At 52.8% G+C, this 55,314-nt stretch carries 58 protein-coding genes and 7 pseudogenes (1 of these 65 only partly in view); 28 read left to right on the top strand and 37 right to left on the bottom strand.

Annotated elements, in window-relative coordinates:
• From JMJ16_RS51985 to JMJ16_RS51965, 5 genes and pseudogenes are all read left to right on the top strand, one after another.
• A protein-coding gene (locus JMJ16_RS51985) for a hypothetical protein (protein WP_236602179.1) crosses the window boundary here: on the top strand, positions 1-441 show its final stretch. 744 nt of this gene lie to the left of the window's left edge; the window shows 441 of its 1,185 coding nt (coding positions 745-1,185); the start codon falls outside the window, past its left edge; the stop codon is at positions 439-441.
• A 417-nt stretch (positions 442-858) separates the two neighbouring features.
• Positions 859-1,074: a hypothetical protein gene (locus JMJ16_RS51980; RefSeq protein ID WP_236602177.1), complete on the top strand. Its 216-nt coding sequence runs from the start codon at positions 859-861 to the stop codon at positions 1,072-1,074.
• Between the two features lie 199 nt (positions 1,075-1,273).
• Positions 1,274-2,524, top strand: coding sequence for an RNA-guided endonuclease TnpB family protein (locus JMJ16_RS51975; protein ID WP_201384392.1), 1,251 nt, complete (start codon positions 1,274-1,276; stop codon positions 2,522-2,524).
• A 78-nt stretch (positions 2,525-2,602) separates the two neighbouring features.
• Positions 2,603-2,845: a hypothetical protein gene (locus JMJ16_RS51970; RefSeq protein ID WP_236602176.1), complete on the top strand. Its 243-nt coding sequence runs from the start codon at positions 2,603-2,605 to the stop codon at positions 2,843-2,845.
• Between the two features lie 79 nt (positions 2,846-2,924).
• Positions 2,925-3,083, top strand: a pseudogene (locus tag JMJ16_RS51965) (DeoR family transcriptional regulator); the annotation flags it as partial.
• Between the two features lie 19 nt (positions 3,084-3,102).
• On the opposite strand, the pseudogene JMJ16_RS55690 reads toward JMJ16_RS51965, so the two are convergent.
• The 10 genes and pseudogenes from JMJ16_RS55690 to JMJ16_RS51910 all read right to left on the bottom strand — a co-directional run bounded on the left by JMJ16_RS55690 (position 3,103) and on the right by JMJ16_RS51910 (position 12,517).
• Positions 3,103-3,882 (bottom strand): annotated as a pseudogene (locus JMJ16_RS55690) (transposase).
• A gap of 547 nt (positions 3,883-4,429) precedes the next feature.
• On the bottom strand, positions 4,430-4,762 hold the full coding sequence (locus JMJ16_RS51950) for a cupin domain-containing protein (protein WP_201394514.1): 333 nt from the start codon (positions 4,760-4,762) through the stop codon (positions 4,430-4,432).
• 241 nt (positions 4,763-5,003) lie between these two features.
• Entirely contained in the window at positions 5,004-5,180 is a 177-nt protein-coding gene (locus JMJ16_RS51945; RefSeq protein WP_236602175.1) for a hypothetical protein, read from the bottom strand.
• A 40-nt stretch (positions 5,181-5,220) separates the two neighbouring features.
• The gene (locus JMJ16_RS57790; protein ID WP_236602174.1) at positions 5,221-5,331 is read right to left on the bottom strand and encodes a pyridoxamine 5'-phosphate oxidase family protein; all 111 of its coding nucleotides are present in this window, start codon (positions 5,329-5,331) and stop codon (positions 5,221-5,223) included.
• Positions 5,332-5,404: 73 nt separating this feature from the next.
• On the bottom strand, positions 5,405-5,938 hold the full coding sequence (locus tag JMJ16_RS51935) for a DUF2269 family protein (RefSeq protein WP_201394511.1): 534 nt from the start codon (positions 5,936-5,938) through the stop codon (positions 5,405-5,407).
• Between the two features lie 103 nt (positions 5,939-6,041).
• A complete protein-coding gene (locus JMJ16_RS51930) occupies positions 6,042-6,695 on the bottom strand; it encodes a TetR/AcrR family transcriptional regulator (RefSeq protein ID WP_201394509.1) in 654 nt (217 codons plus the stop codon).
• A gap of 222 nt (positions 6,696-6,917) precedes the next feature.
• Positions 6,918-7,739: an IS6 family transposase gene (locus JMJ16_RS51925; protein WP_201394507.1), complete on the bottom strand. Its 822-nt coding sequence runs from the start codon at positions 7,737-7,739 to the stop codon at positions 6,918-6,920.
• A 129-nt stretch (positions 7,740-7,868) separates the two neighbouring features.
• The gene (locus tag JMJ16_RS51920; protein ID WP_236602172.1) at positions 7,869-9,167 is read right to left on the bottom strand and encodes a phenylacetate--CoA ligase family protein; all 1,299 of its coding nucleotides are present in this window, start codon (positions 9,165-9,167) and stop codon (positions 7,869-7,871) included.
• A gap of 421 nt (positions 9,168-9,588) precedes the next feature.
• Entirely contained in the window at positions 9,589-10,311 is a 723-nt protein-coding gene (locus tag JMJ16_RS51915) for a TetR/AcrR family transcriptional regulator (RefSeq protein ID WP_201394503.1), read from the bottom strand.
• Positions 10,312-11,194: 883 nt separating this feature from the next.
• Positions 11,195-12,517: an IS701 family transposase gene (locus JMJ16_RS51910; RefSeq protein WP_201381933.1), complete on the bottom strand. Its 1,323-nt coding sequence runs from the start codon at positions 12,515-12,517 to the stop codon at positions 11,195-11,197.
• Positions 12,518-12,741: 224 nt separating this feature from the next.
• Between JMJ16_RS51910 and JMJ16_RS51905 the strand changes: the two genes are divergently transcribed.
• The 6 genes and pseudogenes from JMJ16_RS51905 (at position 12,742) to JMJ16_RS51880 (ending at position 17,193) form a co-directional block, all read left to right on the top strand.
• Positions 12,742-13,242, top strand: coding sequence for a hypothetical protein (locus JMJ16_RS51905; protein WP_201394501.1), 501 nt, complete (start codon positions 12,742-12,744; stop codon positions 13,240-13,242).
• A gap of 382 nt (positions 13,243-13,624) precedes the next feature.
• On the top strand, positions 13,625-14,251 hold the full coding sequence (locus tag JMJ16_RS51900) for a transposase family protein (protein WP_201394499.1): 627 nt from the start codon (positions 13,625-13,627) through the stop codon (positions 14,249-14,251).
• 663 nt (positions 14,252-14,914) lie between these two features.
• Positions 14,915-15,385 (top strand): annotated as a pseudogene (locus JMJ16_RS51895) (transposase); the annotation flags it as partial.
• Positions 15,358-15,573, top strand: a complete 216-nt coding sequence (locus tag JMJ16_RS51890) for a hypothetical protein (protein ID WP_201394497.1) — start codon at positions 15,358-15,360, stop codon at positions 15,571-15,573. The pseudogene JMJ16_RS51895 and the gene JMJ16_RS51890, both read left to right, overlap by 28 nt.
• Before the next feature lie 135 nt (positions 15,574-15,708).
• Positions 15,709-16,104: a RidA family protein gene (locus tag JMJ16_RS51885; protein WP_201394495.1), complete on the top strand. Its 396-nt coding sequence runs from the start codon at positions 15,709-15,711 to the stop codon at positions 16,102-16,104.
• 639 nt (positions 16,105-16,743) lie between these two features.
• Positions 16,744-17,193, top strand: coding sequence for a hypothetical protein (locus JMJ16_RS51880; protein ID WP_201394492.1), 450 nt, complete (start codon positions 16,744-16,746; stop codon positions 17,191-17,193).
• On the opposite strand, the pseudogene JMJ16_RS51875 reads toward JMJ16_RS51880, so the two are convergent.
• A pseudogene (locus JMJ16_RS51875) lies at positions 17,159-18,351 on the bottom strand (ATP-binding protein); the annotation flags it as partial. The gene JMJ16_RS51880 and the pseudogene JMJ16_RS51875 sit on opposite strands and share 35 nt — an antisense overlap.
• A 35-nt stretch (positions 18,352-18,386) precedes the next feature.
• Between JMJ16_RS51875 and JMJ16_RS51870 the strand changes: the two are divergent.
• Both JMJ16_RS51870 and JMJ16_RS51865 read left to right on the top strand, forming a co-directional pair.
• Positions 18,387-18,596: a hypothetical protein gene (locus JMJ16_RS51870; RefSeq protein ID WP_201394491.1), complete on the top strand. Its 210-nt coding sequence runs from the start codon at positions 18,387-18,389 to the stop codon at positions 18,594-18,596.
• Between the two features lie 8 nt (positions 18,597-18,604).
• Complete coding sequence (locus tag JMJ16_RS51865) at positions 18,605-18,859, top strand: hypothetical protein (protein ID WP_201394489.1); 255 nt, start codon at positions 18,605-18,607, stop codon at positions 18,857-18,859.
• On the opposite strand, the gene JMJ16_RS51860 is transcribed toward JMJ16_RS51865, so the two are convergent.
• The 4 genes from JMJ16_RS51860 to JMJ16_RS57785 form a co-directional block, all read right to left on the bottom strand.
• Positions 18,831-19,271 carry a GNAT family N-acetyltransferase gene (locus JMJ16_RS51860; RefSeq protein WP_201394487.1) on the bottom strand — a complete coding sequence of 147 codons (441 nt, stop codon included), beginning with the start codon at positions 19,269-19,271 and terminating at the stop codon, positions 18,831-18,833. The two genes, JMJ16_RS51865 and JMJ16_RS51860, sit on opposite strands and share 29 nt — an antisense overlap.
• 83 nt (positions 19,272-19,354) lie before the next feature.
• Positions 19,355-20,215 carry an SDR family oxidoreductase gene (locus JMJ16_RS51855; RefSeq protein ID WP_201394485.1) on the bottom strand — a complete coding sequence of 287 codons (861 nt, stop codon included), beginning with the start codon at positions 20,213-20,215 and terminating at the stop codon, positions 19,355-19,357.
• A 2-nt stretch (positions 20,216-20,217) separates the two neighbouring features.
• Positions 20,218-20,475: an alcohol dehydrogenase catalytic domain-containing protein gene (locus JMJ16_RS51850; protein WP_236602171.1), complete on the bottom strand. Its 258-nt coding sequence runs from the start codon at positions 20,473-20,475 to the stop codon at positions 20,218-20,220.
• Positions 20,476-20,803: 328 nt separating this feature from the next.
• A complete protein-coding gene (locus JMJ16_RS57785; RefSeq protein WP_201394483.1) occupies positions 20,804-21,298 on the bottom strand; it encodes a dihydrofolate reductase family protein in 495 nt (164 codons plus the stop codon).
• 138 nt (positions 21,299-21,436) lie between these two features.
• On the opposite strand from JMJ16_RS57785, the gene JMJ16_RS51840 reads away from it, so the two are divergent.
• Together JMJ16_RS51840 and JMJ16_RS51835 are read left to right on the top strand one after the other, a co-directional pair.
• A complete protein-coding gene (locus tag JMJ16_RS51840) occupies positions 21,437-21,892 on the top strand; it encodes a helix-turn-helix domain-containing protein (RefSeq protein ID WP_201394481.1) in 456 nt (151 codons plus the stop codon).
• Positions 21,893-22,108: 216 nt separating this feature from the next.
• On the top strand, positions 22,109-23,056 hold the full coding sequence (locus JMJ16_RS51835) for an NADP-dependent oxidoreductase (RefSeq protein ID WP_201394480.1): 948 nt from the start codon (positions 22,109-22,111) through the stop codon (positions 23,054-23,056).
• A 133-nt stretch (positions 23,057-23,189) separates the two neighbouring features.
• Here the strand turns inward: JMJ16_RS51835 and JMJ16_RS51830 are convergent, their stop codons facing one another.
• Positions 23,190-23,852, bottom strand: coding sequence for an IS6 family transposase (locus JMJ16_RS51830; protein WP_201394756.1), 663 nt, complete (start codon positions 23,850-23,852; stop codon positions 23,190-23,192).
• Between the two features lie 158 nt (positions 23,853-24,010).
• Here JMJ16_RS51830 and JMJ16_RS51825 point away from each other — a divergent pair, with 158 nt between their 5' ends.
• Positions 24,011-24,406, top strand: a complete 396-nt coding sequence (locus tag JMJ16_RS51825; protein ID WP_236602170.1) for a hypothetical protein — start codon at positions 24,011-24,013, stop codon at positions 24,404-24,406.
• Positions 24,407-24,737: 331 nt separating this feature from the next.
• On the opposite strand, the gene JMJ16_RS51820 is transcribed toward JMJ16_RS51825, so the two are convergent.
• Together JMJ16_RS51820 and JMJ16_RS51815 are read right to left on the bottom strand one after the other, a co-directional pair.
• Complete coding sequence (locus JMJ16_RS51820) at positions 24,738-25,964, bottom strand: MFS transporter (protein ID WP_201394479.1); 1,227 nt, start codon at positions 25,962-25,964, stop codon at positions 24,738-24,740.
• 160 nt (positions 25,965-26,124) lie between these two features.
• The gene (locus JMJ16_RS51815; protein WP_236602169.1) at positions 26,125-26,628 is read right to left on the bottom strand and encodes an aldo/keto reductase; all 504 of its coding nucleotides are present in this window, start codon (positions 26,626-26,628) and stop codon (positions 26,125-26,127) included.
• Between the two features lie 395 nt (positions 26,629-27,023).
• On the opposite strand from JMJ16_RS51815, the gene JMJ16_RS51810 reads away from it, so the two are divergent.
• Positions 27,024-28,556, top strand: a complete 1,533-nt coding sequence (locus JMJ16_RS51810; RefSeq protein ID WP_201394477.1) for a PLP-dependent aminotransferase family protein — start codon at positions 27,024-27,026, stop codon at positions 28,554-28,556.
• 210 nt (positions 28,557-28,766) lie between these two features.
• On the opposite strand, the gene JMJ16_RS51805 is transcribed toward JMJ16_RS51810, so the two are convergent.
• The 6 genes from JMJ16_RS51805 to JMJ16_RS51785 all read right to left on the bottom strand — a co-directional run bounded on the left by JMJ16_RS51805 (position 28,767) and on the right by JMJ16_RS51785 (position 34,561).
• Positions 28,767-29,111, bottom strand: a complete 345-nt coding sequence (locus JMJ16_RS51805) for a VOC family protein (RefSeq protein ID WP_201394476.1) — start codon at positions 29,109-29,111, stop codon at positions 28,767-28,769.
• Between the two features lie 205 nt (positions 29,112-29,316).
• Positions 29,317-29,715, bottom strand: a complete 399-nt coding sequence (locus JMJ16_RS51800; protein WP_201394475.1) for a response regulator — start codon at positions 29,713-29,715, stop codon at positions 29,317-29,319.
• A 9-nt stretch (positions 29,716-29,724) separates the two neighbouring features.
• On the bottom strand, positions 29,725-32,001 hold the full coding sequence (locus JMJ16_RS51795) for a PAS domain S-box protein (protein ID WP_201394474.1): 2,277 nt from the start codon (positions 31,999-32,001) through the stop codon (positions 29,725-29,727).
• Between the two features lie 603 nt (positions 32,002-32,604).
• Entirely contained in the window at positions 32,605-33,423 is an 819-nt protein-coding gene (locus JMJ16_RS51790; protein ID WP_236602167.1) for an NADP-dependent oxidoreductase, read from the bottom strand.
• The gene (locus JMJ16_RS55685; protein WP_236602166.1) at positions 33,411-33,563 is read right to left on the bottom strand and encodes a hypothetical protein; all 153 of its coding nucleotides are present in this window, start codon (positions 33,561-33,563) and stop codon (positions 33,411-33,413) included. The genes JMJ16_RS51790 and JMJ16_RS55685 overlap by 13 nt, the downstream gene beginning before the upstream one ends.
• A gap of 617 nt (positions 33,564-34,180) precedes the next feature.
• Entirely contained in the window at positions 34,181-34,561 is a 381-nt protein-coding gene (locus JMJ16_RS51785; RefSeq protein WP_201394472.1) for a VOC family protein, read from the bottom strand.
• Positions 34,562-35,338: 777 nt separating this feature from the next.
• Between JMJ16_RS51785 and JMJ16_RS51780 the strand changes: the two genes are divergently transcribed.
• Positions 35,339-35,590, top strand: a complete 252-nt coding sequence (locus tag JMJ16_RS51780) for a hypothetical protein (protein WP_201394471.1) — start codon at positions 35,339-35,341, stop codon at positions 35,588-35,590.
• Between the two features lie 81 nt (positions 35,591-35,671).
• On the opposite strand, the gene JMJ16_RS51775 is transcribed toward JMJ16_RS51780, so the two are convergent.
• Together JMJ16_RS51775 and JMJ16_RS51770 are read right to left on the bottom strand one after the other, a co-directional pair.
• Positions 35,672-36,034: a hypothetical protein gene (locus JMJ16_RS51775; RefSeq protein ID WP_201394469.1), complete on the bottom strand. Its 363-nt coding sequence runs from the start codon at positions 36,032-36,034 to the stop codon at positions 35,672-35,674.
• A 192-nt stretch (positions 36,035-36,226) separates the two neighbouring features.
• On the bottom strand, positions 36,227-37,153 hold the full coding sequence (locus tag JMJ16_RS51770; RefSeq protein WP_201394467.1) for an NADP-dependent oxidoreductase: 927 nt from the start codon (positions 37,151-37,153) through the stop codon (positions 36,227-36,229).
• Between the two features lie 270 nt (positions 37,154-37,423).
• On the opposite strand from JMJ16_RS51770, the pseudogene JMJ16_RS51765 reads away from it, so the two are divergent.
• Positions 37,424-37,684: pseudogene (locus tag JMJ16_RS51765) on the top strand (helix-turn-helix domain-containing protein); the annotation flags it as partial.
• 708 nt (positions 37,685-38,392) lie between these two features.
• Here JMJ16_RS51765 and JMJ16_RS51760 read toward each other — a convergent pair.
• Positions 38,393-38,953 (bottom strand): TetR/AcrR family transcriptional regulator, encoded by a 561-nt coding sequence (locus JMJ16_RS51760; protein WP_201394465.1) that lies wholly within the window; start codon positions 38,951-38,953, stop codon positions 38,393-38,395.
• 222 nt (positions 38,954-39,175) lie between these two features.
• Between JMJ16_RS51760 and JMJ16_RS51755 the strand changes: the two genes are divergently transcribed.
• The 3 genes and pseudogenes from JMJ16_RS51755 to JMJ16_RS55680 form a co-directional block, all read left to right on the top strand.
• Positions 39,176-40,162, top strand: a complete 987-nt coding sequence (locus JMJ16_RS51755; protein WP_201394463.1) for an NADP-dependent oxidoreductase — start codon at positions 39,176-39,178, stop codon at positions 40,160-40,162.
• A gap of 101 nt (positions 40,163-40,263) precedes the next feature.
• Positions 40,264-40,893 (top strand): phage integrase N-terminal SAM-like domain-containing protein, encoded by a 630-nt coding sequence (locus JMJ16_RS51750; protein WP_236602165.1) that lies wholly within the window; start codon positions 40,264-40,266, stop codon positions 40,891-40,893.
• Between the two features lie 96 nt (positions 40,894-40,989).
• Positions 40,990-41,205 (top strand): annotated as a pseudogene (locus tag JMJ16_RS55680) (tyrosine-type recombinase/integrase); the annotation flags it as partial.
• Between the two features lie 47 nt (positions 41,206-41,252).
• Here JMJ16_RS55680 and JMJ16_RS51745 read toward each other — a convergent pair.
• From JMJ16_RS51745 to JMJ16_RS51735, 3 genes are all read right to left on the bottom strand, one after another.
• The gene (locus JMJ16_RS51745) at positions 41,253-41,969 is read right to left on the bottom strand and encodes an IS6 family transposase (protein WP_201394461.1); all 717 of its coding nucleotides are present in this window, start codon (positions 41,967-41,969) and stop codon (positions 41,253-41,255) included.
• 47 nt (positions 41,970-42,016) lie between these two features.
• Positions 42,017-42,343 (bottom strand): hypothetical protein, encoded by a 327-nt coding sequence (locus tag JMJ16_RS51740; RefSeq protein ID WP_201394459.1) that lies wholly within the window; start codon positions 42,341-42,343, stop codon positions 42,017-42,019.
• 330 nt (positions 42,344-42,673) lie between these two features.
• On the bottom strand, positions 42,674-43,849 hold the full coding sequence (locus JMJ16_RS51735) for an HAD-IC family P-type ATPase (protein WP_201394457.1): 1,176 nt from the start codon (positions 43,847-43,849) through the stop codon (positions 42,674-42,676).
• A 993-nt stretch (positions 43,850-44,842) separates the two neighbouring features.
• On the opposite strand from JMJ16_RS51735, the gene JMJ16_RS51730 reads away from it, so the two are divergent.
• The gene (locus JMJ16_RS51730) at positions 44,843-45,880 is read left to right on the top strand and encodes a universal stress protein (protein ID WP_201394455.1); all 1,038 of its coding nucleotides are present in this window, start codon (positions 44,843-44,845) and stop codon (positions 45,878-45,880) included.
• A gap of 69 nt (positions 45,881-45,949) precedes the next feature.
• Here the strand turns inward: JMJ16_RS51730 and JMJ16_RS51725 are convergent, their stop codons facing one another.
• Together JMJ16_RS51725 and JMJ16_RS51720 are read right to left on the bottom strand one after the other, a co-directional pair.
• Positions 45,950-46,282: a hypothetical protein gene (locus tag JMJ16_RS51725; RefSeq protein ID WP_201394453.1), complete on the bottom strand. Its 333-nt coding sequence runs from the start codon at positions 46,280-46,282 to the stop codon at positions 45,950-45,952.
• A 310-nt stretch (positions 46,283-46,592) separates the two neighbouring features.
• Positions 46,593-46,844: a hypothetical protein gene (locus tag JMJ16_RS51720; protein ID WP_201394451.1), complete on the bottom strand. Its 252-nt coding sequence runs from the start codon at positions 46,842-46,844 to the stop codon at positions 46,593-46,595.
• A gap of 290 nt (positions 46,845-47,134) precedes the next feature.
• Between JMJ16_RS51720 and JMJ16_RS51715 the strand changes: the two genes are divergently transcribed.
• The 4 genes from JMJ16_RS51715 to JMJ16_RS55675 all read left to right on the top strand — a co-directional run bounded on the left by JMJ16_RS51715 (position 47,135) and on the right by JMJ16_RS55675 (position 50,091).
• Positions 47,135-48,112: a universal stress protein gene (locus JMJ16_RS51715; protein WP_201394449.1), complete on the top strand. Its 978-nt coding sequence runs from the start codon at positions 47,135-47,137 to the stop codon at positions 48,110-48,112.
• A 63-nt stretch (positions 48,113-48,175) separates the two neighbouring features.
• Complete coding sequence (locus JMJ16_RS51710) at positions 48,176-48,643, top strand: cyclic nucleotide-binding domain-containing protein (protein ID WP_201394447.1); 468 nt, start codon at positions 48,176-48,178, stop codon at positions 48,641-48,643.
• Positions 48,644-48,881: 238 nt separating this feature from the next.
• Positions 48,882-49,901 carry a hypothetical protein gene (locus JMJ16_RS51705; RefSeq protein ID WP_201394445.1) on the top strand — a complete coding sequence of 340 codons (1,020 nt, stop codon included), beginning with the start codon at positions 48,882-48,884 and terminating at the stop codon, positions 49,899-49,901.
• 40 nt (positions 49,902-49,941) lie between these two features.
• Complete coding sequence (locus JMJ16_RS55675; protein ID WP_236602161.1) at positions 49,942-50,091, top strand: hypothetical protein; 150 nt, start codon at positions 49,942-49,944, stop codon at positions 50,089-50,091.
• Between the two features lie 63 nt (positions 50,092-50,154).
• Here JMJ16_RS55675 and JMJ16_RS57780 read toward each other — a convergent pair.
• The 4 genes and pseudogenes from JMJ16_RS57780 to JMJ16_RS51685 all read right to left on the bottom strand — a co-directional run.
• Positions 50,155-50,271, bottom strand: a pseudogene (locus JMJ16_RS57780) (UDP-N-acetylmuramate dehydrogenase); the annotation flags it as partial.
• 54 nt (positions 50,272-50,325) lie between these two features.
• Positions 50,326-51,417, bottom strand: coding sequence for a histidine kinase dimerization/phospho-acceptor domain-containing protein (locus JMJ16_RS51695; protein ID WP_201394443.1), 1,092 nt, complete (start codon positions 51,415-51,417; stop codon positions 50,326-50,328).
• A gap of 236 nt (positions 51,418-51,653) precedes the next feature.
• A complete protein-coding gene (locus tag JMJ16_RS51690; RefSeq protein ID WP_236602158.1) occupies positions 51,654-51,914 on the bottom strand; it encodes a cell wall metabolism sensor histidine kinase WalK in 261 nt (86 codons plus the stop codon).
• A gap of 38 nt (positions 51,915-51,952) precedes the next feature.
• Positions 51,953-53,698: a PAS domain-containing protein gene (locus JMJ16_RS51685; RefSeq protein WP_201394439.1), complete on the bottom strand. Its 1,746-nt coding sequence runs from the start codon at positions 53,696-53,698 to the stop codon at positions 51,953-51,955.
• Between the two features lie 438 nt (positions 53,699-54,136).
• Between JMJ16_RS51685 and JMJ16_RS51680 the strand changes: the two genes are divergently transcribed.
• Positions 54,137-54,778 (top strand): DoxX family membrane protein, encoded by a 642-nt coding sequence (locus JMJ16_RS51680; RefSeq protein WP_201394437.1) that lies wholly within the window; start codon positions 54,137-54,139, stop codon positions 54,776-54,778.
• A 171-nt stretch (positions 54,779-54,949) separates the two neighbouring features.
• Here the strand turns inward: JMJ16_RS51680 and JMJ16_RS51675 are convergent.
• Positions 54,950-55,314, bottom strand: a 365-nt coding sequence (locus JMJ16_RS51675; RefSeq protein ID WP_201394435.1) for a response regulator transcription factor, incomplete at its 5' end; no start/stop codon positions are given.

The raw sequence follows: 55,314 nt of genomic DNA, 5'->3' as shown, positions 1-55,314 counted from the left end.
GGCTGGATATCCTTTAGCTTCCGAGATGCCGAGCCAGCGATCTGTTCCTGCGGGACGCAGATGCAACCCCTGCTGAGGATCGATTCCACCGAGTGGGACGGGGCAGTGGCAGCTGGATTCCCCTCGAGGACCAGGCCCTCGATAGAAATCCTGGTCGCAGCTATAGACATCCATGGGAGCCGGTTATGGTCACCATCGGCCGCGGTTACACAATGCAGATCTACACCTGCCCCGCATCGGTCGATCATCCGCCCGTCGCCTGGATGCAATGACCCTCTGGCTCACCTGCCCGCAGACGAGAGGAAGAGGAGCCAGGGAGTCTGGCCATACCTCTCGCCATGCGGCCAAGACTGTCAACCTCTTTGGCTTCGATCTCTCTCAACCGTTTTCCTTTTCCCAAGCCAACCAATTGACAACGTATCGAGAGAAAAAGCCAGATAGGGAGCGGTTTTCCCAGGCATCGAAACATCAATTCCCATGATTCAGATCAAATTCCCACCCTTCAGTGCAAAATCTGTCCACCCTTCAGTTAATTTACCAGATATGCCGGAAAGTGGTAAATGACCTGAATGTTCGACGAAATCTACCCTAATGATCGAATTTTGCCTTCAAGGTTCGATCCAGCCAGAACCTCCATAGCTTGTGCCGCTTCCGAGGCGGCAGATGCCAGAGAATGAATGGAAATTTATAATACATCTTTTCTACTGAAAAATGGTCTGTTATTATGAAATGTTCAAGGGCGTGGAAGTTGTGTCGAACCTTCAGCGCAAATTTTTTTACCTGAATGTTCGACGCAATGGCCCTCAGCCCAGTATTTGCGTTCGAACATTCAGGTCATTTACCAGAAAGGAAAGCAGGATGAGTGTATTAACAGACTTTTTTATCGCAACCCCTGAAGACGTGAATGATTTGCGTAGAGGGCAACTCCTACGAGACCTGTTTCCTATGCTCGAAATGAACAATGTGGATTCAATCAAGGTTGAGATACTAGCCCAGCTTGTTGTTGGAAACTTCCAGGAACACAAGCTGAAAGAGATACGACCTCATTTTCTTGCGTTAGTGAAAGGAGCGTAAGAACAGCAATCGAAAATGTGCGCGACTATGGTCGAAGGTGTGCTTATTGTACACATTTGGAGGCGTTGACAGAGAGACGATATCATGGTATGCTACACGCATGAAATAAGAAAAAGTGTTCTAATTCATGTATCTGTCGTTTCTCGCGAAAGAGGCGAAGTCGATCTTTCCGTGTGGTGTTGAAAGGGAAGGGGTCTTCATGCTCCTCTGCAAAAAAATTAAACTGAACATGAGCGAGCAAGATGCAGCTACCCTTGAGTTCATGCAAGGTAAATGCAGAGGGCTCTACAATTGGTGGGTCATGAAACTGCGAGACGGAGAGAAGTGGCGCTTCAACGACTGCAAGAAAACTCTGGCCGAGAGTCGTGCCCATGATCCTGAACTCAATCAGGTGTATGGCAAGTTGCTTGCCGAAGTCTACTATCGCCTGGATGCAGCCATGAGAGCCTTCTTTCGTCGCGTCGCCAATGGAGAAACCCCAGGCTTTCCCCGCGTGCGGCCTCGTCATTCCTTCTTTACCCTCTGTTATCCGGCGATGTATCTCACGCTTGAGGGAAACACCCTCATCCTGCCCACTGGAGGCAAGGGCAAGCACAAACGCTTCCCTGCCATCCGTGCTCACCTCACCGAAAAGCCTCCAGAAGGCTTTCGAGAGGTGGCGATCAGTCGCGACGGCAGAGGCAACTACTACGCCTCCTTCAGCTATCAAGAGTACGAGGAAGCCAGGCGCGATGGCGGCACCGTGGCTTTCGATCTGGGTCTCAAAACGCTGGCAACTGGTGTCACGGAAGAGGGCCGAATCTATCACATAGGTGGATTCAAAGGCTCGCGTTGGTACAACAAACAGTTAGATCGGCTTCGCTCCAAACGCAGCAAATGTAAGAAGAAATCCCGTCGTTACCTTCATCTCAGCAGGGTCTACAAGCGCGTGTCGCAGAAGAAGCGCAACAAACAACGCGATAGCCTGCACAAGGCCTCGCATCTCATTGCACGACGAGTGGTTGAGAGAACTGTCGTCGTAGGAGATCTTTCTCAACGGCAAATGGTCATGAAAGAGCATCAAGAGCGCAAGAAGACACTCAACAGAGCCGTCTACAACGACTGGGGCTTGTACGCCTTTGTCCAGATGCTCACCTATAAATGCCAGTTGTATGGGAAAGAGCTTCAGTTCGTAGATGAGCGCAACACGTCCAAGCAGTGCAGTGGCTGTGGGAATCTGCAAGACATGCCGCTGTGGAAGAGGACGTATCAGTGCACGGAATGTGGATTCTGCATGGATCGAGACGACAATAGTGCCGTCAACATCTTGATGAGGTTCCTTGCCCGGCGAGGGCCACACGCTCGGCTTGCCGAGTGCGGTGTGCTGCAGGCGACCCAAAGCGGCGTAGAAGTCATGGAGGCTTCCTGTGAGGGGCACGTGCAGCAATTGAATCTATTCGAGGGTGTGTGAGCACATTTGAGTAGATTTAGAATGGCAGCATCAGAAGAAACGTTCTTTTTTGCTGATGAGTGCAGTGAGGAAGATCTTATGAGCATCGATCTCTGGATTGAACGCTTCGATACGGTTTTCGTAGAAGGTTTAGCCACCTTTTCCGCTGAACAAGTGCTCCCTGTGGCAACGCAGTGGGCAAGACAATTGGCAGCGTTTGATGGGCGACCAGTGGGCAAGGATGACGCAGAGAACCTTTCAGCGTTGATGCAGCAGCTTTGTCAATTAGCCAAGAGAGCATATGCTGAGGGGAAACAACTGTATCTTCAGACCTGTCTGTGACCACATGATGCATGTTGATCGAAAAACGAGGTACCAGCAGATGCGAACCATCCTCAATGAGAAACAATGGAGATAGTTTCTGGCGCTAGAAGTCCTGGAGCTGAAGAATATTCAGAAAATAGCGCAGAATGCGGGAGTCTCGAAGAATACCGTTCGTCGCGGGCTGAAGGAAATGGAACAGGGTGATCTCTTTACACCAGGAGCCCGGCAGAGGAAAAAGGGAGCAGGCAGAAAAAAGATACTGCTGCGAAACCCCTCTACGTCTCATAATAGAGCCGTTGAAAGGCAGAAGAGCGTGTGGAAACAGGAACCTGTCCCTCTAGCCAGGCGACAGCACGAACGAGATTGATGGCAGCAGCAATGCCAACATGCTGCAAATGGGTTTTGCTGAGGCCAATGTAGCGAGAGCGACGTAGATCGAAGGCTCGAACACCTTGTGAAATAGTGCCTTCAATTCCTTCTCGGAGTGTCTACTCTTGGGCAAAAGCTGTGGTTTGTTGACGACTGCGTGCAGCCTGCAACGCTTCATGTTGCTCTTGAGGGCGTACAGTAAGCGTCCGCCGTGGATATTGCTTCATAGAGTGAATACACTGCTGACGGCTGGGACAACTTCCACAATCCTTGATCGAGAATTTGATTTTGATGACCTGCTTGCCACGATTGTCACAGGCGGGGGTCCAACTCGCACTCGTGTGCCCTTGTGGACAAGTGGCCTGCTGCTGTTGCCAGTTGAGGAGGAAATGGCTGACATCAAAGCCTTGATCGGCCTGGGCTTGCCATTTGACATCCTTTGGTGCCGGGCCAATCAGCTCGATGCCAAAATCGTTCTGGCTGGTCACGAGTGTGCGAGAGGTCACATATCCGGTATCAAGAAAATGTTGGCTGGGCGCAAGCTCTGCCTGCACCAGGTCGCGTTGGATCTGTGTTGTCATCTGCTCATCGGTGACGGGAGCCGGAGTCGTGGCAACATGGGTAATGAGATGAGGGGTCTCCTGTTCACAGGTCTGGGTAAGATGCACTTTGTATCCAGTCCACATCAGACTGTGCTTCTTCCCAAAGCGTGCCTCAGAGTCGTAAGGGGAGTTGAGAAAGTGGGTTGCCGGAGGAATGTTATCATGATCACGCCAACGAATCTGCCCTTCCTCGATGAGGTAATTCTGTATCCAAATACGACGAAGCAGATCGACCGCCGGGATCTCATGCAACCAAGCAGGAGTGGCAGAATCCCATACAGCCGTTAAGAGGGTAAAACCATCGCGACCAATGATTTCTGCGACTCCTTGCCTCTCCCTCTCTTCTTTGGGAAAACACGTTTCGCGCGATGCGATGTCCGTAGCGTTCAACCCAGACGGCATCACTGTGCTCGAGAAGCCAATCGCCATCGATCACAGCTAGACTATTGAGGGCAAAGCGCATGGCTTCGTCGACACACATGAGGCGGTTGATCGCTCGAACCTTGGCCAAAACGTGCGTTGAGTCGGTTCGCTGACGGGAGCGTGAGGTGAGCCAGCCTTTCTCCTTAAAGAGATTGAGCAGGGTCTCCAGCAAGACATATCCTCACAGGTTCATGATGCCCTCCTCGTCTCAGTCCTCAACTCGCGTTCCGATGGTCTTTGGACTCGGATGGATCGTGACGATCTTCAAGCTCTCCGAGCCCACCTTGCTGAACTTGTGAGGCACATTGGCTGGCCCGATCACGATGTTTCCAGCCGCGACTTCTACCGTGTTTTCTCCCAGGGTAAATGTGGCGTGCCCCTCCAGGACAATGAAGATCTCATCATATGGATGCACGTGCAGTGTGGGACCTTCATCCGGGGGAAGCTGCATCCAGAAAAACGAAATGGGAACGCCTCCATAGTCCTTTCCTTGAAACAGATAGCCATTCTGAAGCTGCTCTTTGGGAAGAATGGTTGCCATAGGTTCTTTCTCCTTTGCTTTCTCTTTGTTAAAATCATGCCTTTCCGGCGCGAATCACACTTCACACTGGTCCAGCAGGTCGAGAACTGACTTGAACCCCTGCAGACTGGCGAGCGTGTTGGGCACGAGATGGCATGTGCTTCCTTTTCTGTTCAGTTTTTTTGAATCTCGTTGCACAATCCGTGGGTCGCACAGAGCCGGTGGAGGGCACGGAAAGCAGACACATTCATGCGTGAGTAGATCACAGAGCCGCGACAGCGGGAATGACCTCTCGACCGATAATCTCCAGCGGGGTGATTTGATCCAGATAGGGAACCACACCAAACACTGTTTGTATTCCCATTCCGGCGAGCCAGCGCAGTTGCTCGATGAGTTCGCTCGCTTTGGACCCATCCTCGCCAACGTCGAAGGCGAACATACAGGTCTTCTCAATCGCGTCATAATCGCGCCCTTCTGTCTCACAAGGCGAAGCCAACCGCACCTGCATCTGGTTGACCAGTGATGGCTACCGTTGCCAGACTGGCGAGCGGCTGTGTGCGCAAAAATGCGAGCTCTTGTTCCGAAAACATCTTTTTTCCCTCTTTCTCTTACTATTGCTCTACGAATATGTCTTGACAATGGCCGTTTCGCATCATACCTGCTCTACCCTTTACGCACGAAGGCCAGGATGAGGCCGACAATAAGGATCAGAGCGATCGCGATCCCCGAACCAAACCAATCCAGCTTCAAGACCATCATGACAACGGCGCCCAACGCGGCCAGGCTCGGAATGGGTGCGTAAGCCCGTAGCACAGGATGAGCGATGGCCTTTCGTAGCGCGGGAGAGATCTCGCCCACGGGCGCGGCTAGCGCTGCCACGTGAATCGCCTTCATGCGAGGCCCGTTGATCACCGATCCCAGGATACCCAGGAGAACGAGTAAACCCAGCGAAAACACAATCCAGGCGTGCTCCCACCCCCACCCCGTCCATGCCAGCGCGAGCCCACTGACGAGAATGAAGACAGCAGAGGCTGGTAACACCAGATCAATCACACGGCTGAGAGTGAGCCATTCATGGACTTGTAGCGTCGTCTTCGCCGCATGTAGACGAGACACGATAATCACTTCCAGGCTGAGAGCGATAAACAGGCCGCACACGCCGACAATGTGGAGTAAAAGCAGATAAGGATAAAGCATGTTGTCTCCTCCATGAGTAATGTTGCTTACCTTTGTTTTATTTAGTGGCCTTTGGTAAATAAAAGCGACGATTTTCCTCAGGTTCGCTACGGATGAAATGGACCTAGAGTGGAACTCCATGTTCGGAAGGGGAAGTCGAGTGGGCGGTATCCGTCTCGTGTTTCCAGGCCAGCAGCATGCCTTGAATTGCTTGCTCGAGTAATTGTGCTGCCTGCGCCTGTCCACCGCGAATGCGGTCTGCCAGCGTGAGCGTTACCAGCCCATGCGCAGTCCCCCAGAGGATATTCACCTGGTCAGCGAGGTGCTCTGTTGACCAGCCATGAAAATCAAGGACATCTTTGACGGTCAGAGTTGCCACATCCTCTATTTGTAGTCCCTCTTTCTCTGGCTCTGAGATGCTGAAAGTGACGCCGTCCAGACCATACATCAGGCGGTAGAGCTCGGGATAGCGCCAGGCGAATTCGAGATAGCCATGAGCGATAAGTCGTATCGCCTCCTCTGGATCATGAGCTTGTGCTCGGGCTCGCTTCATATCTGCCTCCAGCAGGCGAAAGCCCTCGTGCACGAGTTCTAAGAGAAGCACATCTTTGTTTTCAAAGTAGGCATAAATGGCGGCATGGCTGTACTCAATGTGACCAGCGATCTTGCGCATCGTCACATTGCTCCACCCATCGGCCAGAGCGATGGTGCGCGCTGCCTCCAACACACTCTGTTTGAGCTCTTGCTGATCTCGTAGCCGTCGTTCTTTCCTACCCATTAATTTACCTTTGTTTTATTTATTTACCATTGGTTACTAATAGAGTACCAGAGAGAGAAAGGGATGTCAAGCCTTTTCTGAGCAGTTGCTCTGGAAGCTCATTTACAAGCTGTTACTGGAAGAAGCCAACTCGGGAGCGGTTTCTCCTGGTTCTGGTAGTGTCAGAACTGAGAACTCAACAGCCAGCAAGGCTATAATGTTTCTCAAACCCCATCGGTGGAACTATGAGACGGCACCCATCAGCTCTTGTAAAGCCAAAAGTCGCTCACAGAAGAGTTGCCGCTGTTGCATCAGTGGCAGCATTTCTTTTTCCATGTGGCGAGGACGGACATACTGGCGCAATTCGTCAAAAGCACGACAGAAACGAACTGCTGACGCAACGTTCCCAAAGCCACGCATGGGATAGTAGCGTTGTTTCATGCCACGATGATCTTGTTCTATGCGATTGTTGAGATACGTATTCGTCCGATGCGTCACCTCATTTCCCCTGGTTTCACGTACGGCGCGTGGATAAGAACGATGCCCATCTGTGGTGACAGATTCTGGAGCATGGCCAACTACCGCGAGAGCTTGCTGAAAGAACTGTTTGGCTGCATCCATCTCTCGCTTCTCACTCAGCCTCGAGTCAACCAGATTGCCATCAGCATCAATCGCCCGATAGCGAGAGCACCACTTTCCGCAGACGGTGATAGAGGTTTCATCGACGTACCACGACTTCCCCGCTTGACCACGCCGCTTGCTTCGCAAGTGGTCTGCAAGCAAAGGAGCAAACCGCTTTTCCCAATCTCGAACCGTTTCATGAGTAAAAACGAAGCCACGCTCCAAAACCATTTCAGCCACATCACGCAAGCTCAACTTGTAGCGTAATCGCCACAGAACAACGAGCAAAACGACATCAGTAGGCACTTCAAGGTAGTGAAAAGGGGTACTGGTTCGCTCATTAAACGTTGATCGGCACTGAGGACAGAAAAAAAGCGCATATCCAAGCTTGGTTTTCTTCGAACGCTTCCTCGTGCTGGCAGCGGCACAATAGGGACAGCTCATTCGCCGATGTTCCTTATTCCATATTCTTGACAGGGTTAGCATACCAGAAAAGGAGCTTCTCAGCCAAGATGAGGTTTGAGTTCTGACAGAACCCTCATATGATCGGAGAGTTGTCTTCCTCAAGCTTGTTCAGCTCAATGGAAGAATGCGGCGATATTTGCCACCGGGTGACTGTTGCGGTGGTTCCTCTGCGCGCTCAAGCGTGATGTGTCCAACCTTGTACTCGCTGAGAAGACGCGTCACCTCAGTCTGCACCTGCTGCCACACACGGTCAAGGTCCGTGCCTGCCGCGAACTGCAGACGCAGACGCAGGTGAGTGGGTGTCGTCTGCACAATCTGGAACAGCTCGATTCCTGGGAGACCATCAATCAGAGAGCCGAACATCAGGGGCGCGATGCTCACCTGTTCGCCGCTTTCCGTGGGGAAGGTGAGCATATCAGCCACACGGCCCTGTACGCGGATCGCGGGCAACAGGTTGCCACACGGGCAGGGATCAGGCCGCTGGAGGATACTGTCGCCCAGATCATAGCGAAGAATCGGCTGCACCCGGTTGGCGAGATTCGAGACCAGCACCGTGTGTGACTGTGTCCCCGGTGGGACAGGCTGATAGTCAGCATCCACCGGCTCGAACACGACCCAATCGTTGTTGACATGATACCATCCCTGATCGCAGCACGAGCACAGGAAAGAACACTCCGTCGCGGCGTAGGCGGTGCTGACCTTTGCATGAAACGCTCTGGCGATCCGGTTGAATTCGCTTGCGGGGAGCGTCTCTGCGCCAGCTTGCACCAGGACCGGGTTGATGTGCAAGCGGCCAGCTTCCTGCTCCCCGGTCAGCAACACAATCTCACTTGCGTAGCCGAAGAGGAGGGTTGGGCGAAACTGGTTGAGTTGGGCGACCAGTTCCGCCAGGGGGGTGCGCACCGAGAAGAGCCGAACCCTCTTGCGGTACTGCGCGTTGTCCTTGGATACCCGGATGCTTCCGGCAGCGCCGAGGAAGTGGCCGGAGGTAGCAATCACCAGAGCCATGCGCCCGCCATGAGTGAGCAGCCTGACGAGATCGCTGGCTCCTAGCCCGGAAGCCTCCCGCGGACTGAGGGCAGATTGCACCGCCATAGTCCGCTTGTCCTGGAGAAAGATCCCACGCCTCCCGCTGGTGCCTGAGGTGGTAGCCACCAAGTACTTGCCCAGGAACCGCTCCCCAATCAGGTCAGGATTGTCAATGAACTTGCTCACCTGCTCAATGCTCACCTCGCGGTCAGTCACCCAGTCGTCGAAACAGGGCATCAGGAGCTTCTTGCTGGTGACAGGCAGCAGCGCAGGGTCTTCGATCCGCTCCGGCAGATGTTGATAGAGCTTCTGATAGTAAGGGGATTTGGCACGTGCGTAGGCCACTATCTCAGCCAGGCGCGTACGCTGCCGCTGCATGATCGCATCCAAACCTTGCCTCTTAGCGAGACTGGCATCAAGGAGCAATGGCCAGGAGGAAACACGATCATGATCTGAAGGACGAGTATATGACACTTTGAATACCCTCTTTCTTGCTCATTTCCCTCGACTTTGTCTCAGGGAGAGCGTTCGCTATGAGAGACTCATACCGCGCAGGCTTTCGTCCCGGTTCATCAGGTTTTCTCCTTTGGCGATGGTTCTCATAGTGTGGACTCTTTTCTTATCTTCCCCTTGTACCTCGAAGCTGAACCATGTGAGCATTCAGGGGACAAGCATTGTTTCTTTTTTGGGCAAGTTGGATGTGGTCATTGGTCACTCCATAACGTGTGCTCTTCTGCTTTCTCGACGAGAAGTTGTCAGACTGATCAAGAACAGTGAAGGGTGTTCTGGAAAGAGGAGATTAGTTCCCTCTTTCCGCCGCCTCATGAGCGTCTCCTGCTTGTCTGCGGGAGACGCCCATGCGCGAGAAGCCGTCCAGCGCCTCGGCAAAGTTCTGGCGAAAGACCTGTTTGCCCGCCTCGCTGTTGCCTCCATCTTCTGGCGAAAGCCAGCGATCCAGCATGGAGGCAAGTGCCTCCATAACCACAGGAAAGGGGGGAAACTGATCAGCTGATTGAAAGTCTGCTATCGTCAACTGTCCATACGACAGCGTTTCGAGGAGGTGCGCCGTCACCCGTGGGTCAAGATCCTGGCGAATGACTCCTGCCTCCTGGAGTGCCCGAATGAAATCGACGGTGATCGAACCAGGCCCCATCCAGGCGAACAGGGTGTCCGGCTTGCGCAGATAAGTGCCAAGCACGCGCCGATCCCGTCGCATGATGGAGGCCATCAGGGGACGACTACCCACAGCACGAAAGACCGCCCGGTAGAACCCTCCCATGGTGCCGCCGCGTGGATCGGACTCCAGAGCTTCCAACCAAGTCTGAGCGTATTGCATCCATTCCCAATACAGCAGGGCTTCAAAGAGTTCCTCCTTCCCCTTGAAATAGAGGTAGACCGTCCCTCGACTAACGCCTGCTTCCTCGGCGATATCGCTTATTGTGGTCTTGTCATATCCCTGACGGATAATGACGGCTGCTGCCGCACGGAGAATCTGAGTCTCTCGTTCGTCGTTGTCTGACATCGGCTTCTTCCTGTCACCTTGTGCTAAACATATTAAACAATATATGATATTTTGTTTAGTATAGCAACAAGAGTGATCCCATGTCAAGGGGCATTGTGGGGGAGGAATCACGAATTCTCGAACGCTCCGCCTCTCAGTGTTTTTCTGGTTTTCTCATGGGACTTGTCTTGAAATCGGCCCAGACTGTTGAAAAAGGCAAGAAAATCTCATCAAATAGCTCTTGCCCGCAATGATCTGAGCGTGAATGACGAGTTTACTGCGCGATAGACTCACCCACTCAGGTTTTTTCAACAGGCTGGTTCGTTTAATAAGAGGGAACATGCCTTTCATTCACCCAATTTACTATGAACATTGAGCCAATTTACCAAGTGGTAAATGGCACGAAGAGTGAGCACTTTTCAGGGATCTTGCTCACTTTCGGTGGGTCGATTATCGTCGAGCTATGACCGCGCCGCAAAAGATCGCTCCAGAAGCCATGAAAGCTTTTCACTCTCATCTGCTGATGAGCTTAAACACCGAAAGTGAGCAAGACCCGATTTTTGGGTGAAGAGTGAACACTCGGCGCGAAGAGTGAGCAGCACAGCTCTTGGCCGATGCAGAAACCGCCTCCGGAGCGGCTCGCGGCATCCGGCATTTGTGAATTCACAGCAAAATGGTTTGTCTCATGTTCGCCTCTTTTAGCTGAAAAGAGGCAGGAAGAGCAAATGAACTGGCAGATCGAGAGCATTATGCTCTCGATCTGCCAGTTTTTTTCGTGTGGACCGGTGATGGTTTTGCGCGAGACATACTCTGCGTTGACCTCCCGAATTTGCCCCTTGAGTATTAAGGACCGGAATATCACACTAAGCGTTTAGTGTGAATTCCGGTCCTTAACCCTCTTCTGTCAGAAAGGGAGGGAGGCGTGAAAATCGTTCATGATGGAAACGAGTGCGGCAAAGCCGGAGTGGAGATCAGGGATATCAAAGACCATCAGCCAGGGGGAAATGAGAGAGTAGAACACATAAGGCTGGAGAATGAGCCGCAGGTTGTTGAGCAGGTTCTTCCATCCCTGCCTCGAATCCCACCACACATGCCCAGAGAAGCGGTCAGATGCAGCCTCTGGAGCAGGCGCTTGGGCACTGGCTTGAGGAAGCGGCTCGAGCCACTCACACGTTTGGTGGTGGAAAACGGGACTGTAGAGGCTCACCAGCAGGTAGGCGCAGCACACGAGCTCCCACCAGCGCTCGATCGAGGTGTAATCGGTGACCCGGTAATCAGCCCAGCCCAGTTCATTCTTCGCCTGTTTGAAGCCATACTCAATCCAGGTCCGCAACCCGTAGGTGTCGCCAAGCGTTTTTCGCAGGTTCCCTTGCAGATTGGTCATCACATACGACGTGCTTTGCGTCGGCATCGTCTTGGGATCGGTCGTGAGCAGATAGAAACGGACGCTCAAGCGTTGGCCATAGATCACCTCGCGGATGAAGCGGGTTTGCGACTTCCCGTTGGAAAAGGTCCGCTCGAAGGGAAGCCAGGTGGTGTAACGGATGCGCTGACCAGGCGGGAGCCACATGCCGTGATTGTCGCGAATGGCCAGGACGTAGGTGAGATGTCGCTTTTCCAGTTCCCGCACAAACTGGGTACTCTCGCCATACAAGCTGTCTGCCAACACGACGTCAAACTGAAAGCCCCAGGCTTGCAGTTCCTCGATGATCTCGACCGCCAACTCCGGTTTGGTCTTGTACTGGTCCTCTCCCTTGAGGCGCTTGTCAGGTTTGAACACGCGAAAGAGCAACGGAAAGGTTATCTGATCGAGGACCCCATAGGCATTGACCGAGACGATGCCATTCTCGATTTTGCCCAGGTTGCCGATGTATTGCGAGGCCGCATACTCGGTTGTCTTCCCTTTCTTCTTGTCGCCTGTCTCATCAATACAGAGCGCGAAGGATCGGCCAGCAAGAGCCTGTCGTAACAACTGGAGTCGTCTGCTTCGCACCTCTTGCACATCCCAGAGACCATTGGCGACAAAATGATGGAGCGCCTGGGCGTCAACCTCTCCACAGATTTTGGCGATGGCTGGCAACGTCTTGCGCTTGATCTCCGACAAGAGTCCCAGATGGATATATTTGAAATGCTCAAAACTGCGCACGTCAGGGAAGACATCCTCATAGCACGTACAATACTCGTCGATAAAGGCCACTGTGGGGGCTGCTTGTCTTGCTACCGTCATCTCCCATCACCTCTTTCTGCTCCAATACCTTTTCTCCTTCTCCTTTCAGTCTATCCCTCCCTGACAAAAGAGGGTTAATACTCAAGGGGCAAATTCAACTTTCGTTGGGGTCTGGCGTAGATAGTGAAGGATAGCAGCACAGCAAATCCTCTACTCATTTCTCTATGGAAGGAGCAATCAATGTTTGAGCATAAAAATGCCTGCAGGCAGGAGTGAATGGTATCATGCTTGTCCTGCTGTGGTGTGGACTTTACTTCGGAGTGTACTGGGTTGTCGGGGACTTGCTCCACCTCTATCTCTTTACCAATTTTATCGGTAATCTGTTTCTCTGGCTGACTTTTGCTTTCGCTAGTATCAGCCTCGCTTGGAGCTTTTCGCGGGGTAAGCCACACGTCGCGTACGGAGGACTTCACGTCTTTTTCGCGCTGTGCTGTTTTGGAATGGTTTTTCTTCTCGTTTCTCCGATCGCACAAGAGATGTTGTTCTTCCTGGCGCTGGGAATTTCTCTCCTGCTTTTCATCTTTCACCGACCAATTCTCGCTTCACTGCCCGAACATGCGGAAACAGCTCCTGTGAAGTGGGCAGAAGAAGATCCCCTGTCGTATCAGGCTGGTTATAGGTCTCCACGATCTGAAGGGGTTTACGAGGAAGGTGGGCAATACTTTCCCTATCCCGATCGTGAGCAGGCGCAAGCTCAAATATTCTCTTCGCAGACCGACCACTAGATGATTGGAACGTCAATTTACAAAAACGGTGCGCAACCATCCGCCTCTGGAGCTGTGATTTGCCATCGGTCCTGACCAATTTGGACGGGTTATCGGTCAAAGGCGAACTGGACGGTTTATGGGTCAAAACCGCAAAGTAGTCCATTAGCCAGAGAAGACGCCTTTGAAAGCAGAGCTTAACAGGCTCTCTCATCTCGGTTGTGCGCCAGCCATGCAGTTTGTTGGCCCAAACATCATTTTTTATCGGCTTTGAACCATTTCATGTCTGGTTTGAACCATATCCTGATTCTTACGCAACCTTGCTGCTCCCAAATATGATATACTAGAAAACTGAACAAGTTTTCCAGATTTTCACCTCTTTTTGAGATACCATACTCTACCTATGATCATCTTTCCCGATCTTCCCGAGATACTCATCGAGCAGACACATGTAGCCGATGAGATCACACTGGCGCTGCGTACAACGTCCCCATCTGCCTCATGCCTCAATTGCGGGACGCTCTCGATGCGAGTGCAAAGCCGATATAGAAGAACCTTACACGATCTTCCATCTACTGGTCGCCCTGTCCATCTCATCGTTCATGTGCGCCGCTTCTTCTGCAAAAAGAGCACCTGCACGCAAAAGATTTTCACTGAACAGCTTCCAGAGCTGTGCCACCCTCATGCCCAACGTACCATCCGGCTGCAAGACGCTCTCGGCCAGCTTGGACTCGTCTTGGGAGGACAGGCAGGAGCACGAGTAGGAAGCGATCTGGGCATCAGCGGCAGTCGTGATACCATTTTGCGTATGGTTCGCCAACATCCCCTCCCTTCTACCCGGCAGCGCGAGCGAACCATGAGACGTTTTCAATCTCCCGGACATGCTCAACGGTTTCTCTCCGCATTTGGTCTCATCTCTGACCGCTTTCGTCTCAAAAGGCACTATCTCAGCGCTCCAGATTATCGTGTCCTCATGCAGCGCAGATTCCAGGTCTGGAACGAGGTAACTGCAGGGAAAGCAGCCGCCTAATCCTATCATATGTTCTCCAATCGTAAACGTTTCTTTGCTCCTGGTTCCTTTCTCTCGAAAAGCTCTTCCATTTCTTCGTTAAGTTGACAATACCTTCCAGAGGAAACACATTCTCGCATTGGGAATAAGGAAGGACTTACGCATTGCACGGCCAGCCAACTCCCCGCATTTCTGGAATGTTCCTCCTGCTGCCCTTTGCCCTGCGACCGGATCTCCCGGTCTCCCTGGTGAGGCGTTACGCTCACGACGTGAGGTAGGAGGCCAGGTCTTGATCACTCAAGAGCATCAACCTCCCCCTCCCGAACCGTACGTGCAGCTTGTCACCGCATACGGCTCTCACGGAATCTCCTACGTTGTACTGATTCGTACGGGTTGTATGCCAGATCAGAGAGACGTATTCCACTGTAGTCGCCTCGATGGATCTTCTGATGGCATTCTGAACAGACAGGGATCTGTTTTCGATTCATCAGTTGTAATATGGCGTTGATGCCGGCTGGTTTTTTTCGCGCCAGTTTTCCGAATATGGCGGACATGGTGCATTTCTACTTGCTCAGAACTGCTACAAATACAGCATGGCATTCCCAATTTTGAGCGTGATCGCAATTTCATGCTCCATCGGAGCTGATCGACTGTCGCTTGGTTGATTTGAAAACCGTTCCGTCTCTGTTGAGAGCTGTTGATCAGTATGGAAATGTCTTGGATATCCTGGTGCAAAGTCGACGGAACACACATGCGGCCAAGAAATTCTTCCGGAAACTGCTCAAGGGCTTGCAATACGTGCCACGGGTGATCATCACTGACAAACTGGCTAGCTACGCTGCAGCGAAGAAGGAGACCCTGAGAAGTGTCGAACATCGTCAGCACAAAGGGCTGAACAATTGCGCGGAGCGTTCGCATCAACCAACTCGGCAACGTGAACGAACTATGCGACGTTTTAAATCTCCAGGACAAGCCCAACGGTTTCTCTCAGCATTTGGTCCGATCCTGGATCACTTTCGGCCCAAACGGCATCGCCTCACAGCCAGAGATTACCGTGCCCTCATACGGGTCGCTTCCTGGCATGGAATGAGGTTACCAATGGAAAAGCAGTCGCCTAACACGAGGGCGTGCCGACCCGCACCATCGCCGAGGTGATCGGTCGGCATCTCGATCTCCCGGTGGTCTCCATCGCTCCAGAGGACGCGGGCAAGCACTTTCGCTGGCTCGGCCCCTTCTCCTCAAGAGACAACCCGACGTCGAGCGCGCTAACCCGCGAACTGCTGGGGTGGCAACCAATACATCCCACGCTGCTCCAGGATCTCGAAGAAGGGGGCTACTTCTAGAATAGGATCTATTGGACTGATAAGAAGATGACTCGCATACCGATGTTGTTTGAGAGAAGATGTCCTTTGAAAGGAACGTTGAGCTTTCTCGCATATGCTCTCAAATCGAGATAGGGATAACCAAGGAGACGAAGAATGAACACAATCCACAATATAGGGGTGGCAGCACAGATTGGTCGCGGCAATGATCGCTACAGTGATGGGGTGGAGGTCCCAGGCAATGCTCGCTGGTTGTATGCGTCTGGAACGCCCGGCATCAAGCCTGATGGGACCGTGCCAGAGACGATTGAGGAGCAGACCGACCAGGCCTGGAAGAATATTCTGGCCATCCTGGAAGCTGCTGGCATGGGGATAGCTGATATCGTGAAGGTCAACCAGTATCTGATTCACGCGGAGGATAAATCGGCCTATATTCAAGTTCGAGGCCGTTACCTGGGTGAGGTTTGTCCAGCAGGCATGTATTCTGTGGTTACCGAATTGATTTACCCGGAAATTCTCGTTGAACTCGAGGTCATTGCGGCAAAAGCGTAAGAAAGCCAGAGCCAACAGAGAGCCATAAAAAAATACAAGTGTGGAGATGAATGCTGAGGCTGCAGATGTCCGTTTTAAAGACGACATCCATTCGATCCACCTCTTGAAAGCAGGGCAGCGTACATGCAGAAAAATCCGTGTATCGACACAAGAGAGCGAAGAAGACAAAAGTCTTCCACGCGAGTGAATGTGCAGTCGTTAGAGTGAAGAGCTCCTCAGCCCAGGAGCCTGGTGTAAAAGCCTTGCCGGAAATAGAGAAACGATGCGTCCAGCTTTTTCAGTTGTTCTCACGCTGAAAAAGCTGGACGCGTTATGAGCAACATGAATAAAACAGGCGTGACAGCAAGGATCACTCCCATTAGTGATAGAATTGAAGTTTCAGGCAATACTCATTGGATGTCGACGTAGGATGTCGACGTAAGGAAAATACAGGTAGTATGACACATTCATCCGTCCATCTGCAGATTGCGCCAGAAGATCAGCCTTCCATTCCCAACTGGTTTGCAGAATCAAACCCAACGAGAAACCCCACGTTTTGACGGGATATGTGGTGAAGTCACAGTAACTGATCCAACGCACCCTCTCTACGGTCAAACACTCCCGCGGCTCCCAGTGCGGATAAATCGCAGTACTCCCCATGTGATGGTGCTTCTGCCTACTGGGCGACGGCACGCGATTCCACGAGCCGCGACCAATCTCGAATGCCTGGTTGAGGTTGCCTTGCCCGCATCTCCCTTGCCAGCCATCTCGATACGGACTATCCTCCCTCTAGCACGCCTGGTGCAACAACTCAAGCAGGCAAAGGAGGAAAGCCATGCAGGGCAGACTGCCTCAACCATTCATTCAACAGAGCTGTGTTCCCCCATTCCCATGACGCTGCGGCATCGGCTTCCTCTGAGCAGCCAACAACAACTTGCTCACCTGGCCGCTCTCTGCTCTTTTTGCATGCATTACCGCTTCTCCGAGGCTCTCTCGCGCTCGAATTGGCCTTCAACCACGTTCCTCTTCCGCTGCACCACAACCCCGATAACGCGCACACGACGCGCGTCAACTGCTAGGTATCCCTCTTGCGGGGCAGGGTTACCGTAAAGGTCGATCCTTTCCCGGCTTCACTGTCCACTGTGATCGTTCCTCCGTGGCCCTTGACGATCTCTGCCACAATGTACAATCCCATTCCCAAGCCGGGGATCGCTCTCTGCCTGGGATCAGTGGCCCGATAGAACCGCTCAAAAATCTTGTCGCACTGCTCTCGCGGGATGCCCAGGCCATGATCGCGGACATGGACCGTGACCGCATCTTCGGAGGCGCTCAGGTCCACCTCGACCGTCTCGGCATCCGGAGAATACTTGATGGCATTACTGATCAGATTGATAAAGACCTGTCGAGTCGGTCTCGATCTCCGATCAGGCTGGTCCCCACGGTGCCACGCACCATGATGGTATGGCTCGGATGAGTTTGTTGCATGCCGCCGGTAATGTCCTGTAGCAAGGCATCCAGATCGACTGTCTCCCAGACATACTCCAGTCTGCCCGCCTGGATCTTGGAGACATCCAGTAACTCTCCGATCAGGCGTTCAAGTTGCTTGACGGGCCCCTCTACTCTGGAAAGCGCTGTGGCGGCCTCGTGAGGAGATTGCCTTTCCAGTCGTTTTCGTGCCAGTTGAGTCTGCATTTTCAAGGCCGTGAGTGGGTTCCTCAGTTCGTGGCTGGCCATGCTGATAAAAGCATCTTTGCGTTGTTCCAGTTCCTGGCGAGCCGAGTTATCCAGCACAAAGCCTATCGCCTGATGGGGGGGATGCGCTAAGGCAACGCGACCTACAAGCACGGGAAAGCGACTGCCATCTTTACAGATGTACTCTTTCTCGTAGGGGGTCATCAACCGCTTGGCGGCCAGTTCCTGATGGGCCTCTACGGTACGATCCAGATAGTCTGGAGGGGTCATGTGCATCCAGTTCATGCGCCCGGCATGCAGGTCTTCGCGGGTATAGCCGGTCATGCGCAGAAAGGTGTCGTTGGCGTCCACAATCTGTTCACCTTCGATGATATGAATCCCGATAATGCTGGAGTTCATCAGGACGCTCGCGCGCTCCTGACTCTCTCGTAAGGCTTCCTCGATGCGTTTCTGATCGTCAATGTCGGTGCAGGTGCCAAACCACTTGAGGATCTGGCCTGTTTCATCACGTACCGGCATGGCGCGGGCTAAGAACCAGCGATACTCTCCAGTCGTGTGCAGGCGCAGGCGCAGTTCCGTTCCTACCTGGCACGGTGGCAGTGATTGCGCTCATGCTTGTAGTAGTGGCACTGTTCGTGTTGCCCGGGCAAACCTTCCAGGCAAAATCTCCGGGCAATGCGCCATCACCGCTGATGGTTCTGCTGATTATTGGCATCGGCGCATTTGTAGAACATGCGCTGGCTTCCCTGCTCTGGTGCCTCCAACCAGCATTTGCAGGCTTCCCACTCGTCCTGGTTCCACTGCTGGGAACGCTGCAATGATCTGGTTGGTGCGCAGATTCGCACAGGCTCACGATTGGACGGATTGCCATCAGCTGGCCTTAGCCAGCGGGACATTGATGACCCATATAGTGGTCGGAGGTCTGATTTTCAGCGACACCATGGCATCGGGCATGACCATCGTCGCACCCGGGCTGGTGGTGATCATTTTGCTGATGCTGTTCGCGATTCAGGTGCGCAACCGCGTCACGGTTCCCATGAAGAGCGATGACGGAGCTAGCGAGGCAGCTCAATGTGGTACATGATGATGCCACTATTCTCAGCCACCTTGTCGTACAGATGCCGTGCCGTGCTATTGGACTCATGAGTGTGCCAGTATACACGGCGGCAGTCATGAGCCTGGGCCCACTTTGTAACAGCCGCAATCAATGCGCGGGCGATACCCTTACCACGTGCTTCCGGGGTGGTGAAGAGGTCCTGAAGATAGCAAACATCCGGCCCCGACGTATTGGGATGGATGAAGAAATGTGTGATGCCGACAAGTCTGCCATCCAGCCTCGCCCCGAAGGCGTGCAGACGCGTATCCTCCTGAAACTCACACCACGCTCGTTCGTACATCTCGGGCGGCACAACCCACTGGTAAAAGTCGATATAGGCGCGGAACAAGTCTTCCCAGACAGCCCTGTCGGAGGGCTCTAGCTTACCGATACTGATCATAGAGTGCTCTCCAAGTTATATAATGATACAATTCCTGCCTGGCGCGCTTTCTTCTCCTGCACAAGCATCCAAATATGCTCTCTTCAGGCAGTCTGGAAGCTCTGTATGTGCTCAGAAATGAACGTGGCTGCCGTACAAGGCTTGTGGCCTGTGACCTCATCCACAACCGGGGTAACAAGGTCCCCACCACCCTGACGATAAAACTGTAGCAGCGTAACAACCGCGTGCGCCGTCCAGGAGGAGTAAAGCCCCAGGAGTGCTTTTTCTGCCTCCTCGTCAGAGATGGTTGCGTAGCGAACCGGGGTATGCAATAACGAAGAGAATATCTCCGCCAGTTGTGTGCACGTGATCGCCTCTGGGCCAGTCACCTCATATTCCTGGTATTGGTACCCCTCTTCGGTGAGCAGATGCGCCGCGACCGCACCAACATCGCGTGCATCCACATAGCTAATGCGCGCATTCGCCAGCGGGGCATAGATCATGCCTCTGGAGCTAATTGAATGAGCGTACATTGGGGCAAAGTTTTGCATGAAGTAGAGCGTACGTAGAATGGTATAGGGTACGCCTGAGGTGCGAATTGCGTCCTCTGCTCTCCCATGATAGTGAAGTAAAGGGCTCAACGATTGAGGGTCTGCCCCGATTTCCGATTGTTTGACGAGGTAGCGTACACCAGCTTTTCTGGCTTCCTCAGCCCATAGCTGCTCGATCGCCAAGAGATGCGCAGTGGTGGAGGAAATAAGATAGACGCGCTCGATTCCCTGAAGCGCTTTCTGGACGCTTTCTCGCTCTGTCATATCTCCTAAAAATGTTTCTACGCCCTGCGCCTCCAGCTTTTCAGCAACAGACGGTTTACGCACGAAGGCACGCACTGGGATCTTCCGTGCCAAGAGTTCTTTCAGGACGGCATTCCCCACAGCACTCGTTGTGCCTGTCACCAGCATCATGGTCATCTCCTCCTTTCCTCGTCCTCTACGCCGGGTCCTACTTCAACGACCTCGCCAGAAACATCATGACCTGGTATGGGATGCTGACGTTCGATACCAGCCGGTGTTTTCCAGGTTTCCGACCAGGTAGGTTCCTGCCACATCACACTTGTCGCATGGACACGAATCAGGACTTCTCCCACTCCTGGCTGAGGTTGTGGTGCATCTTCGAACACACATTGATCGGGTCCACTCTGAGCATAGAGGCGAATAGCTTTCATCTCTTACATGTCTCCTTGTTCTTCCTCATCCTTCCAGCGCATTCCCAGGCTGATCTCTCCAGCAGGACCGACACATGACCCAACGAAATGCCGCAGACGCCGAGAAGTCTTGAGCTAAAAGGAAGCTTCTGAATGGATATGTACCTGCATGTGGCTCCGAAGTGCTTTACCTGGCAAAATTATAGAATGGTAATGGTCTTCCTACAAGGGCCATTTTATATGGAAAGTACGGAGCCATTTTGCTATGCCAGGTTTTGGAACTGGTCTCTCTATGGCGAGCGTGCCCTTGGCCGGAGAGGTGCGTTCATCCCCCATCTGTTGCGTCTGTTCATGCCTTTCTCACGCGGAAACGAAGGGTGGTCAGTTGCTCTGCTTGTGAGACGGCTATCGTCTCTAAGGCAACCTGTTCGCCCGCCTTTCGGGCAAAGAAGTGGACACCATCACCGAGCAAGATGGGCGCTACATGCACGAGGATCTCGTCAATCAGCCCTACCTCGAGACATTGACGGGCAAGGTTGGCACCGATGATCAGCAGATTCTTCCCCTCTGCGGCTCGTAAGCCTGTCGCAACTGCGGATCGAATGTCATCTGAGAGGAACGTGATCGTCTGTAAATTTTCACGAAAAATGAAGGATATGTTGCGAATTCTGTGAAGGGAGTGTATTTCATATAGTCTATCAATGAAATGATGTGAGAGCCTGACAAGCGAGGGGAAGGAGGTCAGGTGGAAGGGAAAAGGCAGGCTGCTTCGTTGAAAAGCGGAGAAAGAATGACGTAAAAGAGCGGAGAAATTGATTCCGTTTTTTTGTCTTGTGATGTACATATATTTTTATGAATAGAATGAAGCATGAAGATATTGTCACGTGTATTGATTGACAGAGTATGTTTTGCTCGATAGAGTGGGAGAAATGCGAGGGAGAGGTGAGAATGAGGCGAGAATGAGGAGGAGGAAGGAAAGGGGATGGAAGAAGAGCCGTCGGTGAAGTTGGCGGGGTTAACGCCGAGGGAGCGAGAGTGTGCGCTGGAGCGGTATGCGTTGCTGCGGCCCTGTCTGGAAGAGGGGATGACGCAGTCGTGGGTGGCCAGAGAGAAGCAGGTGTCATTGTCGACGGTGCAGCGCTGGATGCGAGTGTATCGGGAAAAGGGGCTGAGCGGTCTGGCGCCAGGAGGGCGTGCAGATCGAGGGCAGGTGCGAGGTGTGCCGGAGGAGTTGATCGCACTCATTGAGGGACTGGGGCTGGAGAGGATTGAGCGGCCAGTGAGTGCGATTCACGCGCTGGTGAGTGAGGTGGCAAGGGTGAATGACTGGCCGCAGCCCAGTTATGGACAAATGGCTCTGGAAGATGTCCCTTTTCTAGAGTATGCTTCTCTCATAAACCATAGGTGTAGCACATACTCTGGAGGTCTCACAGCATGAAAGCGATGTGGTTTGACAATCGGAGAGGGCCGCAGGCAGTAGTAAGCGTGAAGAGTTGTTCTTTCCACGGTATGCGCAACGAGCTGTAAGCAAGTGAGCAAAGTGAATAAAAAAGAAGACCTCTCATGAGAGGATAATACACTCTCATTATGACTAGAATGAATATCCAGCAAACTCGTATTCGTTTGATATGTTCAGGTAAAGGAGAGAGAGAGAATGAAAGCAGCATATATTACTGCTCAGCAAGGTGGCCCAGAAGTCATCGAATATGGGGATGTGGAGCAACCTCACATTGGAGCCGGTGAGATTTTACTTCAAGTGCATGCTGTTGGTATTTCTCCGCAGGAGCTCGAATGGGTTCCAACGTGGAAGACTGCCGATGGGCAAGAGCGTGCGAAGCCAATCATCATGGGTCATGAGATTTCTGGTTCAGTTGTTGAATTAGGTGAGGGTGTCACAGCATTTAACGTGGGTGACGACGTCTATGGACTGAGCAGTTTCTGGAGAAATGGCGCCCAGGCTGAATATACCATTGTCGAACCAGCTGAAATTGCCCTGAAGCCTCGTCGTAGTAGCCACATTGAGGCGGCGACGTTACCACTTTCGGCACTGACTGCCTGGCAAGCATTCTTTGAGCAGGGATCGTTGAAGCGGGGACAGCGCGTCTTGATTCAAGGAGCTGCTGGTGGTGTAGGAAACTATGCTGTGCAGATCGCGCATTGGGCTGGCGCGCAGGTGATCGCAGTCGCATCGGCACGGCATCATGAGTTTTTGCGTGCACTTGGTGCAGATCAGCTTATTGATTACACAACGATGCGTTTTGAAGATGTTGTCAGCGACGTTGACTTTGTGTTGGATACCATTGGTGACGAGACACAGAAACGGTCATTTAAGGTCCTGAAAAAAGGCGGTATCCTGGTTGGTATTGCTGGCGAGCAGGAGAATAGGATCTTTGAGTGGGCGAAGCAATATGAGCGGGATGCAAAGTGGTTTATTGTTCGCCCTAACCATGAGCAACTAGCACGCATTGCCGAGTTCGTTGATGAAGGTCATATGAAACCTGTTGTGAATAGCATCTATCCATTAGCTGAAACGCGTCAGGCATATGAGCATAGTTTAAGTGGCCACATGCGTGGCAAAGTTGTCATCCAGGTGGTGGAGTAGCTTTATAAAGTATCCTAGTGGTTCATACACACTCTCGGTGGTATTGTCAACTTGATGAAGAAGTCGAAGAGCTTTTTGAGAGAAATGGAGAAGAGGAAGAAGGAAGCGAAGGATTGGAGAGGATCGTGTGGCGTTAGGCGGCAACTTTCCCGCCAGTCACCTCGCTCCACACCTGGAAGCGATCCTGCATGAGGGCGCGATAATCCCTGGCAGTGAGACGATGCCTTTTTGGTCGAAAGTGATCCAAGATCGGCCCAAAAGCGGAGAGAAAGCCTTGGGCTTGGCCAGGGGATTTGAAGCGCCGCATAGTGCGCTCGCGTTGCCGCGTTGGTTGATGCGAACGTTCCGCTTGGTTGTTTAAACCCTTGTGTTGGCGATGCTCAACATGCGATAGGATTTCCTTCTTTGCGGCGGCGTAGCTGGCCAGTTTGTCCGTGATAATCACACGCGGGATGTATTGGAGCTCTTTGAGGAGCTTCCGGAAGAAGCGTTTCGCTGCATGTTTGTTTCGTCGGCTCTGCGCCAGAATATCCAGCACGCTGCCATCCTGATCCACTGCCCGCCAGAGAGAATGCGTTTTCCCGTTGATCTTCAGGTACACTTCATCCATGTGCCATGTGTCGCCACAACGAGGACGGCGACGACGCACGTCATTGGCAGAGGTCTGGCCGAATTTCAAACACCATTGCCGCACCGTTTCATAGGTGACGACGATCCCGCGCTGGGCCAGAAGCTCCTCAACATCGCGAAAACTGAGCGAGAAGCGGAAATACAGCCAGACTGCATGGCTGATAATTTCCGGAGGGTAAGAAAGCGAAAGCCTTTGTAATTGGGAGCAAGAGTGTGTGTTTTCATGAAGCTATTCTAACATATGGTTCAGCTTCATTGCCAAGTTGCTAATACCAGCGTGATCCACGTGAGAGCTGGTTTGTCCACCTCTCGGCAGAGATGCCCTTGGAAGAAATCGTTCCGACATATGCCCATCGTTTTTCGCAAGAGTATGGCTACCGCTTCATGAAGCAAGACTTGCTCTGGACCCAGGCTCGTGTCCGAACGCCCGAGCAATTTGAGCGCTGGAGCCTGTTGGTAGCGTTGGCCTTGAATCAGTTGGTCTTGGCCCGCCACTGTGGGCAGGCGCTCTATCGGCTTTGGGAGCCAGCACAACGTCCACTGACGCCCCGGCAGGTTCGTCGAACGATGCCATCGCTTTTGGTGCTGGTAGGAACACCCGCTCGGGCGTGCCAACCACGAGGAAAATCGCCTGGTCGAGCCAGCGGGTTCCACCCGCAGCCTGTCCCGCGCTATCCCGTGGTCCTCAAAAGCAGACTCAAGGCCAAAACCAAGGGCTAATCCTGCTACAAGAGGTATCAATATGAGCATGTTTCCTTAGTTAAGGATCAGCACACACGTCAAGCGCAAGCCCACCACAAAGAGTGATCCGAAGGGGCGCTTTGCTCCCAATCTTCTGAACCGGGAATTTGAGGGGGAACAGCCCATTAGTCGTTGGGTCACCGATACCAAAGCGGTCGCCTGAGAAACCCATGCTGCATACGCATCATAGCCTCATCTATTTCCTCCTCTACTGTGTGAATCTGGCAAGCTGACAGGCACATTCTTTCCGCCTTTAATACTGGTTAGTGAGCAAAGAGCCTTAGAGGCACGACCGCCGCGGGAAGAGCGGTCACTCCGGCGAGTCAGGGAAAGCCTGTGGTCTCTCTCCGTTCTGGAGAGGACTGATGGCTACGATCAACAGCGCCAGGAGAATACTTATCATTCCTACCCAGGCCAGTTGCGTGATCGCGAAGGAGCGGAGGGCCAGGCCGCCCACGGCCGCTCCAATCGCAATCCCCATCTGGAATGTAGCGTTATTTAGTGCCAGAATAACATTCGCGTGCTCGGGAGCCGTATTTAGTAAATGCCGTTGTTGAGGAATAAAAAGCAAACCGAAGCTCATCGCCCAGAGAAAGAGCGTGAGCGCCCCACCTATGATCGTGGTGGTGAGCAGGGGGAGGGTAAGCTGTATCAGCAATAACGTGACCAGTAAGAGCGGTAAAAGTCGGAATGAGCTAAAGCGATCTGCGAGCAATCCCCCGACCCAACTACTAATAAACGTGCCCAGGCCGGAGCAGACAAGCAATACGCTTACATCAGATATATGCATATTTTGTTGTAAGAGCAATGCAATATAGGAATAGCAGATGTAGAAGCCAATATTCCACAGGAGAGCTGGTGTGAGCGCCAGGATAACACGTGGATATGTAATGGGCAACAGGCGCTCTTTTAGTGAGAGTGATGTCGATGTAGCTGATCTGGGTAATCCGCAGACCACGAGTAAGAAAAACGCTAATCCGGCCAGGATTGCCACCAGAGCAAATGAGAACCTCCAGCCAAAGTTCTCACCAATCCATGTCCCAAGCGGTGCACCCAGGGCAGTGGCAACGGTCACCCCCATGACGACCAGTGCCAGTGCCTGACCTCGTTTGGCCGGAGGAGCCAGCGAGATCCCTACGGTATAGGCCATAGGAGCATAGGTGGCGGCGCAACAGCCAGCCAGGATACGTGTAAGTAGTAGGAGCTGAAACGATGGGGAGAGCGCCGAAGCAAGATTGGCGAGACAGAACAGGCCAAGTGCGCCTATCAGGACTCGGTTACGCGGCCAACGTCCTGTTAGTGCCGCCAGGAGAGGCGCTCCCAGCCCATAGGTCAAAGCGAAGACGGTTATCAATTGGCCCGCCAATCCCGCGCTTACTTCAGTCTCTTTCGCGATTGTGGGGAGCACGCCCGCTACGACAAAGGCATCCGTGCCCAGGGCAAACATGCCCAGCGAAAGCAGGATGATGCGAGGATTAATGCGCGTGGGAGACGCCTGTTCCCCCGCTATCGAGCAATGAGCTTGCGTTTGTGACATAGGAAAACTCTTTCTTCTTCTATGAAAAACTGCTTTACGCAGTAGATCTTGTAGGGCCCATGCTGACATGGCCTTATTCGCGCCGTGAGAACGTATCGCCCGGCGAAGAGAGTTCATGCAAGCATGGACCCTATAACGCGCCGTTTGGCGTGCATATTGCCTACTTTTCCAGATCCTTCATGTATTGAGATTTATCAATCTGATGTCTCTGCCACTCGCGCTGGCCCAGTTCGTTGAGCTGCTGAAACTCTTCATCGCTGAGTTCAATGTTGGTAGCTGCTATATTCTCCTCCAGGTGCTTCAGCTGGCTGGTGCCAGGGATTGGCAACATGATGGGGCTACGCTTCAGTATCCATGCGAGGGCGATACCACTGGGGGTCGTATGTTTCTCTTTCGCGAGAGCATCGAGTGGGGAGCCTGGCTGTGTCATGCTCCCCGCAGCCAGCGGAAACCAGGGAATAAACCCGATATTGGCGCGTTGGCAATACTCAAGCACATCCTCGCTCTGGCGCATCACTAGATTGTAGAGATTCTGGACCGTTCCAACCTGGAATAACTTCTGCGCGGCTTCAATTTGCTCAACCGTGACCTCGCTAATCCCTCTTTTGTCAGAGAGGGAGAGACAGCCAGTGAGGTATGGAGAGCACCACCCTCTGCAAGCCAAGGACTCTTCAACGTCCCTGCCCAAAAACACGGTGCTCTGTTTTGAGCACCTACCATCTCTGACAGAAGAGGGTAATGCTGTATTCCTTAATGGCGCTATCATTTCTACAAGCCGAGACCTGCGAACAGTCGACCTCTCTTTGGACTCCAGGCCTCGGTTCATCGCTTTATTCATGTCATTGAGGAACGTAGCACTAGCAAGGGGCAGAGTCCCTTGACCCCGTTCGTCTGACTTGCCATCGGGGTAACTAGCAAGTGTTTCATGTAGTTGTTTTCTTTCTGGAGGTAGTATATCTTAATAATAGACTTGCTTGAAGAGCCAATTTATATTATTATGGCAGTGCCATTTTTGAGTAAAAAAATTTTGAGCGCTTTCAGCAAAGGGAGCTGTAACTTATGCCAAAGCGGGCGAGACTGGTGGATAAACCGGAGATTATACTTGATCAGAACGCGCAGGCGCCGCTCTATCGCCAGCTTTATGAGCGCTTGCGGGCGCAAATCCTGGCGGGCCAGTTGGAGACGGGAACACGCCTCTCCTCGACGCGTGTCCTGGCTAGCCAGCTAGGGGTATCGCGTAATACGACGGCTCTGGCCTACGAACAGTTATTGCTGGAGGGATATCTGGAGAGCCGGGTGGGAGATGGGACGCGGGTGGCCCGTTTGGAGCCGGAGCAACTGGCGCAGGCGAGTGGAAATGGCTCTAAACAAGATAGGAGGGTTGCTCCTGCGACACAGCGCGGCTTGCTGGCGCGGCGTGGTCAAGTCTTGCTTGACGAGTTTGCTTTTGGGCAGAAGACAGAAGTCAGTTCAGATAAAGATGTGTTCCTGGTGGGCGAGCCTGAAGTGGCGTACTTTCCCTATGAGATCTGGGCCAGGTTGATAGCGAAACACGCCCGGCAATCGCTGCAAGCCCACTCACGTTATCAGGATGTGCAGGGCTATGGACCTTTGCGCGAGGCCATTGTGGCTCACATCGGCATTACGCGTGGTGTACATTGTATGCCTGAACAGATCATACTCACAGCCGGAGCACAGGGCGCGCTCGACCTGGTGGCGCGCGTCTTGCTCGATCCTGGCGAGCAGTCCTGGGTTGAGGATCCGGGCTACTTTGGGGCCAGGGGTGCGCTAATGGCTGCAGGAGCTGTTATGCTGCCAGTGCCTGTGGATCGCCAGGGTATCAGTGTCGCGGCAGGACGACAGCTTCAAGGCGAGGCGCGCCTGGCAGTAGTGACCCCCTCACATCAGTTTCCTACAGGGGTCACCATGAGCCTGGTCCGGCGCCTGGAGCTGCTGGAATGGGCGAGGGAGACGCAAGGCTGGATAGTCGAGGATGACTATGATAGCGAGTATCGTTACAGCGGGCGGCCTCTGGAGGCGTTGCATGGCCTTGATCGTGCGGGGCGCGTGATCTATATTGGCACCTTTAGTAAGGTGCTCTTTCCCTCGTTGCGCCTGGGATATATGGTCGTGCCACCACAGTTGCTGGAGGGCTTTCTTGCCACCCGCCGCTTCGTCGATGTACACCTGCCGCTGCTGGAGCAGATGGCCCTGACCGATTTTATTACCGAGGGGCATTTCGCGCGCTACCTACGCAAGATGCGTGGACTCTACATGGAGCGGCGCGATGCCCTGGTGAATGCCTTGAACCAGGAGCTGGGCAATATTCTGGACGTTACTATACCAGAAGCTGGCATCCACCTGGTTGCCTGGCTGCCGGAGGGGGTAAGTGCCGATAGCGTAGTCGAACTGGCTGCAAATCAAGGTCTGAGAATACTGCCTGTTTCGCGATTTAGCATGCAACCCCTCAAGCGTGACGGCCTCGTGCTTGGTTTCGCAAACGCAACTCCAGAGGCACTACGAGCAGATGTGCATGCTCTGGCGAGAGTGTTGCGGAGTGCGCTTATATATACGCCATTTTCACTTAAGTAGCCGTGTACGTCAGCAGCGGGCCCGCTACTAGCATACGCGGCTATTGCTCCGTGGTCCGTTTATAATATGAATTCATTTTGAGCCTCGGAAAGAGGCGCATCCCATTTTCGTGTTCAGAGGAGCTCGGCTTGTACACGCTATTCATCCTCTCTCGATTGTGTGGGCAGAACCAACCACTCCAGGAAATCCGAGAGATCTGGACGCCGTAGGCTAAGCCAGAACCTCGACCAGGAACCCGCCTGGCGCTTGAACATAAAATGTCCAGGCATGACTCCGTTCCGGGGGCTTCATTTCAAATCCGTCGTCTTTCAAGCGTTGATAGATCTCGTTAACACGCTCCTCGCTTTCCTGGACAAAGCCGATATGAAATGTGCCTGGATAGCTCACCTGACCAGCTTTCATCAAGGTGAGTACCAGATTATCGTCGTCGGAGAGGACCGTAAACCCTTTGTTGCCTCCCTGGCTGCGTAACCCGAAGTACGTTTCGAGAAATTTGGCCGCCGCAGGAACATCAGTAAACTCATCAATAAAGGGCCTTTGCTTCTTCCAAACCATTGAGAGGGGAAAATAGTGAGAGGAGGTATTGTACAGCCATAGGAGGCGTACAGGTGCTCAATGGGTGAGTGTAGAAAAGAGAACATCCACTTTGTTGCGTGTGTCAAGTATGTTGTTCTGCTTTTCTAGAAACCGCAGAGGCCGTCATACTCTCCTTATGTGAGCATGACGGCCTCTATCGCATATTTTAAAAGCCCATTTCTCCTTATGGTGCAAGCAGTTCTGCGATCAATTGCAGCAGCGTCTCCAGATCAAAGGGTTTCTGGAGCGTTCTGAGATGATCCAAGGCGCCGCTTTCTTGTGGCAAATCGGCACTCATCAGGAGGATGGGTGTGTGCTCACCTCCTTCTCTACGCTGCAACTGGTTGGCGAGTTCCAGCCCATTCATCCCAGGGAGATGGTAGTCGAGCAGAAACAAATCAGGCGTGATCGTTTGCAGCATATTCAGCGCCATCTCGCCGCTCGGGGCAAGATGCCCTTGATAGATTGCCTCCTCCTGGAGCACTTCCAGCAGGAGATTGCCAAGGATGGGATCATCTTCGACAATGAGAATACGCTTGACAGCAAGAACATCATTCCATGCTTGTGGCTGGAACGTATACATATGCGCTCCTTATGTTCTTTTCAGGGGAAGCGTCACCTGAAAAGTCGATCCTTTTCCCATTTCGCTCTCCATCGTGATGGATCCTCCATGGTATTTCACAATCTCCGCGACAATATACAAACCCATTCCGAGGCCTGGAAAGGCGCGCTGATGTGGAGCAACCGCCCGATAGAAGCGCTCAAAGATTTTCTCGTGCTGCTCTCGTGGAATGCCGATACCCTGATCATGCACGCTGAGCGTCACGGCCTCTTCGGATGCCTTGGTATCCACCTCTATCGTGTTGGCTCCTGGGGAATATTTGATCGCGTTGCTGATCAGGTTCAGCAACATTTGCTCGAGCCGGTCCTTATCCCCGACCAGAAGAGGGGGGGACGCGGCACGATGCACGACGATGGTATGGGTCGTCTGCATCTGTTGCACGATCTCAACGACCTCCTGGAGCACGTCGTCCATATTCACCGTTTCTTGGGCATACTCCAGGGTGCCAGCCTGAATTTTGGAGAGGTCGAGCAACTCTCCGACCAATCGGGTAACCATGTTGAGTTGTGCCTCCATCCGGGAAAGAACGGTATCCGCGTTGTAGATGCCTTGCTTTCCCAGTTGCTTTCGTAATAGTTGCGTTTGCAGCTTCAAGGACGTGAGCGGTGTCTTGAGTTCATGGCTGACCATCCCTAGAAAGTGATCTTTGCGCTGCTCCAGCTCCTTGCGGGCTGAGTTGTCCAACACAAAGCCGATGCCCTGGAGCACCTCACCATGAAAGGCCACTCCTCCCATGAGCACGTCCAGGCGGCTACCATCCTTACACACGAGTTCGGCTTCAAAGGGTGTGGTATCTTGCTGCACGACCAGTTCCTGGTGCACTTGCTGGAACAGCGAGGGCTTCGAGGTTGGCAGGGTGAAACTGCCCCAGTTGATACACTGCCGGCACAGCTCGTCTCGGTTATAGCCCGTCATCCTCAGGAAGGTGTTGTTCCCTTCCACCACCACGTCGCCTTCGGCGAAAAAGATCCCGATCACGCTGGAACTCATGAGATGGTTCACGCGTTCCTGGCTCTGGTGCAAGGCGTCCTCGGTTTGTTTCTGCCTCTGAATATCGGTGCAGGTACCAACCCATTGGACGACCTGCCTCTCCTCGCTCCGCAGAGGCACACCCCGTGATAAAAACCAGCGATAGGTGCCCGGCTGTCTCTCCCTGAGGCGATATTCAAACTCATAGGGTTCCCCTGTCTCTAATGCCTGGCGCTGAAGAGCCAAGACCCGCTCTCGATCCTCAGGATGTACAAACTGAAGTGAGACCGCTTCATCATGCGTGATATCCGTTCGGAGGGCTGTGTGCCACATGCCCTGGATGCACTGCCGGTCAGCGGGAGGCAGGTGCTGGAGCCATTCATCCTCTGTGCATTGCTCGGACATCATATGGGCATAGTCGTGCGAGCGTCGATTACAGTAGGCGATGGAACCATCAGGCCGCCTGACCCAGACAAATTGGGGCACGGTATCGAGCACAGTACGAAGTTCCTCTTCCACGCGCTTGTACCGGGTAATATCGAATCCCCTACAGATCAGATACTCGACCTGCTGATTTGTCCCGCACTGGGGCGTCAGCGTCAACGCAAGGTCGAGATACCTTCCTGGGTGTGGACAGACGCGGGCTTCAAAGCGTACCGTCACTCCCTGTCTGGCCTGTTCGATCGCCGCACATAATTGCCTTTGAGCATGCGGGACAGACGACCACCAGGGAACAGCGGTGAGCGATTTGCCAATCACCTCCTTGAGCTGGACCTGCGCGTCCATCAAGGGACGCTGACTGATCTCCAGAATCAGTCCCTCTGGTGTCAACATCGCGACCCGCTCAGCACTGTGCTCCAGGAGATCCCGATACCGCTGTTCACTTTGGTAAAGGGCGTCCTGGCACTGCGTTGGTTCCGTGTTTTCCTGGAACACGACCGCGAGGCCCACTCCGGTGGGCGAGATCTGTGCATGGAACCAGGTCTGGGTCACCGGGGAACGATATTCCACGTCGGTCAGTTTCCGCGTCTGCCTGGCCTTGAGCACCGCCTGGTAGAGCGCTGTGCTCACCAGGTGAGGAGCAAGGCACCAGAAGCTGTTTCCAACAAGCGCCTCTTGTGTAGTGCCGAGCATGGTCTGCGCGCTGGCATTGGCATACACAATCGTGGTGGCGTCATCGACGACAAACAACGCATCAGGAAGCGTCTCAAGCGTGCTGAGGAGCATTTCACGCGATGTGAGCATGCTTGACTCGCTGCTTTGTGGATTGAACATCATACTGTCTCTCTCCCTTTCACGTATCCCCATCCCTGGTGGCAAAGATGTTTTCCAGCTTTGAACCTCAAAAAATATCATGCAATGGAGATGATCCCTCTTCTGTCACATCGGTTGGAACAAGCGATGAAAAAGTGTGTGTATGCAATACGTGCGTTTCTCGGAGAGGCCAGGAGCAATGAGCATCTGCCCCGGGCCCTTTCAGGGGCTGCTTTTAGGGCTCTCCATTGCAGCGCTTATGTACAACGGAAAACCGCCTCTCCAAGAAAACACATGGTGAAGGATAGTTCTGTCGGCATGATGGTATCTCCCTTTTCGGTAGAGAGAAAGTAGGAGGAGATAGGATGGCGTAATGCTTCTTGGCTGAGGACCTCTTCCTGAGTCATTCTCCCCAGGCGACAACCGCGGGTATTGTCAACGTACATTTTTCTCTTGATGCGCTTTTACCACTGAACCTTCATGTGAGGTCTTTCAGCGGGCTTTCTTCCGAGAGGATTTTGGGCCGGCGCCCACTTCTCTCCAGCATTTCTGGCGATAAACGCAACAATTATCCTTGCGTTGACACTACCTCCTCATGGTTTTTGAGGACTTGACCAGAGAGGGTCTTCATCCTGGTACATTGAGCATGATTTTTCCTTGATGGTGCCGCGTCTCCAGTCGCTCATGAGCCTGCCTGGCCATGACGAGGGGAAACACCTGATCAAGGTGAACCGTCAACTGACCATGGTTCACCAGCTTCGTCAGTTCGGCCAATTGTCGTCCATCAGGGCGGAAGTAGAGTACGTGCGTGTCAATATGACGGGTGGGTGTCACCTGCTCAAGGTCGACAATGGTGACGAGCCGCCCCCTCTCGCGTACCACCTGCAGACTTCTTGCCGCTGTCTCTCCCCCAACACAGTCCAGGACCGCATCGATGCCCTCAGGATGAGCTGCGTGGACAGCCTCCGCGAAGTCCGTTTGCGTATAATCAATGAGTTCGCTTGCTCCCAGTTGCTGAAGGTACGGGTGGTGCTCGCTCCTGGCAGTGATCATGACGTGTGCTCCAACGCGCGCAGCCAGTTGGACAGCAAACGTGCCGGTTCCTCCCGCCGCACCGGTAATCAAGAGCGTTTCTCCCGGTTGGATCTTCAGCAGTTCGAAAATCGCCTGGTAAGTGGTCAGCCCGTTGACGGGAAGGGCAGATGCGTGCAGGGCATCGAGCGAGGAGGGCATTGGAGCGATGAGATTCGCAGGGACAGCCACGGCAGAAGCATAATGACCAATGCCGACCTGGTAGGTCGCGCAGATCACGTGGGTTCCCACATCCCATCCCGTGACTGCCTCTCCCACCTTTGCAATGATCCCTGCTGATTCCCAACCAAGCACGAGCGGAAACTGTTGCCCTTCTAATACCATGCTTCCTTGCCGCGTTTTCACATCCCACATCCCGACGCCGGCTGCCTGGACGCTGATGAGGACTTGCTCTGGGCTACAGGGGGCACAGGCAGATCCACAAGCTTGAGTTGATCAGGGCCGCCAAAGGCGGTAATGGCGATCGCTTGTATGCGTTGTCCTTTGTCTAGCACTGTTTTCTCTCCTTTCTGCAATGCAGCGTTCGTGCTCTTGTCTTTTCCTGACACCAAGAAGTATACTCTGATAAAGGGCCTGTTAAAAGGGCCATTTTCAGGTAGACGAAAGGGGCCATTTAAGATGTTGTTGATAAAAAGGAAGGAGGCCAATTGGCAAAAAATGCTAAAGGGGAGTAGGCCATGGAGGAAATGGAGTGAGTTGGGTGGCGATTGATGTGGTGAGAGGGTGAGGATGAGGGGAAGGTGTTGTTGCAAAAGGAGTCAGAGACAAGCGCTTGATCCGAGAGGAGAGCGTTTTTTTGTGGAAAAGAGGAGGGGGTGGAGAGTGGAAGGTCGAGAGAAGGAGAAGGCTGAAGAGTGGAAAGGAGAGGAGGGAGGCAGGGGTGGGATGTAGGATATCATAATTCTTGTCTTTGACTCAGCTCACCTCGTGTGAAAAATCCCACAATTGCTGTCTTTGCTTCCCATAATAGGTGTCATTCCCCTACAGAATTCCCACCAAACCTGTCATTGCCCTATAGCGTATTCCTGGCTTGGTGATGGCGGAGTCGGCTGATACGCTTCTTTGCATGTTTAATGTCTTGATGACTGTATTCGCTGATCAAAGAAACCGATCAACGAGCATTTGAAATTTCAAGCAGGTTGCCATCAGGATCACGAAAATAGAGAGATATGAGGGACTTTGTGGCACCAGTTCGCTCTACTGGCCCTAGAAGGAGAGGAACATTCCATGCTTCAAGGTGCACGATCACTTGCTCTAATGGTATCGATGTCAGGAAACAAAGGTCGGCAGAACCAGGCGTTGGAAATTGAGCCTTCGGATCGATTTCTTTCCCCTTTGGGTGAAGGTTGATTTTCTGACTCCCGAATTGAAGCGCCTTTCGTCCTTCGGCAAAAGTGATCACGCGCATTCCCAGGACGTTCGAGTAGAATTGACACGTTGCCTCAATATCCTGTACGGTGAGGACGAGATGATCTAAAGAATCAACCTGCATAGCTACCTCCTATTTTCTTCATTTTACAACTTTTTGAGCAGCGAGGCTGACACCGTGGGTAAAACGGTTGTGTTGCAAGAATGAAAAGGAAAGAAGCTGGGTGAAAGAATGGTTCATTTTGATCAGTTTAGGCAGCTATCCCAAAGAGCTTGGCAACCAGTGCAACCGAGCTTTCGCGACGTTCTTCAAGAAGAGACCGCGCTGTTCTTTCGTCGGATGGTCAGTGAACCAGAGATGGTGGATAAAGAGTTTCAGGAGACCACAGCTTAATGGGATCCTTGGCAGCCAGTGCGATAGATCGTATTATCACAATAACGATCTACTGCACTACCGAGAGATAGCCCTGGTCTCTGCCAGAGACCACACTGCCAGAAGAGATCAGCGGCGAGCCGGTTTGTGGCAATCGGCAGAGCTCTCTTTTCAATTTGTAATTTCTCAAGTTGGTTCTGTGCTGATTGCTCTGGAGAAGTGTGCATTGACATGGCACCTCACCAAGCGTGTCAAAAAGGCCCTGAAAGAGCGAGCGCAGGAGGATAGCCTCGCGTTGCGATCCAGTCATTGAGGGGAACATTGCCAAGAAATATGCGTGGGTCCATCGTGCCGTGCGTGAGCAAGAAATGACTGGCAACCTGTTCGTGTCGCCATGTCGCGCGTGTGGCTCTGGAGATGCTGGAGAGCCTCATTTTTTTATGGAAAATTGATGGTCAAGAGGGCTGTGGGCAGCGTATACTCTGGCTGTGTCGGGAGGCAGATGCGACCAGAGGAGGTATGGATCAGATGGAGAGACGAGTTCCCACGCTTTTGGAAATTCCTGAAGATCAGCGAGCGGAAGCCTATTGGCGGCATGTGCGTGGTAAGAGCCTGTGTGGCGCGAAGGGGTCCCACAAACGGAGCAGTCACGAGCATCGGGGGTGCCGCTTTCGACCTTACAACGGTGGATCAAGCAGTAGAGGGAAGATGGGCTGTGTGGATTGGCCAGGCAACCGCGTGCGGATCGAGGAACGCGACGCAATCTCTCGGAGGAGATGATCACATTGATCGAGGGGATTGGCGTTGCGCAAACCGCGCCGGTCGGTGGCTACCATTCAGCGGCAGGTGAGCGCTTTTGCCTTAGCGCAAGGGTGGGCGGAACCGAGCTATCGGCAGGTGTATGAGATTGTCAAGGCGCTCCCGCCGGCGCTGGTGACGCTGGCGAGAGGCCGGGAGGGGAGACGTATCGGGAGGAATATGAGCTGTTGTACCGCCGGGAAGCAGCGAGGCCCAATGAGATGCGGGCAAGCGGATCATTGTCTGTTGCCCATCCTGGTGAAAGATGGGCAGGGAAAGAGTGGGCGGCTCTGGTTGACGGTGATCGAGGATGATAAGAGCCGGGCCATCGCAGGCGAAGCTGCGTTCCACCAGCGTGCAGGTGGACGATTTGCCGCAAGGTACGGCCACTGAGATTGGCCGAAAACATCCGGGAAGGGGCGGCATACCAGGCTCCTACCCAGTTCGTCTGGCCCTGGGTCTCTCTATTCATCATACAGGGTATCTTCCTTTCGCTCGACCGGATTGCTTCTCGTGAGCACACTATAGCATCGCTTTTCGAGAGCGTCCAATAGATCAGCCCGCGACTGCGACGGTGATGAAAACCGTGGCGGTCGCGGGCACTCCTGATCTTCGTGTTCAGGCGGTGAGGACGATCTTGGCAATCCCGCCCTTTTCGGCGATTCCCTGTGCTTCGGCGGCATCAGCGAGCGGCATGATGCGCTCGACTGGGATCGTCAACGTGCCGTCACGTACCGCTTCAGCGTAGCGCAAGATCAGCGCAGCCCTGGTTGCGGGGTCGACTTGCCCAAAAACGGTAGTGATGTGGACGGTAGGATAAAGCGCGGCGTCTTGCGGGTTTTGCTTGGGGAAACAACCAAACGTGCCACCTTCCTTGACTCTGGCAAGTAACTTGTCAGCGAACTTCCCACCAACGGTATCAGCGACGCAGTCGAGAGGACCGAGTTGGTCAATCGCTGCGTCATCATCGATGGCGATGGCCTCGCTCACGCCAGGAAGTTGCCGGGCAGCATCAAGTCGCTTGCCACGAACGCCAGCAATGACCCGAGCCCCGATCTGCGATGCCGCGAAGACCGCTGAGCGACCGACAGAACCTAAAGCCCCGGTGATGAGGACGGTCTGACCGGGTTGGACGTTGGCACCCAGCCGTATCATCAGATCGCCCGTGACGGTGACCAGTGGGAGCGCGGCAGCGGTAGTCATCTCCAGGCCAGCGGGCATTTTGACGAGGTCGGTGGCTTTGACGGTACAGAGTTCGGCGTAGGTACGTAGAGCCACAGCCATGACGCGGTCGCCAGGCTCGAAACTGGTGACGCCCTCGCCTGCCTCGACAACGGTGCCAGCGAGGTCGCAGCCGAGGATGTGGGGGAACGCTACCGGAAGGATGTCCTTGACTGTGCCAGAACGTACCATCCAATCAGCAGGGTTGATGCTGGTGGCGCAGACGCGCACGAGCACCTCACCAGTGGCAGGTTTGGGGTCTGGGAAGTCTTCATATTTAAGTGTTGACGCGGGGCCGTACTCGTGGAGGACAATTGCTTTCATGCTTTCCCTCGATTTCTTGAGAAATGTTCCTGTTTGAACATATGTCTTTTGCTTTCTGATAGTGAAAAGGTCAATTGAGAGTAAGAGTGAAGAGTGAGCAGGTTTTCGGGCCAAGAGGGGTTTACGTCTCCACTTCTGTGATGGACTCCACTCACTTCATCCGTTACGAGTGTATAATAAAGGACAGATTTTAACGAGATACGAGTTTATTCAGGAACTACCACTTCCCGTTTCCGGTCACATCGACTTTATGGAGTATGCTTCATGTCTATGCATCAATGGGAGTTGGATCGTCATCACGAATTAGCCGCGTTCTTGCGCAATCGTCGCGCTCGTCTCTTGCCAGAACAGGTGGGATTACCAAGAGGGCAGTGTCGGCGGACACCGGGCTTACGGCGGGGAGAAGTAGCTCTGCTCGCTGGAGTCACCCCTGAGTGGTATAGCAGGCTTGAGCAGGGGCGAGATATTCACGTCTCCGTGCAATTGTTAGAAAGTCTGGCGAGAGTCTTGCAGTTGGACACGGATGAACGCCCTGCGACTCCTGATTTACTCGCCTCGTAGCAATTCTGGGACGACCGAGAAAATCGAGCGGCTTCTCGCCTTTGAGTAGGAGAGGAAGCATACCGTCTCAAAGGCCATGTATAGCCATGGGCGCGAGCCGGGCAACCTGGGGATGGTATTCAATGAAGCCGCCTGGGATGGGAAAGGAAGCCCACCTTTTCCAGCTTAGCGGGGAGAAACGAGGCGAAATCACCTCGACAAATCCTTAGCGGGGGAAACGGGAGGTAAAAATGTTGGGACCCCCTTCTAGGGTTTCAAGAAAGATGAGCTGCCCCAATGGTCCATGTTTTCGATAGCGTCCCTCTCCGATGACTGTCTCTCTCTATCGTGCCTCAACGTAACTATTCAGAAGGGTGGCGTAAAAGGTTCATTGTATGCAATTGTTGCTGCATTCCTGGCAGTGCCGAGATCAAGGGCGCAAGAACATGCCTGATTTGCATCTTCTCCATGGGCCATCTGAATAGTTACGTTTTTTACACGTATCCTGATAGTGTTGGCGAATTGACTTCTCTAGCTCAAGCCACAAAAAGATTGTATCCTGTTGCAAGCTCGATTTTTGATTTCGCCAACACTATCTATCCTGGGCCTACCTCCTGGAGTGTCGCTCATGACGACACGAGTCACTCGATCTCTCTCAGTCCATCAGAGCAAAGGAAACAAGCACGTTTCCAGTCGTCCTTAGTGAGATGGAGCAGGCACTACCCGCATGCCTTCCAGCAGCGACCATATTTGCTCTACCGTATCCGTCGTAGAATAGGGCATAGATTGGATAATCCACCATTCCAGCACACCAATGATCGCCGAAGCCAGAAATTGCGCGCTCACCTCCTTATTCATGGTCCGGTCGATGTGACTTTCATCAATATACTCTCTGAGGATCCGCAACATCACATCCATCAGGCGATTTCTGAAAGTAGGGATGCCTTTGTTGACTAGGAGAGTCTTATACAAGAAGGCATGCTGCTCCAGATATGCAAATATGTGCTGGATCGCAGCCTTCGTAGGATGATGTGTCGTGCCGCCTGGTAGACAGTCTCCCAACAGTTGAGCCAGGTGGGTATCTATGCACTGATCCAGCAGATCAAATTTATCCATGTAATGCAAGTAGACAGTGCCCCGGTTGACATTGGCTCGATCCGCGATTGCGTTCATCGTAATGTGCTCAAAGTCTTTCTCCGCCAATAGCCCGATAAAGGCCTCGAAAATGGCCTGCCGTGTTTTGCGTACTCGTCTATCCATTGATTTCTTCCTTTGGGCTATTTCACACATCTTTTCCTCGATAATGAACAATCAATTTGACTCTGTCGATTAATGAACAAATTTGACAAATTTCCCTATTGAAGGAAGCGGGTAGCTCTCTTAAGATTATATTAAACAAACGTTGATAAATCAACAGATGTCTAAGAGAGCTCTGGTAGCACGAATACAAGCTCTCTTGCAAAAACAAAGGAGAAATTGATCATGAAGGCCATTGTTATGCCGTACTACGGAATCCCTGAGACTTTACGAGAGCAAGACATAGCTGAACCAGAGCGAAAAGAGACGCAAGTTCTCGTGGAAATGTACACAACATCTATCAATCCAGGGGATTATGTTCTGCGCTCAGGGGCAGCACAGCATATGATGCCGATCCAGTTCCCGTATGTGCTGGGTACGGATGTGGCGGGGGTGGTGAGAGAAGTTGGAGAGAAGGTAACGTCTGTGAAGCCAGGCGACCGCGTCATGGGACTAACGCCTGCTGTCGGCGGTGCCTATGCGGAATATGTAGCTGTGGAAGAGCATGCTCTTGCGCTCATCCCTCCGACACTTTCGTTTCAGCAAGCAGGCGCACTCCCAGCGGTAGCGCTGCCCGCCTGGCAAGCACTGTTTCACAATGGTCAGTTGCAGCCGGGACAACGCATTCTGATTCATGCTGCCGCAGGGGGAGTGGGACATATCGCCGTTCAACTTGCTAAGCAGCAAGGTGCCTACGTCATCGCCACCGCACGCATGCACAATTACGAATTTGTGTGGCAGTTGGGCGCTGACGAGGTCATTGATTACAGCGTCACCGATTTTACCAAAGCCATAAGCACGCCAGTCGATGTCGTGCTGGATATGGTCAACGATAGAACTGCTGCAGTGGTGGACCTAAAAATAGGAGAAACGGGACGAAAAAGCTACGCGGTCTTGAAGGATGGCGGTAAGTTCATTTCTCTGGTTGCTCTGGCGATTAATGAGTATCCGAAGGTTCGTGGCATCGATGCCCAATGTGTCCACATCGAACCCAACCGCGACGACCTGCGCGACGATCTGGCAGCCATCGTCCGCAGTGTCCGGGAACAGAAGTTGAAGGTACACGTGAATGGCATTTTTCCATTTACTGCACAAGGAATAAACGAGGCGTATCGCCAGAGCGAAATTGATCCGAAAAGAGGAAAGCTTGTGATTCAGAGAAAGGTAGGGTAAGCGCTCCCAGTCTATACTCTCCTGGCAATTTGCGGAAACTGATATATGACGTGAAAAGCGGCTCACGCCACAGAAAATTTTATAGGAGGAAATGACGAAAAATGACAGAGACGTCCAACATTGTTCCCTTCTCTCCATTTGGAGCGCAGGAATTAATTGAGAGCTATCACCAAGCGTGTCTTGCCAAACGTGATGAAGCAACGGTTGATGCCTATCTGCGTATCTTACGCCAATTTACGGAATGGGTTGCGAAACGCCCAGGACATGCGAAACGCTTTCATCCCGAACAGCTCACTGCTACAGTTGTTGAGGGATACCTCTCTTTGCTCAAGGAGGAAGGGTATAGTGTCAGTCATCGTACACGGGTCAAATCGGTGATCAAGCAGTTCTGCCAATGGCTCATTGATGAGAAGGAAGTACTCAAACGCAATCCTACCAAGGGAATCGAGATCAGTACACAGCAGACGCTCGCTCCCCGTGTTCTCTCCCCTGACCAACGGTTTGTACTACGCAATCTGGTTGAGAAAGCAGATGATCTGCGTGGTAAGGCTCTCTTTGCTTTGGGCTATTGGGCGGGATGTCGTGTCAGCGATGTCTCTCATTTACTCATGGAATCTACCCATGTCGGCCCGAAAATTGGCTGGCTGCATGTCGGTTACAAGGGAGAAAAGTTCCGTGATATCGATCTCTTGAACGAAGCACGCCGTCCACTCTACGACTATCTTCAGTAGGGCGGTCGTGAGAAGGAGAGTCCCTACATCTTCACTTCACAGCGAAGTTCACACTTGACAGAAGGCGGGATTCATCATTGATTTCGCACCCTCAGACGACAGGCAAATCATGAGGAGTGGGAGTTGATCTGCGACCTCTCCTTCCACGATCTGCGTCATGACTTTGCTCATCGCGCACGCGAGGCTGGATGGACGCTCGAAGAAGTCGCCTATTATCTTGGACATGTGACTATGAAAGGGACGCCGGCAATTCAGACAACGGTTGATATTATCAACTTATTCGCGGGACTGAAAGAGAGAGATGAGCTATAACAAGGTGAGACGTTGAAGGGAGAGGAGAAGTGGAGATGTCTCTGGAGTTATGCGACCAGTTTGACGCCGGTCACCTCATTCCATTGATGAAATCGGTCCTGTAACATGGCACGATATTCCTCGGCCTTCAAACGGTGGCGTCGCGGCTGGAAATGCCCAGCAATGGGGCTGAAGGCGGAGAGGAAGCGTTGGGCCTGTTTGGCGGACGTAAATCGCCGCATCTTCTTTTCACGTAGTCGCGTGGGTTGGTGCGAATTTTCCGCACGATTGTTCAGCCCTTTGTGCTGACGGTGCTCCACGCCAGGCAAGATGTCGCGTTTCGCCGCGGCATAACTCTTCAGCGTATCCGTGATGATCATGCGCGGAACGTATTGCCACTCTTTGAGAAGCTTGCGGAAACATCGCTTTGCAGCATGCTTATTGCGTCGGCTCTGCACGAGGATGTCGAGTACATTGCCGTTCTGGTCCACTGCTCGCCACAGGTAGTGCCTCTCGCCACGGATCGTGAGAAAGACCTCATCTAGATGCCATGTGTCGCCACAATGAGGGCGACGACGACGGAGCTCATTGGCATACATTTGCCCGAACTTCAAACACCATTGTCGAACGGTTTCATAGCTCACAACCACTCCTCGTTGTGCCAGAAGCTCTTCCACGTCGCGAAAACTGAGCGAGAAGCGAAAAAAGAGCCACACAGCGTGGCTCACGATTTCAGGTGGGAAGCGGAAACCTTTATAGTTGGGGGGAGTAGTGTTTGTTTTCATACAGCTATTCTAACATATTGTTCAGCTACTTTATCAAGTTGACAATATCAACTCGCTCCCTCGCGCTCGCGCCGGGCGCGCCAGAGACGGAGTGCAGGAGGATGCAGGAAACGTTTCCACGAATGAGGCCCGACGTTATAGCCAAAGAGCGCCTCGTCGTCACGCTTTTTTAAGCGATAATAGCCATCACCTTGTTCATCGGTATAGCCAATGGGGAGATCATCTACTGAAGTAATGACATCATAAATGATGGCGCAATCGCATACCGTTGGTCCGATAAGCTGATAGCCATGGGTTGAGTGTGCAGCGAACAACTGCTGGATATGTTGGCGCTCTACCACGGCATATGTCCTGATTGTTGAAGCGGCAGTCATCGTTGATGGATCCTTTCTGTTCGTTGGGAGAAGCAATCAACCAACACGTTTATGCTCTTCATCTCCTAACAATTCAGCTATTACGATGCCATTCCTCTCAGGTATGTATGATGTTCTCAGATAATTTCAATATAGTCACACAAGAAAACCTTCACATCACGAAAAGTACACAATGCCTCGTTCCCTTAGTATCCTAGAGTCGAGAGCATAGGGTAGAAGCGTGAAGGCATTGTGAATACTGGCAAAGCGCTGGTGATAGTTTTGTGATGTTCGTAGGATATTGTTGCCATGATGAACGGGAAGCTTTGTTCTTGACCTCAACAAGCCTTTTTACGAGAGGTAGATTGTGGCGCAAAGGAGGTGACGGTAATGGGTAAGCGTTTTCTCTTGCCCTTCGTAGAAGATATAGATCTGAAACACCATAGCGATAAAACTCAATCCTATGCCGATCCAGATACCTTGCCGAGCGACGCGCATAACGTGTCGTCCTAATTTGACTGCCAGCACCACGCGGAGAATATCAGTGGAGAGTAGAATAGCATCCGCGGCACTGGAGGCTGCAGTTAGCCCCTGGGAACCAAGTGCCAAGCCGACAGATGCACTCGCCAGGGCGGGTGCATCATTGACACCATCACCAACCATTAAGACTTTATACGAGGCATCCAGAAGCTGCTTGATACTGCGTACCTTCTCCTCTGGTAAGCAGCGTGCAACGATCTGATCAACCTTGGCCGCCTGCCCTATCTGCTCAGCGATTGTTTCGTTATCTCCAGTTAAAAGTACGGTATGACGAACACCAACCTGCTTCAAGCCTGGGACCAGATAGGCCAGGTCGGGGCGTGGGATGTCCTCCAGTACAATGAGGCCCACGACCTGATTCTCTACGGCAAGAAAGCTGACAATCTGCCCATGCTCGGTACGTTGCGAGCGCTCAGCCAGTAGCTTTTCAGGTAAAACGATATGTAAGGAACGCATGAAAGTGCGATTCCCGATGGCGACAGGAAAGTCATGAGTGATCGGTATCTCCGGCTGCTCATGAGGAGAAGCCATAATGGTTCCATGCACTCCTTTACCAAAGACCTCCTCAAAATCAGAGACAGAGGCCAACTCGACCTCCTGAACCAGGCGCACGATCTGAGCATACTTACTTTCGGCACTACGCTTGGTGGCCTCAACCTCAAGCACTCCGTCGAGATTCACGCTGCCCGAAAATATCATTGCGCCCCGAGCTTTCCGCACAGGCAAAGGTTCCCCTGTAAGGTCAGCCTCACTCACACTGGACATTCCTGAAATGATTAACCCATCGACCGGGGCCATCTCACCGGGTTTGACAACAACGTGCATGCCAATCTCGACCTCTTCGGCGGGAATATTTACGAGTTGCTCCTGCCGCCAGGCGTGGGCGATTCCTCCCACCATCATAAGCACAATAACCGTTCCCGCGAGATATTCCTGTAAGATCAGCGAACCAATGATAGCGAGCATCGCAATAAGGTCCACGCTCATTTCGCGACGCCACAGGTGCTTGAGCGTGTCCCATAGGAGCGGGAGTCCCGCCCAGCAGGATACCACTAAAGAGGAGCCAATGGGAGATAAATGGAAGGCTGAACAGCCAGAAGCAGACACTCAATATCAGGAGCGCAAGCGTTAAGATAGGAACTGGATAGCGTTTGACAAGCGACCAGACCTTTTGGCTGCTGAGGATAGGTGTATCTTGTTGCTGGAGTGAGACTCTGTTGACTGTTGTATTTGCGTCATCATCTTATACCTTTCCTCTATTTCTTGTATCTTGTAAAGCACTACACGAAAAAAAGAAATAACCTCCTTAAGGATATGCTGACAAGATCTCACCTAAGTCACTGCATAGCCTTTAGCGTTTCTCATTTTGCTCACAATAGGTTGTCAAAAAGCGAGGTATTTCAACACTTTAAATGCAGATAAAAACAATAAAACAGAATGGTGAGGTCTCTTGGATAGGAAAAATGTGAGTTATTGGTGACAGATTTACGCAGTATTGTGACTGTCTTGAGAAGGGTCTATCCTATAATAAGAGTGTAAGAGGGGAGGGAAATGGGGGATGAGGAAATGGTCAGTGAATGCCGAGCAGATCAACCATGTACAGAAGAGCCGACCCGGTGACCTCATTTTGAGCAGGGCCGCGTAAAGCACCGATCCTAAGGATCCGTCTTCAGCATTCACCGCTCCATTTCTCATATGTTCCCGAACTTCAAGCAAAAACAGAAACGCGCAGGACCCAATAGGACAAGAGGTTAGCCTTGCGAGGCCAGCCTCTTGTCCTATTGGGTCCTGCATCATGTAGCGAGCCTGTTTAGGGATGTTCATTGTGATGGTTTCGTGTGGAGGAAGAGATGTCCTGTGATAAGGCAGTGAATATGCCGGTCTATGCTTGTGAAAGATGGCGGAAGAATGGCATAGCCTGCGATGCATGACCCTGCAGGTAAGCGCTTCCCTTTATTAATAAGAAGAAGGAGTTGTCTTATGATGAGACGCATTATTGTTCCACTGGATGGTTCAACGCGAGCGGAAGGAGCTTTGCTACCTGCGGCACACCTGGCGCGGGCGACAGGAGGAGCGCTCTTCCTGGTACGCGCAACCATGCTGCCTATGGAGTATGCCTGGATCTCAGCTGATACAACGATGATTCTGGCTGATGCCATGGAAGCCGAACAGAAAGAGGCACAAGATTACCTCAATCATGTTTTAACCTTTCCCTGTTTAGAAGGGCTTGGAGTGAGCACCAGTGTTGTCCAGGGCGATCCCGCGACCGTGATTTTGGAGTATGCCCAACAAGAGGAGGGGGACTTGATTGTTCTGTGCCGTCACGGCAAAGGAGAGGCAAAACGCTGGCTGCTGGGAAGCGTTGCTCAGAAGGTTGCGCGCCATAGCCAGGTTCCTGTCCTGATTTTCCATGAAGAGGATGCCCTTCCTATGCTCTCGACAAACTGGGGGATGTCAGTCCTCGTCCCTCTGGATGGATCAGAGCTGGCCGAAGAGGCACTGCAACCAGCAATAGAATTGAGTCAGGCCTTCTCGCCCGCCGACACTGCGACGCTTCATCTCTTGTGCGTTCTCCCCCTCTTTGTACAGTATGGCGTAACGGATAAAGAGGAGCCCCCCCTGATGCACGAGGCCCAGCGCTACCTGAAAGAGCTTGAGGAACGACTGCTACGTGAGTGTCCGCCGACGCTGCATCTGCATCTCACCTCATCACTGCGCTGTGATATCGAGGTTGCCCAGGCCATCCTCGACGCCAGTGCAAAGGGACATCTGGCAGACCAGAACATCCCTGGTTGTGAATGTATTGCCATGGCAACGCATGGGCGTAAAGGCCTGGCTCGCTGGGCGATGGGGAGCATTACCGAGCGTGTGCTCTCAGAAACCAAACGACCATTGTTCATCGTACGGCCAACAAGCATACGCAAGATGCATTCAGGTTTCCACAGATTTCACGAGGGAGACTCGAAAAACGGGAAAACGCAAGAGGAATGGCAACAACCTTTTGTGGGCTTGTTCTAGTGCTAGTGAAGGGCGGTAGAGACTGATATCGGTCTCTACCGCCCTTCACCCTTTAAGCCTACAAAAGTGCTAGTGAGCTGCAACGAGGGCATGGTGCTGGATCTCTGTATGGTAAAGCTGAGCAGGAATATGGCCACGTAGATGAACTTGAAACGCGGGCTTGCACTTCGAATAGGTAGGAATGTAGATGGTGCTTTGTTGTCCATCCACGACCAGGAGAGCCATGGCCTCGAGAAGCGCAGGCCAGGAATCTTCCAGAAAATTCAGCATCTCCACTGCATTCCAGCCTTTTGTCTCACATTCTATTGGACTCAGCACATCCTCATTGAACTCCATGATATGCTGAGGATATCGGTGCTCCGTTGCCAAGAGACAGATGTTGAGTGGTTCATAGAGTGTCATTGCAATCCTCCTTTTCTCAGCTCATAGATGCTGCTAGGTGGTTGGTATTGGTGCTGCTCTTTCACGCATCACGGACGAGAGATAGGTGCATGCCATCCGCTATAAACCGCAAGTCATGCTTACACCAACATCACTATTTTACTTCTATACCAGCATAGGATCCTATGCTCACGATTGGATCTCAAACAGAGAAAAGACTTTTCTCAAAGCTATCACCATTCCAACCACTTTCCAAAAAGTGGTTGTGATACTATAAGCTCTGCTTTTGATACATTTGTGATTGCGGATATCTATGCCCTACTTCAGGAATTTATCCATTGAACGCGTAGGACACAAATGTTGGATATTCAAAGCGCTGAATGGGCAGAGGTGGTTGCAGGGTAGCGCAGACCAGTAGCGCAAATTCCTGACCACAGCGAGCGCAGAAAAAGCCACCCTGATTATGATGTTGCCCTCCCATAGCCGTTAGCTGGTGTTCTGCCGGTTTGCCGCACCATTCACAGCGACGTCCTGGTGGCACCAGGTCAGTAGCGATAGCGCAAGAGAAATCTGTGCTCTTCATGACAAACACCTTCTTTCTTCTCCCCCTCTAATAGCGAAAATAGCTTCACTGGATTTCTATTCCTTTCATACTGCATAAAGCTCACGAATGGGTCTCGCATTCGCATCTCTCTCTCTCAAACACATAACAATAAGGAGGCTGAGCTTCGGTTACGATTTGAGAAAGGTTTGTGAACTGAGGAGCAAAGGCCGTTATAGATACGTGAGGGACGAGCCGTATAGTTTCTATAGCACTAGAAAAAGGAAATGTGAAACAATCGCGCATGCATTTCAATGGGAGGAGACTGACAGATGTTTCATCATGTCCTGGTCCCACTCGATGGGACAGATGTCGCTGAACTGGCTATTCCCTTCGCGGCACACATCGCGCATGCGACAGGAGGCTCGCTCACGCTGGTACGCGTGATTCACACGCCCATACGAAGCGGTTCGTTCGGTGCCGAACCTGTGACGGGATTGGCTCCTACTATGCTAGAAACGCAGTATACGCTCGCTCATCACTATCTCGCGACCATCTCTAAAATGCACGCTGCTGAACTGGCAGGCATTCCGCTTGAAACGGATATCGAGCTGGGTGCGACAACTCCAGCCATCGAATCTGCTGCACGCCTGGAACAGGCCGATATGATTGTGCTCTGCAGCCGAGGGAAAACAGGTCTGGCAAGCTGGGTGGTAGGCAGTGTCGCGCGCCAACTCACACGCCGCAGTCCCATCCCTCTCCTGGTTCTCAATGCACATGGGCTTTCATCCGTACTCCCCACAACCCCGTCCTGGCGCATCACCATCCCCCTGGATGGCTCGAAACTATCCGAGAGTGCTCTAGAGCCAGCACTCCAGTTTGCCGCTCTACTTTGTTCCACGACACAGTGGGAACTCCATCTCGTCCAGGCCATCGCCCTTCCACGCGCGACCAACAGCAGATGGAGGCACCAGCAAGCGGACAGCACTCAGCAGGTGGAAAAGGCGATGCTAGCGGCCGAGGACTACCTGCAAACGGTCATCGCGCGCCTCAAACAGGGCATTCTCACCTCTCAGCATGTACTGTTTACTACATCTGTTCTAGGCGCTACCGAGATTGGCTCAGCCATTGTTCAGCACGTGGAGCACACTCAAAGTGTCATCGAGGGTGAGTGCGCCGACTTGATTGCCATGACAACGCATGGCCGAAGCGGAGTCCAGCACATCCTGCTGGGAAGCATCGCCGAAAAGGTTCTCAGTACCACAAAGTGTCCGGTACTCATTACCAGACCCATTACGCAAAGCGAGTAGGATACATCTAAGCACAAAGAGCGCTCGATGTCCCGTCCGTCATAAGTCACAGGAGGAATAGTTATGAGCGCACATACTTCTATGCTGGCGAAACAGCCGTTTCTCGAACATATGGAGCCACGGTATGTACGAATGATGAGCGAGTGTGGGGTAATGCAAACATATGACGCCGGCACATACATCTTTCAGGGCAGCGATCCTGCTACCCATCTTTATCTCATCACGCAGGGAAAAGTCATGCTGGAGCTAAATGTGAGGCCACACAGTTCAGCACCTTTCGAAACACTTGGCCCTGGTGACATTCTTGGCTGGGCCTGGCTTATACCGCCTTATCGTTGGTCTTTTCACGCGTATGCACTTACATCTGTTGAAATCATTGCACTCGATGGAGAGTGTTTGCGGCGCGAGGCTCAGGACGATCTGCATTTTGGTTTTGCCCTATTGGATTGCTTCGCACGCATCTTGCTCAACAGGTTGGAGGCACGCAGCGAACGCCACAAGCAAGACCTGTTCACAGAGCATTCCCTTTGACAGAAGAGGTGCGTGAGCGTTCTGTGAGGAGCCGGTAGGTATTGTTGATGCCATTGTGAGCGTTGTCCCTTATGCTTGTTCTATCACACCAGAACCAGCCTGTCTGGGTAATAAATCCAGCCATAACTCGCCTTTATCTCATAAAAGACGTGTGAGGAAAAAGGGTGCTGAGATTATGTGACCTGTCCCAGCCCGGGTCACCCCTATGACCTCTATCGCCGCCAGAGAGGAACAATTTATGGACACGTCCGATACGTCTGCTGCTCCCATAATGCAAGAAGGAGCGTTCCCTCGTGAGGGGTCAATCACGGAAAAACTCCAGTTCATCCTCCACTATGCCGCGCTGGCTCCCTCCGAATATAACATTCAGCCCTGGCTCTTCAAGGTGCATAATAAAACACTTGAGGTCTATGCCGATCTCTCGCGTCGCCTGCCAATTGCTGATCCCCAGGGACGCGAGGTCCTGATCAGTTGTGGGGCCGCCTGTATGAACATACGCGTGGCGCTGCGCTACTTTGGCTTACAGGAGACGCTCACGTTTCTCCCCAACCCACAATGCACCAATCTGGTCGCCAGAATGACGGTCATCTCTTCGTACGAACCAAACGAAGAGGATCGACGTCTCTTTTCTGCGCTGCCATGGCGCCACACCTATCGCGGAGAAGTCTCCCCTAAGCCCATACCACGCTCATCGCTTGACAATTTTATCAAGCAAGCAGGTCAGGAAGGGACCTGGATACGCTTTGTGGAAGGAGGGTTGCGCCAGCGCCTCATGGAGCTTATCCTAGAAGGAGACCGCCAACAATGGGCCCATAAGGACTTCCGCGCCGAGCTGGCGCAGTGGTTACGACCGGCCTCCGCCCCCGATGGTATGCCTATCTCGGCTCGCCCACGCGGAGGAAGTCATCCCTTCTGGGTGCGAACACTGAACCTCAGCCACAGTGAGGAAAACAAAATACAGCACGCCTTGCAGCAAGCCCCTGCATTAGCGATTCTGGGAACCTTTGGCGACTCGTCGTTGGACTGGTTGCTGGCAGGCGAGGCCCTGGAGCGAGTCTTGCTGACAGCATGTGAAGAGGGAATCCAGGCCTCGTTTTTCAACCAGCCCCTGGAGATACCAGAACTGCGCACACGACTACAAACGCTTTTAGGGCCATCCGACTATCCACAAATGATTCTGCGCATGGGGTATACATTCTCCGCTACTCCCACGCCGCGCCGCGCCATGGCGGATATGCTGCTCACGCAGGAGCCATGAGTAGCTCAGGTTCTCGCGTTCAATATAAAAGAGGGCCAGCGTGTCATCAAAGCTTCTTGATGACGCGCTGGCCCTCTTCTTGAAGCATGAAATCTTAGACATCAGGATGCGGCTTAGTAGAGGCGCGTGTCGTGGTATAGCTCACTTCTATGGGCACGGCCTGGACCTGTTGCGTGTGCCATTCGCCTAGGAGTTCCAGATTCAGCTCGAGCTGGACTCCACTGTGGAGAAGGACCTGATGATGCGCTTTGACAATGAGGGCCAGGATTTCACTGGAGGTTGCCCCACCCAGATTGACGATATAATTGGCATCTTTGGGCGAGATTTGCGCCTTGCCGTAACCCGCGCCACGCAGACCAGCTCTGGCAATGAGCTCATCGGCACGCGTGCCAGGGGGATCAATGAAGACTGAGCCGAGGTGCCGCTACTCCGGCTCCGCTTGCTGGCGCATCTGCCTCTGCCTCTCGATGAGAGAACTGAGCACAGCAGGGTCCTGGCGCTGAAGGTGCAGGCCCAGGCGCACCACAATCTCTGCGGGCTCAATCAGTCCTCGCGGAATTAATGTCAGGTGTCCCTCAGCGTCTATCGTAGCGCGGCGCTGCTGGCGGAAGCGGCTTGTGCGATAGCCGAGTGCCAGTTCTTCATGTTGATAACGCCGCATGATAGCAACGGCATCTTCGCCTTGAGAGAGTTCGATGAGCTGGTCAACTAGGCTGGCGAGGTGGCTGCTAGCCTCATCGATCTCCTGGAGAAACTCACGCCGCTCCTCAGGTTGGATACGGTGTTCGTAGCGCAGCAAGGTATGGGTATAGCCCTTGATCGCAGCAAATGGACTGCGTAGCTCATGGCTGAGGGTAGCTTGCGATGCAGCCTGAGGAAAATCACCTCCAGAAGAGGCCGTGTGAAGACTGAGGAGCGCAAGAAACATTGTCATGAGAACGGCTCCAGCAGCCTCCTGAACACAGGATGGTAAGGGATTACGAACAGGTTGATTGGCAACGTGTGGCGCACCATCTGTTGTTTGTATCATAATCAGTGTGGCATCGGGTGGCAGATGGAAGAATGGTTCTAGCACCTCTTCCCAAGGTTCACCCACCTGCTCACTGACGAACGACTCCTGCACACATTGGGAAGGCATCGCAATTGGCAGAGGGGAGTGGATAATACGTCCCTCTGCGAGGGATGTTGCTGGTCCGGCGGCTTCCCGCATGTGGAGAGCGGGGAGTATCTGCAAGAGTTGCTGCATGCTGATCTCCTGCAAAGCCAGAAGATACCATTGCTCACGCACAGTGGTGCCTCGGATGAGTGGGAAGTGAAGCTCCAAAATATGCGCAACTTCGTCAGAATGCGGTTTGGGCAGGCAAAGGAGAAGGGCCCCCTGACGCTGAGATGCACTGCGCAAAAGCGTTTGAAGCAAGCCCGCAGAAGCCGTGGCTGTATCGATCTCACCAGCCAACAGTTGTTTCCCCAACAATCGTGCATATACAATGAGATCAACGCATGTTGTGGTTGGCATGGTCCCCGAGCGCTCTCCGAGTGAAGAAAAGCAGCCACATGTTCGTCGCTTTGGAGTATTCACGGCATTTCCCTTTGCAGACTAGTAGGTTGTTCCCGATGTGACTGTAGTATAAGCCTCGGGGAATGCACAAGGACGTCACTTGGACATGACACGCTATCACAATGTTAACACAAAAAGCCTGGGTGCTCGCATTTTCGGTAAAACGGGGAATAGAGGGAGAATATTGGCGGAGATTATGAAACAGGCACGTTCTCGCCCTGAGAGAGATCTCCAATGGGGAGTGTCAGGAAGAAGGTTGACCCTTTCCCTTCCTGGGAAGTAAACCAGAGGCGCCCTCCGTGCTGCTCAACGAGCGATCGGCAGAGATAGAGGCCCAGCCCGGTCCCGCTAATACCCGCGGCCCTGGCATTGTCAGCGCGTATAAAGCGCCCAAAGATGCTTGCCTGTTGTTGTTGGGGAATGCCTATACCGCTATCCTGAATCTGGATCTCCACGATCTTCTCAGCGGACCTGACTATCAGGTGTACAGCTATCACTCCCCCCGGGGGCTGTATTTGATGGCGTTGGAGAGTAAATTGGTGATCACCTGCTCGATACGTTTCGCGTCGATAATAGCCTCGAGGGTCTCTTGCGTGCTCTGCAACTCCAGAGAGTGCTGGATCGTGGTCTGACGCAAACGTTCGATGACGCGCTGGGTCAGCGAAACAATATTTGTGGGGGCGCGCTGGAGCACGTTACGGCCTGACTGCAGACGGGTCACATCCAGCAGGTCTCCCGTTAGGTCGGTTAAGCGATCGGTAGCCTGCTCAACATCCTCCAGCATCTCTAACTGCCAGTCTTCAAGCGGCGTACCATGGCCATGGGTCGCCTGACGAATTAAGCTGCTCACAGCTGTTTTGAGAATAGCGAGCGGCGTCCGTAATTCATGGGCCGCGATACCAATAAATTCATCTTTGAGATGCTCCGTCTCCTTCAGCGCACTCACATCCTGGTGAATAACCAGGGCCAGTGGCTCGTGCCCACGTCGTTCCTGGGGATATTGTCTCGAAGATTCCATGCTCTGCCAGTAGGACGACGAGAGCGGGACGGCATTGACCAGGATAGGCAGGCGTTTCCCGTTGGGTTGATGAATAATTTCCTGGTGCTGATACACCGTTTCGCCTTGCAGGAGCGCGCGCGTGGTCGCCCAGGTTTCTGGTAGAAAGGGTTGTCCCTGCGAGTCCATGATTTGGATGTGGTTGGCGGCCAGAAAGGCCTGCATTGGTTGTTCAAGCGGCCATTGTGCCCCCCAGATGGTGAGCGCGGTTTGATTCGCAAGCAACAGGCGCGCATCTTTGCCATGGACAACATAAATACTACTAGGAAGCGCATCCAGTATATGCTGGAGGAAGGTGCGTTGGGCGAGGGTGGTCGCATGGACAGTCGATTGGGCCTGTTCCAACTGTCGGCGTCTGGTGATGTCGCGGTTGATTTCTAAGACAGCAGTCGCGGTCCCCTCTGCATTGCGAATCAGTACCTGGCGACTCTCCACAATAACCGTTCGCCCGTCGCGATGGGTATGCGTAAGCTCACCTTCCCAACGCCCTTCATGCTCCAGGTGGGAAACGATATCTGCCAGATTCATCGGCGCACGCGTCTGAAGCAACGTATGGGTAACACGCCCAAGCACCTCCTGCGCCGGCCAACCATAGAGTTCTTGCGCGCCATGATTCCAGGAGAGGATACGACTGATAGGATCTCGTATGAGGATCGCGTCGTGCGAAAGGTTGATGAGATCGGCCTGGATGCGCAGACGTTCGGCCTGCTGGAGGCGTTCTTGCTCCAGGCGATATTGAATAGTCATGTCGCGAATGGCCCCAATCACATAACTGGTCTGCTCAATGCGTACCGGGCGCAAACTGATGTCGATGGGGAACTCGCTGCCATCTTTCCTTCTGCCAAACAAATGAAGTCCCGCGCCCATAGGGCGTTGGCGCGGAGTAGCTGTATAGGCAGCTCGGTGCGCAAGATGCACCTTGCGGAAACGTTCGGGAAGCAAGCACTCCAGCGTCTGACCGAGCAGTTCTCCTTGCTGATACCCAAACAAGGTGAATGCCTGCTCGTTTGCATACGTAATGGTACCATCAGTGCAGACAACGATAAGTGCGTCAGGGGAGAAGGAGAGCAAATCTGCCAGGGTCGCCGACGTCATCGTTGCCAACCCCATAAAGGCTTTCTCCTGCTCTAGTGAACTTTCCAGGATATTTTGCGCCTCTTGCGCATGCTGATCATGTTTCATGAGCGTCTGCCCTACGAGATATCACTGGCCTTTCAAGCCATACAAGACGCCACCGGCATCAACTTACTTCACCCAGGCAAATCATGCCTACTTTTTGCACACCTGTGCCGGAGTTCTTTTCTTCTCTATACTACCATATCAGTCTATGTAGAGTAGAGAAAATTTGCCCATCACAGCGCGGCATAGTAGAGTTGTGAGCACTTCGTGAGGTCACCAGCCTGTCTTTCCGCATGTGATTTGTCCGTGATATCCCTTCCATTGGTTGTGACTAGTGAGTGAGAACTACAGTTTATGCTTATCAATGTCAGGGAGGTGACAATCGACAGTATCACATTCAGTGAAGAATAAGAGCAAACGATGATCTTCTCTCTGAATAATTCTTACTTGTTTTGTTTATCATAGCTTCTCCATTTTTTCTGAAAGGAAGATATCATACAGATGTTGAAAACCCTTCAGCCTCGTACGTCTACCCAGATTCCTGAACCTCCGGTGTCCAGATTCCTATTTGCGGACACCCGTATGGCCTGGTTCTGGCTGATCGTTCGCCTCTATGTTGGTTATGAGTGGCTCACCGCTGGTCTGGAGAAACTGACTGGTCACTCCTATACGTTTGACGCATCCTTTGGTCAGGTCGTGAAAGGAGGAGCCTGGGTCTTCAGTGGTCATGATGGTGCTGGACTCAAAGGTTTTGTCGCGGGTGCCCTGGCCCAGGCCGGAGGTCCCCATCCAGCTGTACAGGGCTGGTACGCCACATTTCTCCAGCATGTCGTCCTGCCCAATGCGACTCTCTTCTCCTACGTGATTACCTTCGGCGAGATATGCGTCGGACTAGGATTGCTCCTGGGTGTTTTGACCGGGATCGCCGCCTTCTTCGGACTCTTTATGAATCTGAACTTCCTGCTGGCGGGCGCGGTGAGTATCAACCCCGTCATTGGAACCCTGGCCCTCTTCCTGGTCCTGGCCTGGCGTATCGCGGGCTATTATGGCGTAGACCGTTACTTGCTCCCATTGCTGGGAACACCCTGGACAGGCTCGCTCAGAAAAAATCAGGCTCATCTTCCCAACGTCGCTACGAGCTAAACAATGGCACCATACACATCTTCGGTTGGCAGAGAGAAACGTCCCTGGCTGAACACTGCTGCCAGGGACGTTTCTCTCTGCCAACCACTCAATCTTCTCGTTCCTGGCTCGCAAGCTTGCAGTATAAAGTGGCGTGGCACAGGGTGATGCTGACATTGGCAAAATGCAGAATCAAGAAGCCGACTGAGTTGGCTGCGAGTCAACGAGGGTATAGCCCACTCCAATCTTGGTCAGGAGGTAGCGTGGTTGAGCTGGATTCGGCTCGATCTTATGACGCAAGCGATTCACGTTGACCTGGAGCATATGGCTCTCTCCGAGATATTCCGAGCCCCAAACATGTTCCAATAACTGATCATGCGTCAGAATCCGTCCAACGTTACGCGCCAAATAGGCGAAGAGACGATACTCAACTGGCGTAAGTATCATATCCTCTACCCCACGCTTGACCAGGTGCTGTGTGTAATCAATGGTCAGCTCCCCGATCCTCAGGGTGGACTGCATGCCTTTACTCTCGGCGACAACAAAGGAGGTACGTC

It is taken from the genome of Ktedonobacter sp. SOSP1-52, assembly GCF_016587395.1.
This window is presented reverse-complemented; position numbering and strand designations above follow the sequence as displayed.

What these genes read in the sequence shown, in the direction of transcription:
- JMJ16_RS51950 (WP_201394514.1), bottom strand. Translation starts at nt 4,762, where the DNA reads ATGGCAACCATTCTTCCCAAAGAGCAGCTTCAGAATGGCTATCTGTTT.
- JMJ16_RS51925 (WP_201394507.1), bottom strand. Translation starts at nt 7,739, where the DNA reads ATGAGCTGTCCCTATTGTGCCGCTGCCAGCACGAGGAAGCGTTCGAAG.
- JMJ16_RS51980 (WP_236602177.1), top strand. Translation starts at nt 859, where the DNA reads ATGAGTGTATTAACAGACTTTTTTATCGCAACCCCTGAAGACGTGAAT.
- JMJ16_RS51975 (WP_201384392.1), top strand. Translation starts at nt 1,274, where the DNA reads ATGCTCCTCTGCAAAAAAATTAAACTGAACATGAGCGAGCAAGATGCA.
- JMJ16_RS51970 (WP_236602176.1), top strand. Translation starts at nt 2,603, where the DNA reads ATGAGCATCGATCTCTGGATTGAACGCTTCGATACGGTTTTCGTAGAA.
- JMJ16_RS51755 (WP_201394463.1), top strand. Translation starts at nt 39,176, where the DNA reads ATGAAGGCCATTGTTATGCCGTACTACGGAATCCCTGAGACTTTACGA.
- JMJ16_RS51800 (WP_201394475.1), bottom strand. Translation starts at nt 29,715, where the DNA reads ATGTATACGTTCCAGCCACAAGCATGGAATGATGTTCTTGCTGTCAAG.
- JMJ16_RS51685 (WP_201394439.1), bottom strand. Translation starts at nt 53,698, where the DNA reads ATGAAACATGATCAGCATGCGCAAGAGGCGCAAAATATCCTGGAAAGT.
- JMJ16_RS51710 (WP_201394447.1), top strand. Translation starts at nt 48,176, where the DNA reads ATGAGCGCACATACTTCTATGCTGGCGAAACAGCCGTTTCTCGAACAT.
- JMJ16_RS51745 (WP_201394461.1), bottom strand. Translation starts at nt 41,969, where the DNA reads ATGAAAACAAACACTACTCCCCCCAACTATAAAGGTTTCCGCTTCCCA.
- JMJ16_RS57790 (WP_236602174.1), bottom strand. Translation starts at nt 5,331, where the DNA reads ATGTTTTCGGAACAAGAGCTCGCATTTTTGCGCACACAGCCGCTCGCC.
- JMJ16_RS51915 (WP_201394503.1), bottom strand. Translation starts at nt 10,311, where the DNA reads ATGTCAGACAACGACGAACGAGAGACTCAGATTCTCCGTGCGGCAGCA.
- JMJ16_RS51730 (WP_201394455.1), top strand. Translation starts at nt 44,843, where the DNA reads ATGATGAGACGCATTATTGTTCCACTGGATGGTTCAACGCGAGCGGAA.
- JMJ16_RS51680 (WP_201394437.1), top strand. Translation starts at nt 54,137, where the DNA reads ATGTTGAAAACCCTTCAGCCTCGTACGTCTACCCAGATTCCTGAACCT.
- JMJ16_RS51720 (WP_201394451.1), bottom strand. Translation starts at nt 46,844, where the DNA reads ATGAAGAGCACAGATTTCTCTTGCGCTATCGCTACTGACCTGGTGCCA.
- JMJ16_RS51760 (WP_201394465.1), bottom strand. Translation starts at nt 38,953, where the DNA reads ATGGATAGACGAGTACGCAAAACACGGCAGGCCATTTTCGAGGCCTTT.
- JMJ16_RS51750 (WP_236602165.1), top strand. Translation starts at nt 40,264, where the DNA reads ATGACAGAGACGTCCAACATTGTTCCCTTCTCTCCATTTGGAGCGCAG.
- JMJ16_RS51715 (WP_201394449.1), top strand. Translation starts at nt 47,135, where the DNA reads ATGTTTCATCATGTCCTGGTCCCACTCGATGGGACAGATGTCGCTGAA.
- JMJ16_RS51935 (WP_201394511.1), bottom strand. Translation starts at nt 5,938, where the DNA reads ATGCTTTATCCTTATCTGCTTTTACTCCACATTGTCGGCGTGTGCGGC.
- JMJ16_RS51835 (WP_201394480.1), top strand. Translation starts at nt 22,109, where the DNA reads ATGAAAGCAGCATATATTACTGCTCAGCAAGGTGGCCCAGAAGTCATC.
- JMJ16_RS51775 (WP_201394469.1), bottom strand. Translation starts at nt 36,034, where the DNA reads ATGCCGCCCCTTCCCGGATGTTTTCGGCCAATCTCAGTGGCCGTACCT.
- JMJ16_RS51805 (WP_201394476.1), bottom strand. Translation starts at nt 29,111, where the DNA reads ATGGTTTGGAAGAAGCAAAGGCCCTTTATTGATGAGTTTACTGATGTT.
- JMJ16_RS51860 (WP_201394487.1), bottom strand. Translation starts at nt 19,271, where the DNA reads ATGATCAGTATCGGTAAGCTAGAGCCCTCCGACAGGGCTGTCTGGGAA.
- JMJ16_RS51790 (WP_236602167.1), bottom strand. Translation starts at nt 33,423, where the DNA reads ATGTGGGATGTGAAAACGCGGCAAGGAAGCATGGTATTAGAAGGGCAA.
- JMJ16_RS51795 (WP_201394474.1), bottom strand. Translation starts at nt 32,001, where the DNA reads ATGATGTTCAATCCACAAAGCAGCGAGTCAAGCATGCTCACATCGCGT.
- JMJ16_RS51910 (WP_201381933.1), bottom strand. Translation starts at nt 12,517, where the DNA reads ATGACGGTAGCAAGACAAGCAGCCCCCACAGTGGCCTTTATCGACGAG.
- JMJ16_RS57785 (WP_201394483.1), bottom strand. Translation starts at nt 21,298, where the DNA reads ATGTACATCACAAGACAAAAAAACGGAATCAATTTCTCCGCTCTTTTA.
- JMJ16_RS51885 (WP_201394495.1), top strand. Translation starts at nt 15,709, where the DNA reads ATGAACACAATCCACAATATAGGGGTGGCAGCACAGATTGGTCGCGGC.
- JMJ16_RS51820 (WP_201394479.1), bottom strand. Translation starts at nt 25,964, where the DNA reads ATGTCACAAACGCAAGCTCATTGCTCGATAGCGGGGGAACAGGCGTCT.
- JMJ16_RS51855 (WP_201394485.1), bottom strand. Translation starts at nt 20,215, where the DNA reads ATGATGCTGGTGACAGGCACAACGAGTGCTGTGGGGAATGCCGTCCTG.
- JMJ16_RS51705 (WP_201394445.1), top strand. Translation starts at nt 48,882, where the DNA reads ATGGACACGTCCGATACGTCTGCTGCTCCCATAATGCAAGAAGGAGCG.
- JMJ16_RS51740 (WP_201394459.1), bottom strand. Translation starts at nt 42,343, where the DNA reads ATGACTGCCGCTTCAACAATCAGGACATATGCCGTGGTAGAGCGCCAA.
- JMJ16_RS51695 (WP_201394443.1), bottom strand. Translation starts at nt 51,417, where the DNA reads ATGCCAACCACAACATGCGTTGATCTCATTGTATATGCACGATTGTTG.
- JMJ16_RS51920 (WP_236602172.1), bottom strand. Translation starts at nt 9,167, where the DNA reads ATGCAGCGGCAGCGTACGCGCCTGGCTGAGATAGTGGCCTACGCACGT.
- JMJ16_RS51735 (WP_201394457.1), bottom strand. Translation starts at nt 43,849, where the DNA reads ATGAGCGTGGACCTTATTGCGATGCTCGCTATCATTGGTTCGCTGATC.
- JMJ16_RS51945 (WP_236602175.1), bottom strand. Translation starts at nt 5,180, where the DNA reads ATGTTCGCCTTCGACGTTGGCGAGGATGGGTCCAAAGCGAGCGAACTC.
- JMJ16_RS51900 (WP_201394499.1), top strand. Translation starts at nt 13,625, where the DNA reads ATGATCATCTTTCCCGATCTTCCCGAGATACTCATCGAGCAGACACAT.
- JMJ16_RS51870 (WP_201394491.1), top strand. Translation starts at nt 18,387, where the DNA reads ATGCTTGTAGTAGTGGCACTGTTCGTGTTGCCCGGGCAAACCTTCCAG.
- JMJ16_RS51770 (WP_201394467.1), bottom strand. Translation starts at nt 37,153, where the DNA reads ATGAAAGCAATTGTCCTCCACGAGTACGGCCCCGCGTCAACACTTAAA.
- JMJ16_RS51810 (WP_201394477.1), top strand. Translation starts at nt 27,024, where the DNA reads ATGCCAAAGCGGGCGAGACTGGTGGATAAACCGGAGATTATACTTGAT.
- JMJ16_RS51930 (WP_201394509.1), bottom strand. Translation starts at nt 6,695, where the DNA reads ATGGGTAGGAAAGAACGACGGCTACGAGATCAGCAAGAGCTCAAACAG.
- JMJ16_RS51780 (WP_201394471.1), top strand. Translation starts at nt 35,339, where the DNA reads ATGGAGAGACGAGTTCCCACGCTTTTGGAAATTCCTGAAGATCAGCGA.
- JMJ16_RS51785 (WP_201394472.1), bottom strand. Translation starts at nt 34,561, where the DNA reads ATGCAGGTTGATTCTTTAGATCATCTCGTCCTCACCGTACAGGATATT.
- JMJ16_RS51725 (WP_201394453.1), bottom strand. Translation starts at nt 46,282, where the DNA reads ATGACACTCTATGAACCACTCAACATCTGTCTCTTGGCAACGGAGCAC.
- JMJ16_RS51850 (WP_236602171.1), bottom strand. Translation starts at nt 20,475, where the DNA reads ATGAAAGCTATTCGCCTCTATGCTCAGAGTGGACCCGATCAATGTGTG.
- JMJ16_RS51840 (WP_201394481.1), top strand. Translation starts at nt 21,437, where the DNA reads ATGGAAGAAGAGCCGTCGGTGAAGTTGGCGGGGTTAACGCCGAGGGAG.
- JMJ16_RS51905 (WP_201394501.1), top strand. Translation starts at nt 12,742, where the DNA reads ATGCTTGTCCTGCTGTGGTGTGGACTTTACTTCGGAGTGTACTGGGTT.